The organism is Paeniglutamicibacter terrestris (genome assembly GCF_012271785.1).
Lineage (GTDB): Bacteria > Actinomycetota > Actinomycetes > Actinomycetales > Micrococcaceae > Paeniglutamicibacter > Paeniglutamicibacter terrestris.
Window position 1 is genome coordinate 171,332 of sequence record NZ_JAAWVT010000003.1, and the last position, 54,638, is coordinate 225,969.

At 61.1% G+C, this 54,638-nt stretch carries 59 protein-coding genes and 1 tRNA gene (2 of these 60 running past the window's edge); 41 read left to right on the forward strand and 19 right to left on the reverse strand.

Annotated elements, in window-relative coordinates; translation table 11 throughout:
- From obgE to nrdF, 17 genes are all read left to right on the forward strand, one after another.
- On the forward strand, window positions 1-216 hold the final stretch of the coding sequence (obgE, locus tag HED64_RS08515) for a GTPase ObgE (protein ID WP_168151612.1). 1,356 nt of this gene lie to the left of the window's left edge; only the last 216 of its 1,572 coding nucleotides appear in the window; its start codon lies off the left edge, out of view; the stop codon is at window positions 214-216.
- Between the two features lie 9 nt (window positions 217-225).
- On the forward strand, window positions 226-1,365 hold the full coding sequence (gene proB / locus HED64_RS08520) for a glutamate 5-kinase (RefSeq protein ID WP_168151613.1): 1,140 nt from the start codon (window positions 226-228) through the stop codon (window positions 1,363-1,365).
- A gap of 89 nt (window positions 1,366-1,454) precedes the next feature.
- Entirely contained in the window at window positions 1,455-2,774 is a 1,320-nt protein-coding gene (locus HED64_RS08525) for a glutamate-5-semialdehyde dehydrogenase (protein WP_168151614.1), read from the forward strand.
- 103 nt (window positions 2,775-2,877) lie between these two features.
- Window positions 2,878-3,096, forward strand: a complete 219-nt coding sequence (locus HED64_RS08530; protein WP_168151615.1) for a hypothetical protein — start codon at window positions 2,878-2,880, stop codon at window positions 3,094-3,096.
- Window positions 3,097-3,100: 4 nt separating this feature from the next.
- Entirely contained in the window at window positions 3,101-3,730 is a 630-nt protein-coding gene (gene nadD, locus HED64_RS08535; protein ID WP_210149498.1) for a nicotinate-nucleotide adenylyltransferase, read from the forward strand.
- Between the two features lie 20 nt (window positions 3,731-3,750).
- Window positions 3,751-5,385 (forward strand): hypothetical protein, encoded by a 1,635-nt coding sequence (locus HED64_RS08540; protein WP_168151617.1) that lies wholly within the window; start codon window positions 3,751-3,753, stop codon window positions 5,383-5,385.
- A gap of 41 nt (window positions 5,386-5,426) precedes the next feature.
- Window positions 5,427-5,840 carry a ribosome silencing factor gene (gene rsfS / locus HED64_RS08545; protein WP_168151618.1) on the forward strand — a complete coding sequence of 138 codons (414 nt, stop codon included), beginning with the start codon at window positions 5,427-5,429 and terminating at the stop codon, window positions 5,838-5,840.
- Between the two features lie 73 nt (window positions 5,841-5,913).
- Window positions 5,914-5,989 (forward strand) — tRNA-Ala (locus HED64_RS08550).
- A 310-nt stretch (window positions 5,990-6,299) separates the two neighbouring features.
- On the forward strand, window positions 6,300-6,905 hold the full coding sequence (locus HED64_RS08555; protein ID WP_168151619.1) for a hypothetical protein: 606 nt from the start codon (window positions 6,300-6,302) through the stop codon (window positions 6,903-6,905).
- On the forward strand, window positions 6,902-7,453 hold the full coding sequence (locus HED64_RS08560) for a hypothetical protein (RefSeq protein WP_168151620.1): 552 nt from the start codon (window positions 6,902-6,904) through the stop codon (window positions 7,451-7,453). Before HED64_RS08555 ends, HED64_RS08560 begins: the two co-directional genes overlap by 4 nt.
- Before the next feature lie 229 nt (window positions 7,454-7,682).
- Complete coding sequence (locus tag HED64_RS08565; RefSeq protein WP_168151621.1) at window positions 7,683-8,033, forward strand: zinc ribbon domain-containing protein YjdM; 351 nt, start codon at window positions 7,683-7,685, stop codon at window positions 8,031-8,033.
- 264 nt (window positions 8,034-8,297) lie between these two features.
- Window positions 8,298-9,422, forward strand: a complete 1,125-nt coding sequence (locus tag HED64_RS08570) for a flavin-containing monooxygenase (protein WP_168151622.1) — start codon at window positions 8,298-8,300, stop codon at window positions 9,420-9,422.
- A 102-nt stretch (window positions 9,423-9,524) separates the two neighbouring features.
- Window positions 9,525-10,289: a YggS family pyridoxal phosphate-dependent enzyme gene (locus tag HED64_RS08575; RefSeq protein WP_168151623.1), complete on the forward strand. Its 765-nt coding sequence runs from the start codon at window positions 9,525-9,527 to the stop codon at window positions 10,287-10,289.
- A gap of 695 nt (window positions 10,290-10,984) precedes the next feature.
- Window positions 10,985-11,230 (forward strand): glutaredoxin-like protein NrdH, encoded by a 246-nt coding sequence (gene nrdH, locus HED64_RS08580; protein WP_168151624.1) that lies wholly within the window; start codon window positions 10,985-10,987, stop codon window positions 11,228-11,230.
- A 48-nt stretch (window positions 11,231-11,278) separates the two neighbouring features.
- Window positions 11,279-11,761: a class Ib ribonucleoside-diphosphate reductase assembly flavoprotein NrdI gene (gene nrdI, locus HED64_RS08585; protein WP_132363538.1), complete on the forward strand. Its 483-nt coding sequence runs from the start codon at window positions 11,279-11,281 to the stop codon at window positions 11,759-11,761.
- 17 nt (window positions 11,762-11,778) lie between these two features.
- The gene (gene nrdE / locus HED64_RS08590; protein WP_132363978.1) at window positions 11,779-13,899 is read left to right on the forward strand and encodes a class 1b ribonucleoside-diphosphate reductase subunit alpha; all 2,121 of its coding nucleotides are present in this window, start codon (window positions 11,779-11,781) and stop codon (window positions 13,897-13,899) included.
- A gap of 133 nt (window positions 13,900-14,032) precedes the next feature.
- Window positions 14,033-15,007: a class 1b ribonucleoside-diphosphate reductase subunit beta gene (gene nrdF / locus HED64_RS08595; protein WP_132363540.1), complete on the forward strand. Its 975-nt coding sequence runs from the start codon at window positions 14,033-14,035 to the stop codon at window positions 15,005-15,007.
- A 116-nt stretch (window positions 15,008-15,123) separates the two neighbouring features.
- Here the strand turns inward: nrdF and HED64_RS08600 are convergent, their stop codons facing one another.
- Together HED64_RS08600 and HED64_RS08605 are read right to left on the reverse strand one after the other, a co-directional pair.
- A complete protein-coding gene (locus HED64_RS08600; protein WP_168151625.1) occupies window positions 15,124-15,528 on the reverse strand; it encodes a nuclear transport factor 2 family protein in 405 nt (134 codons plus the stop codon).
- A gap of 50 nt (window positions 15,529-15,578) precedes the next feature.
- On the reverse strand, window positions 15,579-16,178 hold the full coding sequence (locus HED64_RS08605) for a helix-turn-helix domain-containing protein (protein ID WP_168151626.1): 600 nt from the start codon (window positions 16,176-16,178) through the stop codon (window positions 15,579-15,581).
- Between the two features lie 111 nt (window positions 16,179-16,289).
- Between HED64_RS08605 and HED64_RS08610 the strand changes: the two genes are divergently transcribed.
- A complete protein-coding gene (locus tag HED64_RS08610; RefSeq protein WP_168151627.1) occupies window positions 16,290-17,252 on the forward strand; it encodes an NAD(P)/FAD-dependent oxidoreductase in 963 nt (320 codons plus the stop codon).
- 43 nt (window positions 17,253-17,295) lie between these two features.
- On the opposite strand, the gene poxB is transcribed toward HED64_RS08610, so the two are convergent.
- The gene (gene poxB, locus HED64_RS08615; RefSeq protein WP_168151628.1) at window positions 17,296-19,020 is read right to left on the reverse strand and encodes a ubiquinone-dependent pyruvate dehydrogenase; all 1,725 of its coding nucleotides are present in this window, start codon (window positions 19,018-19,020) and stop codon (window positions 17,296-17,298) included.
- Window positions 19,021-19,218: 198 nt separating this feature from the next.
- Between poxB and HED64_RS08620 the strand changes: the two genes are divergently transcribed.
- Window positions 19,219-20,049 (forward strand): thioesterase family protein, encoded by an 831-nt coding sequence (locus HED64_RS08620; RefSeq protein ID WP_168151629.1) that lies wholly within the window; start codon window positions 19,219-19,221, stop codon window positions 20,047-20,049.
- Window positions 20,050-20,069: 20 nt separating this feature from the next.
- On the opposite strand, the gene HED64_RS08625 is transcribed toward HED64_RS08620, so the two are convergent.
- Window positions 20,070-20,684 (reverse strand): uridine kinase family protein, encoded by a 615-nt coding sequence (locus tag HED64_RS08625; RefSeq protein ID WP_168151630.1) that lies wholly within the window; start codon window positions 20,682-20,684, stop codon window positions 20,070-20,072.
- A gap of 37 nt (window positions 20,685-20,721) precedes the next feature.
- Between HED64_RS08625 and HED64_RS08630 the strand changes: the two genes are divergently transcribed.
- Window positions 20,722-21,459 carry a lipoate--protein ligase family protein gene (locus tag HED64_RS08630; RefSeq protein ID WP_168151631.1) on the forward strand — a complete coding sequence of 246 codons (738 nt, stop codon included), beginning with the start codon at window positions 20,722-20,724 and terminating at the stop codon, window positions 21,457-21,459.
- Window positions 21,460-21,479: 20 nt separating this feature from the next.
- Here HED64_RS08630 and HED64_RS08635 read toward each other — a convergent pair whose 3' ends face one another.
- Window positions 21,480-21,779, reverse strand: a complete 300-nt coding sequence (locus HED64_RS08635) for a hypothetical protein (protein WP_168151632.1) — start codon at window positions 21,777-21,779, stop codon at window positions 21,480-21,482.
- Between the two features lie 266 nt (window positions 21,780-22,045).
- Between HED64_RS08635 and HED64_RS08640 the strand changes: the two genes are divergently transcribed.
- Window positions 22,046-23,167: a zinc-binding dehydrogenase gene (locus HED64_RS08640; protein WP_168151795.1), complete on the forward strand. Its 1,122-nt coding sequence runs from the start codon at window positions 22,046-22,048 to the stop codon at window positions 23,165-23,167.
- Between the two features lie 68 nt (window positions 23,168-23,235).
- On the opposite strand, the gene HED64_RS08645 is transcribed toward HED64_RS08640, so the two are convergent.
- The 3 genes from HED64_RS08645 to HED64_RS08655 all read right to left on the reverse strand — a co-directional run bounded on the left by HED64_RS08645 (window position 23,236) and on the right by HED64_RS08655 (window position 25,337).
- A complete protein-coding gene (locus tag HED64_RS08645; RefSeq protein WP_168151633.1) occupies window positions 23,236-23,865 on the reverse strand; it encodes an MBL fold metallo-hydrolase in 630 nt (209 codons plus the stop codon).
- Window positions 23,865-24,950: an S-(hydroxymethyl)mycothiol dehydrogenase gene (locus HED64_RS08650; RefSeq protein ID WP_168151634.1), complete on the reverse strand. Its 1,086-nt coding sequence runs from the start codon at window positions 24,948-24,950 to the stop codon at window positions 23,865-23,867. The genes HED64_RS08645 and HED64_RS08650 overlap by 1 nt, the downstream gene beginning before the upstream one ends.
- 114 nt (window positions 24,951-25,064) lie before the next feature.
- The gene (locus HED64_RS08655; RefSeq protein ID WP_168151635.1) at window positions 25,065-25,337 is read right to left on the reverse strand and encodes a glutaredoxin domain-containing protein; all 273 of its coding nucleotides are present in this window, start codon (window positions 25,335-25,337) and stop codon (window positions 25,065-25,067) included.
- 35 nt (window positions 25,338-25,372) lie between these two features.
- On the opposite strand from HED64_RS08655, the gene HED64_RS08660 reads away from it, so the two are divergent.
- Window positions 25,373-26,128, forward strand: a complete 756-nt coding sequence (locus tag HED64_RS08660) for an SOS response-associated peptidase (RefSeq protein WP_168151636.1) — start codon at window positions 25,373-25,375, stop codon at window positions 26,126-26,128.
- A gap of 215 nt (window positions 26,129-26,343) precedes the next feature.
- On the opposite strand, the gene HED64_RS08665 is transcribed toward HED64_RS08660, so the two are convergent.
- A complete protein-coding gene (locus HED64_RS08665; protein ID WP_245325831.1) occupies window positions 26,344-27,384 on the reverse strand; it encodes a helix-turn-helix transcriptional regulator in 1,041 nt (346 codons plus the stop codon).
- 170 nt (window positions 27,385-27,554) lie between these two features.
- Here HED64_RS08665 and HED64_RS08670 point away from each other — a divergent pair, with 170 nt between their 5' ends.
- Together HED64_RS08670 and HED64_RS08675 are read left to right on the forward strand one after the other, a co-directional pair.
- Window positions 27,555-27,851 (forward strand): hypothetical protein, encoded by a 297-nt coding sequence (locus HED64_RS08670; RefSeq protein ID WP_168151638.1) that lies wholly within the window; start codon window positions 27,555-27,557, stop codon window positions 27,849-27,851.
- A 300-nt stretch (window positions 27,852-28,151) separates the two neighbouring features.
- On the forward strand, window positions 28,152-28,721 hold the full coding sequence (locus HED64_RS08675; RefSeq protein WP_168151639.1) for a DapH/DapD/GlmU-related protein: 570 nt from the start codon (window positions 28,152-28,154) through the stop codon (window positions 28,719-28,721).
- A gap of 54 nt (window positions 28,722-28,775) precedes the next feature.
- On the opposite strand, the gene HED64_RS08680 is transcribed toward HED64_RS08675, so the two are convergent.
- Complete coding sequence (locus HED64_RS08680) at window positions 28,776-30,038, reverse strand: MFS transporter (protein WP_168151640.1); 1,263 nt, start codon at window positions 30,036-30,038, stop codon at window positions 28,776-28,778.
- The gene (locus tag HED64_RS08685) at window positions 30,035-30,604 is read right to left on the reverse strand and encodes a winged helix-turn-helix domain-containing protein (protein WP_168151641.1); all 570 of its coding nucleotides are present in this window, start codon (window positions 30,602-30,604) and stop codon (window positions 30,035-30,037) included. The genes HED64_RS08680 and HED64_RS08685 overlap by 4 nt, the downstream gene beginning before the upstream one ends.
- A gap of 160 nt (window positions 30,605-30,764) precedes the next feature.
- Here HED64_RS08685 and HED64_RS08690 point away from each other — a divergent pair, with 160 nt between their 5' ends.
- Window positions 30,765-31,178, forward strand: a complete 414-nt coding sequence (locus HED64_RS08690; protein WP_168151796.1) for a helix-turn-helix transcriptional regulator — start codon at window positions 30,765-30,767, stop codon at window positions 31,176-31,178.
- Here the strand turns inward: HED64_RS08690 and HED64_RS08695 are convergent.
- Together HED64_RS08695 and HED64_RS08700 are read right to left on the reverse strand one after the other, a co-directional pair.
- Window positions 31,175-31,717, reverse strand: coding sequence for a TetR/AcrR family transcriptional regulator (locus tag HED64_RS08695; protein WP_168151797.1), 543 nt, complete (start codon window positions 31,715-31,717; stop codon window positions 31,175-31,177). The genes HED64_RS08690 and HED64_RS08695 overlap by 4 nt on opposite strands.
- A gap of 11 nt (window positions 31,718-31,728) precedes the next feature.
- Window positions 31,729-32,307 carry a sugar O-acetyltransferase gene (locus HED64_RS08700; RefSeq protein ID WP_168151798.1) on the reverse strand — a complete coding sequence of 193 codons (579 nt, stop codon included), beginning with the start codon at window positions 32,305-32,307 and terminating at the stop codon, window positions 31,729-31,731.
- Window positions 32,308-32,401: 94 nt separating this feature from the next.
- On the opposite strand from HED64_RS08700, the gene HED64_RS08705 reads away from it, so the two are divergent.
- Entirely contained in the window at window positions 32,402-32,803 is a 402-nt protein-coding gene (locus HED64_RS08705) for a VOC family protein (RefSeq protein ID WP_168151642.1), read from the forward strand.
- Window positions 32,804-33,340: 537 nt separating this feature from the next.
- Here the strand turns inward: HED64_RS08705 and HED64_RS08710 are convergent.
- Window positions 33,341-34,267, reverse strand: coding sequence for a DMT family transporter (locus HED64_RS08710; RefSeq protein ID WP_168151643.1), 927 nt, complete (start codon window positions 34,265-34,267; stop codon window positions 33,341-33,343).
- Here HED64_RS08710 and HED64_RS08715 point away from each other — a divergent pair.
- The 3 genes from HED64_RS08715 (at window position 34,266) to arfB (ending at window position 36,814) form a co-directional block, all read left to right on the forward strand.
- Window positions 34,266-35,681 (forward strand): aminotransferase-like domain-containing protein, encoded by a 1,416-nt coding sequence (locus HED64_RS08715; protein ID WP_168151644.1) that lies wholly within the window; start codon window positions 34,266-34,268, stop codon window positions 35,679-35,681. The genes HED64_RS08710 and HED64_RS08715 overlap by 2 nt on opposite strands.
- 257 nt (window positions 35,682-35,938) lie before the next feature.
- On the forward strand, window positions 35,939-36,325 hold the full coding sequence (locus HED64_RS08720; protein WP_168151645.1) for a VOC family protein: 387 nt from the start codon (window positions 35,939-35,941) through the stop codon (window positions 36,323-36,325).
- A gap of 66 nt (window positions 36,326-36,391) precedes the next feature.
- Window positions 36,392-36,814: an alternative ribosome rescue aminoacyl-tRNA hydrolase ArfB gene (arfB, locus tag HED64_RS08725; protein WP_168151646.1), complete on the forward strand. Its 423-nt coding sequence runs from the start codon at window positions 36,392-36,394 to the stop codon at window positions 36,812-36,814.
- Window positions 36,815-36,839: 25 nt separating this feature from the next.
- On the opposite strand, the gene HED64_RS08730 is transcribed toward arfB, so the two are convergent.
- Window positions 36,840-37,235, reverse strand: a complete 396-nt coding sequence (locus tag HED64_RS08730; protein ID WP_168151647.1) for a VOC family protein — start codon at window positions 37,233-37,235, stop codon at window positions 36,840-36,842.
- Between the two features lie 149 nt (window positions 37,236-37,384).
- Between HED64_RS08730 and HED64_RS08735 the strand changes: the two genes are divergently transcribed.
- Window positions 37,385-38,266 carry a DUF1206 domain-containing protein gene (locus HED64_RS08735; protein WP_168151648.1) on the forward strand — a complete coding sequence of 294 codons (882 nt, stop codon included), beginning with the start codon at window positions 37,385-37,387 and terminating at the stop codon, window positions 38,264-38,266.
- An 85-nt stretch (window positions 38,267-38,351) separates the two neighbouring features.
- The gene (locus HED64_RS08740; RefSeq protein ID WP_168151649.1) at window positions 38,352-38,537 is read left to right on the forward strand and encodes a hypothetical protein; all 186 of its coding nucleotides are present in this window, start codon (window positions 38,352-38,354) and stop codon (window positions 38,535-38,537) included.
- An 86-nt stretch (window positions 38,538-38,623) separates the two neighbouring features.
- On the opposite strand, the gene HED64_RS08745 is transcribed toward HED64_RS08740, so the two are convergent.
- Both HED64_RS08745 and HED64_RS08750 read right to left on the reverse strand, forming a co-directional pair.
- A complete protein-coding gene (locus tag HED64_RS08745; protein ID WP_168151650.1) occupies window positions 38,624-39,346 on the reverse strand; it encodes an AAA family ATPase in 723 nt (240 codons plus the stop codon).
- A 15-nt stretch (window positions 39,347-39,361) separates the two neighbouring features.
- Entirely contained in the window at window positions 39,362-39,802 is a 441-nt protein-coding gene (locus tag HED64_RS08750; protein WP_168151651.1) for a VOC family protein, read from the reverse strand.
- Between the two features lie 204 nt (window positions 39,803-40,006).
- Here HED64_RS08750 and HED64_RS08755 point away from each other — a divergent pair, with 204 nt between their 5' ends.
- Window positions 40,007-40,318 (forward strand): hypothetical protein, encoded by a 312-nt coding sequence (locus tag HED64_RS08755; RefSeq protein WP_168151652.1) that lies wholly within the window; start codon window positions 40,007-40,009, stop codon window positions 40,316-40,318.
- 129 nt (window positions 40,319-40,447) lie between these two features.
- Window positions 40,448-41,812 (forward strand): dihydrolipoyl dehydrogenase family protein, encoded by a 1,365-nt coding sequence (locus HED64_RS08760; RefSeq protein WP_168151653.1) that lies wholly within the window; start codon window positions 40,448-40,450, stop codon window positions 41,810-41,812.
- A gap of 123 nt (window positions 41,813-41,935) precedes the next feature.
- Here the strand turns inward: HED64_RS08760 and HED64_RS08765 are convergent, their stop codons facing one another.
- Window positions 41,936-43,468: a sialidase family protein gene (locus HED64_RS08765; protein WP_168151654.1), complete on the reverse strand. Its 1,533-nt coding sequence runs from the start codon at window positions 43,466-43,468 to the stop codon at window positions 41,936-41,938.
- Window positions 43,469-43,868: 400 nt separating this feature from the next.
- Here HED64_RS08765 and HED64_RS08770 point away from each other — a divergent pair, with 400 nt between their 5' ends.
- Window positions 43,869-47,441, forward strand: coding sequence for a DNA polymerase III subunit alpha (locus tag HED64_RS08770; RefSeq protein WP_168151655.1), 3,573 nt, complete (start codon window positions 43,869-43,871; stop codon window positions 47,439-47,441).
- 20 nt (window positions 47,442-47,461) lie between these two features.
- On the opposite strand, the gene HED64_RS08775 is transcribed toward HED64_RS08770, so the two are convergent.
- Window positions 47,462-48,571 (reverse strand): ATP-binding protein, encoded by a 1,110-nt coding sequence (locus HED64_RS08775; RefSeq protein WP_245325832.1) that lies wholly within the window; start codon window positions 48,569-48,571, stop codon window positions 47,462-47,464.
- Between the two features lie 673 nt (window positions 48,572-49,244).
- Here HED64_RS08775 and HED64_RS08780 point away from each other — a divergent pair.
- The 7 genes from HED64_RS08780 to HED64_RS08810 all read left to right on the forward strand — a co-directional run.
- Window positions 49,245-49,670: a hypothetical protein gene (locus tag HED64_RS08780; RefSeq protein WP_168151656.1), complete on the forward strand. Its 426-nt coding sequence runs from the start codon at window positions 49,245-49,247 to the stop codon at window positions 49,668-49,670.
- Between the two features lie 339 nt (window positions 49,671-50,009).
- Window positions 50,010-50,684, forward strand: coding sequence for a TetR/AcrR family transcriptional regulator (locus tag HED64_RS08785; RefSeq protein WP_168151657.1), 675 nt, complete (start codon window positions 50,010-50,012; stop codon window positions 50,682-50,684).
- An 11-nt stretch (window positions 50,685-50,695) separates the two neighbouring features.
- Window positions 50,696-51,652, forward strand: coding sequence for an ABC transporter ATP-binding protein (locus HED64_RS08790; RefSeq protein ID WP_168151658.1), 957 nt, complete (start codon window positions 50,696-50,698; stop codon window positions 51,650-51,652).
- The gene (locus tag HED64_RS08795; protein WP_168151659.1) at window positions 51,649-53,286 is read left to right on the forward strand and encodes an ABC transporter permease; all 1,638 of its coding nucleotides are present in this window, start codon (window positions 51,649-51,651) and stop codon (window positions 53,284-53,286) included. The genes HED64_RS08790 and HED64_RS08795 overlap by 4 nt, the downstream gene beginning before the upstream one ends.
- Before the next feature lie 66 nt (window positions 53,287-53,352).
- On the forward strand, window positions 53,353-53,730 hold the full coding sequence (locus tag HED64_RS08800; RefSeq protein WP_132363618.1) for a glyoxalase superfamily protein: 378 nt from the start codon (window positions 53,353-53,355) through the stop codon (window positions 53,728-53,730).
- 160 nt (window positions 53,731-53,890) lie between these two features.
- Window positions 53,891-54,091, forward strand: a complete 201-nt coding sequence (locus tag HED64_RS08805) for a helix-turn-helix transcriptional regulator (protein ID WP_168151660.1) — start codon at window positions 53,891-53,893, stop codon at window positions 54,089-54,091.
- Window positions 54,088-54,638 carry the 5' portion of a type II toxin-antitoxin system HipA family toxin gene (locus HED64_RS08810; RefSeq protein WP_168151661.1) on the forward strand. 646 nt of this gene lie beyond the right edge of the window, so 551 of the gene's 1,197 nt are visible here — the first part of the coding sequence; it begins with the start codon at window positions 54,088-54,090; its stop codon lies beyond the right edge, outside the window. The genes HED64_RS08805 and HED64_RS08810 overlap by 4 nt, the downstream gene beginning before the upstream one ends.

Below are 54,638 nucleotides of genomic sequence, written 5' to 3' on the forward strand. Positions count from 1 at the left end.
GCTGCCGGCGCCGAACTGCTCGGTTCACGCCGTGGCCAGGACGAGCGCCTGGCCGAATTTGGTGCCCGTCCCTCCCGTGAGGAGAAGAAGGCCCAGCACGAAGCGCGTAAGGACGCGAAGACTGCTGCACGCGACGACTTGGAAGCCGAACGCAAGGCCGGAATCTGGACGGAGTCCGTGAACTACAAGCACCAGCTACCTAAGGCAGGGGAGTAACCCAGCATCGTGAAAGCCACTAACCAGCCCTCGGGCATTACCCAGAGAACAGACCTACCGCGTGCTTCACGCATCGTGGTAAAGGTCGGTTCCTCATCGCTCACCACCCTGTCCGGAGGTATCTCCGAGGAGGCGCTGAGCTCTCTGGTTGATCGCCTGGCTGCGGTGCACACGTCGGGAATCGAGCTGATCCTCGTATCCTCCGGTGCCATTGCCGCAGGACTGGCTCCGCTGGATTTGGGACGGCGCCCACGGGATCTTGCCACTCAGCAGGCCGCCGCGTCGGTGGGCCAAGGCCTGCTGATGGCCAGGTACACCCAAGCGTTTTCCGCCCATGGTGTGACGGTCGGACAGGTTCTGCTCTCCGCCGATGACCTGATCCGTCGTCGGCAGTACGCCAATGCGTTCCGCGCGTTGAACCGGCTGCTGGCTCTGGGCGTGGTGCCCATCGTGAACGAAAACGACACGGTGGCCACCCACGAGATCCGTTTTGGTGACAATGATCGGCTCGCGGCCCTGGTGGCGCACCTGGTCAAGGCCGATGCCTTGGTGCTGCTCTCGGATGTTGACGCGGTTTACGATGCCCCGCCAAACGCCGGGGGGGTGCGGGTACCTCGCGTAGATCGTGACGAAGACCTTGCCTCCGTGCGTGTTGGAAGCACCGGCGGAGCCGGACTTGGCACCGGCGGCATGGCCACCAAGATCGAGGCAGCTACCATGAGCGCGGAATCTGGTATTCCGGCGCTGGTGACCTCTACCGCTAACGCCGCCGCGGCGCTGGCCGGTGAGGACGTGGGAACATGGTTCTCCGCCCGTGGTGTCCGCCGTTCCACCCGCATGCTGTGGCTGGCCCACCTAGCCTCCACGCGCGGGCGGTTGAAGCTTGATGCCGGAGCCGTTCGGGCGATCAGTGCCGGGACAGCATCGCTGTTGCCGGCGGGGATCATCGGCGTCAGTGGGTCCTTCGAGGCCGGGGATGCGGTGGAAATTACCGACGCAGCCGGTGCCATCATTGCCCGCGGTCTGGTGAATTTCTCCTCCGCGGAACTTCCGCAGATGCTCGGTCGCACCACCCAGGACCTCGGCGAGGACCTCGGGTCACAATTCGAACGTTCAGTTGTTCACGTTGATGATTTGGTGCTTGTCTAACATTTTTTTCATATCGCTACGGCCCGCCTACCCGATGTTGCTTAACATAGGAGGCGGGCCGTGGTGTATCCACCGTAGAATGGCTAACCATGAGTCAGAACACCAGCACAGCACAGAATTTCACCGACGTTACCGCGCAAACCGGTGGTATTGAGGGTGCCACGGTGGCCGTGGGCAGACTGGCAGACCGGGCCCGCGCGGCTTCGCGCGTGCTGGCCCGAGCCGATAGGAATTGGAAGGATCGGGCACTGCTGGCCATCGCCGCGTCCCTGAACACTCATCGTGCCGCGATCATCACGGCGAACGCCAAGGATTTAGAGGTCGGCCGGGCCAACGGAACCTCCGATGCGCTCCTTGACCGGTTGAAGCTAAATGACTCCCGGGTTGATGCGCTGATCTCGGCCCTCGAGGAACTGGCATCCTTGCCCGATCCGGTGGGTACGGTGCTGCGTGGCCAGACCTTGCCCAACGGGTTGCGCCTACGTCAGGTTCACGTGCCCATGGGCGTGATCGGTGCCATTTATGAGGCTCGTCCCAACGTCACGGTGGACATCGCCGGGCTGGCCCTCAAGAGTGGAAACGCTGTGCTCTTGCGCGGTGGCAGTGCCGCGGCCCATTCCAATGTGGCCTTGCTGGCGCTGATCCGTGATGCGCTGGAATCGGTGGGCCTGCCTGCCGACGCCGTGGCTTCGGTTGATGCGTGGGGTCGCGATGGAGCCGACGCGATGATGGCCGCCCGCGGCAAGATCGACGTACTGATTCCGCGCGGTGGCCGCGAACTGATCCAGCGCGTGGTCAGTACCGCGAAGGTTCCGGTCATCGAGACCGGCGAGGGTAATGTGCACATTTACCTGGATGAGTCGGCCGATGCTTCCATGGCAGCGCCGATCCTACTGAACGCCAAGACTCAGCGCCCCTCGGTGTGCAATACCGTCGAGACTCTGCTGCTGCACGCCAACGCGAAGGCGGCCAGCGAGGTCTTGGCAGCCCTGCACAAGGCGGGAGTTCGCCTGCACGTTGATGCCCGGGCCAAGGTGTTCGCCGGTGCGACCCCGACCATCGATGCCCAAGAGTCCGATTGGGACACCGAATACATGGATCTTGATCTGGCGGTGGCGGTGGTAGATGACCTTGATGGTGCCATCGCTCACATCCGTCAGCACAGTACCGGGCACACCGAAGCGATTCTGACCAATGATCTGGCCCACGCCGAACGCTTTATTGCCGAGGTTGATTCGGCTGCGGTCATCGTTAATGCCTCCACCCGCTTCACCGACGGCGGGCAACTGGGCCTCGGTGCGGAGGTCGGCATCTCGACGCAGAAGATGCACGCTCGGGGCCCGATGGGCCTGCGCGAGCTCACCACCACCAAGTGGATTGTGCAGGGCGATGGGCATGTTCGTTCGTAGCCACGTGCCAAGGTGGGTACGATAGAAGATAACAAGGCAAACAGCTAGATGACCGTGTCGGATGCCCCTGGGCATGCCGAACACATTAACACCCTGGAGAGACATGTTTACTCAGTCCCTAAACGCAGCCATTCTGGCATCCGAGAGCGCCGGTATGTCGACCCAAACCCACGCGATCATCGTCGGTGGCTGCATCTTCTTGGGCTTCATGTTGCTGCTGTTGATCACCATGTCTTACACCAACGTCGGCAACCGCCACGAGATCAAGGCAGAGGCCGAAGACACGCACCGCACGCACACCAACAACCACGGCCATCACTAGTCGTCTGACGGCCGAAAGAACGGACCGCCCATTTCGCCTTGGTGTGATGGGCGGGACATTCGATCCAATTCACCACGGCCACTTGGTGGCGGCGAGCGAAGTTGCCTCGGTATTCGACCTCGATGAGGTTGTCTTTGTTCCCACCGGTGAACCGTGGCAGAAATCGGACCGTGACGTTGCCGAGGCCGAACATCGTTACCTGATGACGGTGATTGCCACAGCGGCTAACCCACGTTTCACCGTAAGCCGAGTAGATATCGATCGTCCGGGTCCCACCTATACGATCGATACACTGCGGGATTTGCGGGCGCAGCGTCCGGACGCCGAATTGTTCTTCATCACCGGAGCCGACGCGATGGCTCAGATTCTGGGTTGGAAGGACGCCGAGGAACTGTGGTCGCTGGCCCATTTCGTGGGAGTCACCAGGCCCGGTCACGAGTTGCCGGTGCTTGATCGCAGCGGTGTGTCGTTGATGGAAGTTCCCGCGATGTCGATCTCCTCGACGGATTGCCGGGAACGAGTACGCACCGGGCATCCGGTCTGGTATTTGGTGCCGGACGGCGTGGTGCAGTACATCGGCAAGTACAAGCTGTATAACAACAAGAACAACGCAGTAAACAACGGCCAGGGTTAACCGGGCCGGGAATGGACAAGATGAGCGACGAGACCGGGCCCGCGCTCAGCAGGCGTGCCCTGCGGGAGGCGCGACGTGCCGAGGCCGAAGCCCAGCTTGCCAAGGATGCAACGGCACTGGGCGATCAGCAAGACGCTGCCGTAAAACCCAAGGCCGCCACCGATTCCGTTTCCGCGCCCAAGAGCCAGCCGCCGGTACCTACCAAGCCCGCTGCTCCGGGAAAGCCGACAACGTCTGCAGCGGCTGCGCCCAAGGCTAAGGTCCCGGCGGCTACGCCGGTGCAAAAGCCAGCTGCGGCACCCAAAGCTGCGGCAAAACCCGTCGCAGCCAAACCTGCAGCCAAGGTAGAGCCGAAGCCTGTCGTAGCTAAGCCGGTTGCTGGCAAACCAGTTGTTCAGCCAGTTCCGAAGTCAGAGGCTGCCAAGCCGACGGCCGCGGTCGAACCCAAGCCTGCCGCCACGGCTGATCCAGATGCCCCTTCACGCAGCCGACGTGCTGCTGCCGGAGAGGTTGACGCACTCTCGACGCGCACCGAACGTTCCTCGTTGCAGCGTGCTCGTGATCGCGATGCGTTGCGTACGCGCCGTCGGCTTCAGGCCGAGGTATCGGAACTTTCGGTGAAAAACCCGGCTCCCGCTGAGGATCCGGCCCCGCTGACGCGTAAGCAGATGCGCCTGCAGACCTTGGGAGCCGCCAAAGACGCAGCCAAGCCGGCAAATTCCGAGCCCGAACCGCGTGCTGCCCAGATTCCGGCTCAACAAGCCAAGAATGCTGCACCGTCACCCGAGGCAAAGCCTGCCGTTGACCCGGCGGCATCGGCCACCGACGCCGCCGCCGCACGGCTCAGCGTTGAAGAGGCACTGGCCCTGCGTCGACGTTCAGGCGGCGCGGTTGGTATTGAGCCGTTGCTCTTGGCCCCCGAAGAAGATCTCGCGGAGGTCGATCTTGAGGTCCTGGCCCAGCAGCGTGAACTAGCTGCTCGAGCCGCGATCATTTCTCGTCGTGCCGCCGAACGCCTGCGCCTTGAGGAAGAAAACACTCAGCGTGCCGGCTCTCGTCGTTCGGATCCCTTCACCGGGGCCATGAACCACCTGCGTGATGAAGAGATCGAGAAGAAACTGGTTAATACCGGTGTTTCTGGTCCCCTCACGCGAGGTTACAACCTGGCGATGACCGACCAGGGAACCATCGTTGATTCCCTGAAGAACCCCGCGGCCCCTGCCGCAAAGACTCCGGCATCGGCGCCCGCAACGCCGAAGCCGATGACCCCGGCTGCGAAAGCCCCGGCGGTCACACCTGCGCACAAGCCGAAGGCTGCTACTCCGGCCCCGGCACCGGCTCGTGACTCCACGTCACCAGCCGCTTCACCAGCTGCCGCAGCAGCACCGGCGCGGAAGGGTGCGGAGAAGTCCGCTACCGCCGCTCCGAAGGCGGTGGCAGTTCCCGATCCTGGGGATGCCATGGCCGAGAATGTTGTCACTGCACCTGCCGGACCGCCTGTGCGTGCCGTGCGTGCTCAGGGGCTCGAACCCCTGGACGTGCAGACCGCGGGTATGCGCCGTGCCAACAACATGTATTTGATGGTCATCGCGGCTTTGTCCGTTGGAGGTGCGGCGCTTGTCGCCGGCCTCATTATGTTCCTGAACTCCATCTAGCGTCCACGTGCGACGCCCCCAATTACTCAAGGAGAACCCCTATGAGCGCCCATGAACATTCCCTCAACATGATCAAGACTGCCGCCCTCGCCGCGGCAGAAAAGCAGGCAGAAAACCTGGTTGCACTTGACGTTTCCGAACGCCTTGGTGTCACCGACGCTTTCCTGATCGCCTCGGCTGCTTCCGAGCGCCAGGTCAACTCCATCGTCGATGAGATCGAAGATGAAATTGATGCCAAGTTCGACGTGCGCCCGGTACGTCGCGAAGGCCGCGGCCAGGGCCGCTGGGTTCTGCTGGACTACTCGGATGTTGTCATCCACGTTCAGCACAACGAAGACCGTGTCTTCTACGCTCTTGAGCGCCTCTGGGGCGACTGCCCGGTCATCGAATTGCCGACCACCGGCGAGCCCGCCACCGATATGTCTCACATCGAAACGCTTCCAGACGTCCTGTAAGACCCTTCGATTTGCACCACACGATTTGTGTGGCCTATGATGGTTGAGTTGCCCGAAAGGGCGGCTCTCATTTGGGGGTATGGCGCAGTTGGTAGCGCGTCTGCATGGCATGCAGAAGGTCAGGGGTTCGAATCCCCTTACCTCCACCAAAATCAAAAAATAGCAAAGGTCTCCGACTCAGGTCGGGGGCCTTTGCTGTTTCCTCAGGGGGGCGCAATTGGGGCCGATAAGGGCTCTTGCTTAGTCCCATGAATCGCCGATAGGCCCTCTAAGAACGTGAAGCGGGCGTAGCTGGATACCAACGCGCCGAGATAGTCGGTTTGCGGATATGTAGTTGCTTTCGAAATCTCGCGACTGGCATCGCTCTTGCCGATACATTTCCACAATGTTCGAACCTTGTATGGAATGATACAAGCTTCAAACCTTGTGCAAGCTAGTACAAGTCTGTAGCCTTGTATCATGATTGTCATCACCATTGATCAACGCAAGTCTCGCTCGGGGCCGGACAAGGTTGAATCCTTACTGAGCCGGCTGGCTAGCGACTACGAAGCGACGAGAGGCTTTGAAAGAACCGCGGGTGATGAGATTCAAGGGGTATTCGAGGACGGAACCGTCGCCGTCATATTGGCCCTTGACGTTGCGCATACCGGGGAATGGAGTGTGGGAATCGGAGTCGGTTCCGTGCAAACTCCGATGCCTCGGGAAACCCGTGCAGGGAGGGGCCCAGCCTTCGAATATGCCCGCGATGCGGTCGAACGGGCAAAAAATACCAGTGCCTCCTTGGCGCTGTCTGGCCCCGGAGACGAAGCCGAACGGCTCGAGGCCGAATTGCAAATTCTCGCGTTGGTCAATGCGCGGCGGACCGATTCGTCGGCCGAAGCTGGCATATTGGTATCCAAGGGGCTGACTCAGCGGCAAGTCGCCGCCAGCCTTGAGATCTCACAACAGGCCGTCTCGGCACGCCTAACCTCGGGCCTTTGGTACGAGGCCGCCAGGCTCGCGGACGTCGCGGGACGGGCATTGGACAGCTATTCGATGACGATGGACGAAGGGGAGCCTGCATGAACTGGATTGCCTGGGCACTGCTGATTCTTGTCATTCCACTAGGCGCCCCACGTTACTTTGCCGATTCCGGCCTACGCTGGCCACTCAAACAGTCGATTACCAGCTACCTGCTTGTGTCCGTGCTTGCGCTGGCCGGGATCGCCGCGGCTATCGGTAGCCACCTTCCCGCTGCGGCTTCGATCCCGCACGAACTGGTGATCGTGGCTAGTGTTGCCGCGGCAACACTAGGTGGAGGTCCCGTCACCGAGACGGTCTTCAGGCTTGCGGCATTCAAAGGCAACCTAGGGGCGCCCAATGCTTCCGAGGAAGAGGGGCCGAGTCCGCTGCGTGGAGGAATGTGGATCGGGTTGCTGGAACGTGCTGCTATAGCTTCGACGCTCTGGGCCTCATGGCCCGAGGGGCTAGCGGTGGTTCTTGCGGTCAAGGGGCTCGGCCGATTCTCCGAGCTGAAGCAACATGCAGCCGCCGAGCAATTCATCCTGGGGACGTTCGTCAGTGTCTTGTGGGCTTGCGCAGCTGTCGGCGTCGGCAGAGTCATCGGTTTCTAGCCCACCGGTTGGCAATCCGTGGCCGCAGCGCTTGGAATCTATATGAATCATGACTGGCATCTAGCGTTGTACTCTCGTTCCCACTTTTTACTGGCCAGGCTGCGCTCCTCAACTGGGTTGCCGATGCGGTACCTGCGCGGTCTTGTTCTAGACCCATCGGAATCCCGAACATGGGCCCCTATGGCGTTCCGGCGTCAGCGGTTAGATTCAACCCACTAGAATGAGGCTTATGAGTGACGTTCTGCCATCGTGCCCCCAGTGTTCAAGCCCCTATACATACGAAATGGGTGCCTTGCTGGTGTGCCCCGAGTGCGCCCATGAGTGGTCCGCTGAAGCGGATGTCGTGGAAGAGCCACAGGAAAAAGTCATCAAGGATTCGGTTGGTAAGGTCCTGAGCGACGGCGACACCGTCACTATCGTGAAAGACCTGAAGGTCAAGGGACAAGCCCAGTCCATCAAGGTCGGCACCAAGGTACGCAATATCCGCCTGGTCAACGGCACCGACGGTCACGATATCGACTGCAAGGTCGATGGGTTTGGTCCCATGCAGCTGAAGTCGTCGGTCGTCAAAAAGGTCTAACAAACCACCCTCCTCATTAGCTATGCGCCGCCCTTCCCTAACACGGAGAGGTGGCGCTTTCTTTCTGCCTTGAGACCTTCGACGGAGTTGACCGCCACCCCAGCTCTCTAAAGAGTGTGGCGGTGGTCGAAGAGATCAAGCGCCGTGTTTCTACGATGGGGACGGGGAACTCAGGACGATTCCCTCTAAATTGAAGCTCCTGCCCATCAGTGCACGCGTAGTCTGATGAGAGGGGGGCTCCGAAGCTGGACACAAGGAGCCGTCATGGAAAATCAAACGATCGACTTTCCAACGATCATCGTGGGAGCTGGCCAATGCGGATTGGCGATGGCTCACGAATTGGTGCAGCGAGGCGAAGATTTTCTCGTGCTTGAGGCGGGCCCGACTCCTGGGAACTCGTGGCGCTCGCGTTGGGATTCTTTGGAACTGTTCACTCCCGCGGCTCATGATGCGTTACCGGGCAGCAAGTTCCCGGATAAACGTGTTTCCTACCCGACCGCAGGGGCGGTGGCGGATTATCTGGAAACCTACGCGAAGGCTAAGGGCGTCCCCGTTCGGACCTCAACAACCGTCACCGATGTGCGGGCTAGCGCCGACGGAGGTTTCTTGGTTCGGACAGCAGATACAACGTTCACAGCCCGTCGGGTAGTTATTGCGACGGGCGTTCACCAGCGTCCCAAAATTCCAGCGATAGCAGCGCAAATCTCCGCCGAGACGAGGCAGCTGCATTCGAGCGAGTATCGAAATCCTGCCATGGTTGCCGATGGTCCGGTTGCCGTGGTCGGTTTCGGAACATCTGGGGCCCAAATTGCCTGTGAATTGGTTGTCAGTCACCCGGTGGCCCTCTATGGAAATCCCACGCCTCATGTACCAGAAGCTCTCATCCGCTTTGCGCCAGCGCTCTATTGGCTGCTGGTCCATAGGTTGTTGACTCGCTCGACGCCCATGGGTCGGAAAGTCGCTAAGGGATTCTTCACCCGAGGTGCGCCGCTCATCCGAGTTTCGGTCAAAGACGTTCAAGCGGCCGGAGTACAGACGGCTGGGCGAGTGGAATCAATACACGGTGGGAAGCTGATGACGAAGGATGGCACCCCCATGGAGGCATCCACCATCATTTGGGCTACTGGGTATCGCCCAGACTATTCATGGATTGATGGACTGCAGCTTGATGAGCTCGGCTATCCACTGCATCGCCGGGGGATCAGCACGCAGATTCCTGGGCTCGGATTCCTCGGGATTCCTTTTCTCTACGGGTTAACGTCCGGAATTATCGGGGGAGTAGGTCGAGATTCCCGCTACCTGGCACGTCATTTGCATCCGTACAAGGAAGCTGGGCACGCTGCGGACCCACCGTTTGGTCTCAACACGAGTGCAAGGGATCACGAGTAGGCAGCGGCCCCGACATGCTAAGTTGGCCGTGGCGCGCGGTCTTTCGAAGGCGATTGGCTCGCGCCTTCGAAGTTCCTATTCGTGAAAGATTCTTACCCCGCCATGACACTTCCGTTGAACGCTTCCAGCCCGGCCGCCACGCACGCCAACTCCACAGAGGATTTTGCGCGAAACCTTGCTTCCATCAAGACACGCATCGATGTTGCCGCCCGAAAGGCCGGGCGTGACCCCGCTTCGATTCGGCTGTTGCCGGTCAGCAAGACAGTGCCGGAAGATCGCCTCCGCTTGGCGATCGCAGCGGGGATGGATTTCCTCGGAGAAAATAAAGTCCAAGAGGTTGCCCGTAAGGCAGAACTTCTTGCCGACATTCCTGGTCTGAAGTTCTCGGTTATCGGAAGCCTGCAAACCAACAAGGCAAAGTACGTGGCGAAATTTGCCGACGAATTTCAGGCTCTTGAAAACGTTCGCCAAGCAGCGGCGCTACAGAACCGTCTTGAGATCGAAGATCGCCAGCTAGATGTCTTCGTTCAGGTCAATACGTCCGATGAGGATAGCAAGTCGGGGCTCGCGCCGGCCGACGTGCAGGCATTTGTCGAAGAGCTCCCGCAATTCGACCGACTCCACATTAAGGGCCTGATGACCTTGGCACTGTTCAGCGATGACAAGGATGCGGTGCGCGCATGCTTCGTGCGCCTTCGGGAGCTGCGCGACATGCTGCGCGACAGTGCTCCGGCGGGAATGCATATCGAGGAGCTCTCCATGGGGATGAGCGGTGACTTCGAGCTTGCCATCGAGGAAGGCTCGACGGTGGTTCGCGTGGGCCAAGGCATTTTCGGTGCCCGCGAACTTCCGACCGTCAATAATTGACCCGGAGGCACCTCGGATAACACCGAGGGGCAATGGTCTTGCGGCCAAACGCACTATCAGTGACTCGCGGCTTCACATCGAGGGGACAAACGACGTGGACACCGGGCTTCGCCTACCGGTCTGGCCGAAGCTGTATCCGTGCCGGGAACAACTCTCGTCCCAAGGTAGATCTGTCAAATGACCGCATTGCGCCATTTGCCATGACCTTGTGCGGGAAAGTGCGGATCCGGAACTGTCCTACCCCACCAGTAGTGTTTCCCTAGGGGTTGCCGAACCACATCTAGTGGTTCGCGCCAATTCCATCGACACGCCGTGCTGAACGACACGCCAGATCTTTAAACGCCGCCCGAACACTCCACAGGTTGTGGATAGATTTTCGAATTTACCGGATTCGCGGGGTTTAAAGAGGGACTGTTATCCACAAGGGGTGTGGACGAGTGGGAAGTTAAACCACAAGGGTGTAATACATCATGTTGGGGTCTACCTCCCCATTGCCTACTAGATGTAGTATTGAATCAGCTGGTGAGACCTAGTGCTCCAACTCCCTCAATGGGGAAATAAGTACGATCTCCACCTCTTTTAGGCATCATGGCTAACGAGAAAAATCAGTTCATGTGCTTTCCCCAGATTCGGGGGCGGGCATAGGGAGCCAGCACCAACACATACAAAGTTTTTGCACGAGGGGATCAACGGAAATGACCGTCACGGTTTACACGAAGCCAGCATGCGTTCAGTGCAACGCGACCTACCGAGCTCTTGATAAAAAGGGCATCGTCTACCAAAGCGTAGACATCTCACAGGATCCGGCTGCTTTGGAGCGTGTGCGCGCCCTGGGATACATGCAGGCACCTGTTGTTATCACCGACGCCGATCACTGGTCGGGGTTCCGCCCAGACAAGATTGAAGAACTGGCCCTGACTCAGAGCGCATCCGTCGCCTAACCAGCCACCAGCAGCCTTCACGATTCTAGTAATTTCGAGGCGATCACAATGCCCACTTCAGCGTTGGCACGATCACGGGTGCATGACAACGCCATTGCGGCCGAAGTGCACACCAAGAATAATTTGATCTACTTCTCTTCGGCTTCCGGGTATACCCACCGCTTTGCAGAGAAGCTGGATCTGGAATGCGCGCGCATTCCGTTGAAGAGCCATGAACCTCATCTCGTGGCCGACGAACCATTTGTGCTATTGCTTCCGACCTATGGAGGCGAAAAAGGCGAACGTTCCATCCCGCCACAGGTCGTCAAGTTTCTCAATGACGCGCGCAACCGGCATCTGATAGCAGGCGTTATCGGCGCCGGAAACACAAACTTTGGAACGGCATACTGCTTAGCAGCACGCAAGATCGCAGCTAAATGCAACGTTCCGCTTCTGTATAAATTTGAATTGATGGGCACACCAGAAGATGTGACCCGCGTTCACCAAGGATTGGAAGTCTTTTGGACACGAAAGTCGCAGAACCTGAAATGAAGCAAAACGCCAAAGAAATGCCGGCAGCTTTTCAGGGACTGGGTTACCACGAACTGAACGCCATGCTGAACCTGTACGGGGCAGATGGTCGTATCCAGTTCGAGGCCGACCGCGCCGCAGCCAACCAGTACTTCCTGGAGCACGTGAACAACAACACCGTGTTCTTCCATGACTTGGATGAGAAGCTCGAGTACCTGGTCAAGCATGAGTACTACGAGCGCGAGACGCTCGATCAGTACACCATGAACTTCATTCGCGATCTCTACCGCGGTGCCTACGCAAAGAAGTTCCGCTTTGAGACTTTCTTGGGCGCCTTCAAGTTCTACACCTCGTACACCTTGAAGACCTTTGACGGCAAGCGTTACCTCGAACGCTACGAAGACCGTGTCTGCATGGTGGCTTTGCACTTGGCTCGTGGCAACGAAGAGATGGCCGTCTCCCTGGTCGACGAGATCATTGAGGGCCGCTTCCAGCCGGCCACCCCCACATTCCTCAACGCTGGCAAGGCCCAGCGTGGCGAGCTCGTTTCCTGCTTCTTGCTTCGTATCGAAGACAACATGGAATCGATCTCCCGCGGCATCAACTCCTCGCTGCAGCTCTCCAAGCGCGGCGGCGGCGTCGCTCTTTCGCTGACCAACGTCCGCGAACACGGTGCTCCGATCAAGCAGATCGAGAACCAGTCCTCCGGCGTCATCCCCGTGATGAAGCTTCTCGAAGACAGCTTCTCCTACGCCAACCAGCTCGGCGCACGCCAGGGTGCCGGTGCCGTGTACCTGAACGCCCACCACCCGGACATCCTGCGCTTCTTGGACACCAAGCGTGAAAACGCTGACGAGAAGATCCGCATCAAGACCCTTTCCCTGGGTGTTGTCGTTCCGGATATCACCTTCGACTTGGCGCGCAAGAACGAGGACATGTACCTGTTCTCGCCGTACGACGTCCAGAAGGTCTACGGAGTTCCTTTCAGCGACATCTTCGTCTCGGAAAAGTACTACGAAATGGTCGACGATGCTCGCATCAAGAAGACCAAGATCAACGCGCGTGAATTCTTCCAGACCCTAGCAGAGATCCAGTTCGAATCCGGTTACCCGTACATCATGTTCGAGGACACCGTAAACCGAGCCAACCCCATCAAGGGCAAGATCTCGATGAGCAACTTGTGCTCGGAGATCCTCCAGGTGTCGACCGCTTCGGAATACAACGAGGACCTGAGCTACCAGACCGTGGGCAAGGACATCTCTTGCAACCTCGGCTCGATGAACATCGCCAAGGCGATGGACGGCAAGAACCTTGGTGCCTCGATCGAAACCGCCATCCGTGCGCTCTCGGCCGTCTCGGACATGTCGTACATCAACTCCGTTCCTTCGATTGCCCAGGGCAACGCGAAGACTCACGCCATCGGCTTGGGACAGATGAACCTCCACGGTTTCCTGGCTCGCGAGCGTATCCACTACGGTTCGGAAGAAGGGTTGGACTTCACCAACATCTACTTCTACACCGTCGTGTTCCACGCGCTGAGCGCCTCGAACAAGTTGGCCATCGAAACCGGAACGTCCTTCGACGGATTTGCGGATTCGAAGTACGCCTCGGGCGAGTACTTCGAGAAGTACACCGATCAGGAATGGGTTCCGGCCACCGAGCGTGTGCGTGAACTCTTCGCCGGCATCGACATCCCGACTCAGGACGACTGGCGTGCGCTGAAGGCTTCGGTCATGGAGCACGGCATCTACAACCAGAACCTGCAGGCAGTCCCGCCAACCGGCTCGATTTCCTACATCAACAACTCGACCTCCTCCATCCACCCGGTGGCTGCGAAGATCGAGATCCGCAAGGAAGGCAAGATCGGACGGGTTTACTACCCGGCCCCGTACCTGACCAATGACAACCTGGAGTTCTACCAGGATGCATATGAAATTGGTTACGAAAAGGTCATTGACACCTACGCGGTTGCCACCCAGCACGTGGACCAGGGCCTGTCCCTGACGCTGTTCTTCAAGGACACCGCCACCACGCGTGACATCAACAAGGCGCAGATCTACGCATGGCGCAAGGGCATCAAGACGCTCTACTACATCCGCCTGCGCCAGATGGCACTTGAGGGAACCGAAGTTGAAGGTTGCGTTTCCTGCGCACTCTAAGCGCTGCCGATTCACCACAGGTTGCAAGGTAGCGATACCCTAGCAACCGAGTACGTACGACGACGGGTGTGAACCCGTCGTCGTACGTACACCCGCTTTAACCAAAACTTGAGTAAGAAATAGAGGGACGGAAATGACTGAGAAGCTAAAACTTGCCGGCCATGTCGAAGCCATCAACTGGAACCGTATCCAGGACGACAAGGACGTCGAGGTTTGGAACCGCTTGGTCAATAACTTCTGGCTGCCGGAGAAGATTCCGCTGTCCAACGACGTCCAGTCGTGGAACACGCTCACCGAGGCCGAGAAGCTACTCACCATGCGCGTCTTCACCGGATTGACCCTGCTGGATACCCTGCAGGGCACCGTCGGCGCGGTCTCGCTGATTCCCGATGCGATCACCCCGCACGAAGAGGCCGTGTACACCAACATCGCCTTCATGGAGTCGGTGCACGCCAAGAGCTACTCATCGATCTTCTCGACCTTGGCCTCGACCAAGGACATCGACGAGGCCTTCCGCTGGTCCACGGAGAACGAGAATCTGCAGAAGAAGGCGCAGATCATCGAGAGCTACTACTACGGCGAAGATCCGCTGAAGCGCAAGATCGCCTCGACTCTGCTCGAGTCGTTCTTGTTCTACTCAGGCTTCTACCTGCCGATGTACTGGTCTTCCCGCGCCAAGCTGACAAACACCGCAGACCTGATCCGTTTGATCATCCGCGACGAAGCAGTTCACGGTTACTACATCGGCTACAAGTTCCAGAAGGGCCTTGAAAAGGTTTCCGAAGAGCGCCGTCAGGAGCTGAAGGATTACACCTTCGAGCTCATGTTTGAGCTCTACGAAAACGAAGTTCAGTACACGCATGACCTCTACGATGGAGTCGGCCTGGCCGAGGACGTCAAGAAGTTCTTGCACTACAACGCCAACAAGGCGCTGATGAACTTGGGCTACGAAGCCATGTTCCCGGCATCGGTCACCGATGTTAATCCGGCGATCCTTTCGGCCTTGAGCCCGAATGCCGATGAGAACCACGACTTCTTCTCTGGCTCCGGTTCCTCATACGTCATCGGCAAGGCAGTGAACACCGAAGATGAGGACTGGGACTTCTAGGTCCTGATCTAACCGCTTCAGCTCAAGGGCGCCAGCATCCCACCACGGGAAGCTGGCGCCCTTTGCTGTTGCCAGCTAGCTAGCTGGCTGAACCATGGCCATGACGATGGCAATATCTACGCGTCCACGTCCGCAGCGCTGGCGGCAGCATAATTTGGGGTGAGCGCGGAAAACGCGCACAGCCAGCCGGCTGAGCGATGAATGAAGGTTTCTGTCACCCATTCATCGGCGGTGAAAGGGACGCCGCGCCAGCTGCCCCTATTGGTGCCGTGGGCCAGGACCACCGCCACGTCACCATAGACACGTGCCTCAAGGACCTCAAAGGCCATTTCGGAGTGGCTCAGCTGTCCAGATTCGACCGCCGCCAAGAAATCGGCCCTTTTCCCAGGGCCTCCTTCCGGCGTGACCATAACCCAGTCCGGCTCTGCGAATGACCCGATCAGTGGGGCATCGTTGGCCACGATCGCTTCGGCCCACCGATCGAGAAGATCTTGGAATGATGCGAGGCTATCAGTTTCCATGTGATCAGTATGGGCTGGGCCCGGGGCCCGGGCAATGCCGTGTGCAGCGATTAGTCGGTGCTTGACTTCTTAGTGGGCCTGGCGCGCACATGCATTCGTTCTCCCTGCGGGCCAAAGAGGGTCAGGAATTCCACGGCTTGCTCATCGGCTCGTCCGAACCAATGCGGGGTGCGGGTATTAAACTCGGCCGCCTCGCCAGCGGGCAAAACGATGTCATGTTCGCCGAGGCACAGCCGTAACTTTCCCTTCAGCACATAGAGCCACTCGTAGCCTTCGTGGACTTGCAAGTCGGGAACCGAGCGACTGCTGCCGGCCGGAAGGACGTTCTTGAAGGCCTGTAGTCCTCCGCCTGAATCCTTGCTCAGCGGCAAGATCGTCATGCCGTGGCGTTCGATGGGCTTGATGTGGATGCGAGGGTCTCCCGTCTGTGGTGCTCCCACCAGATCATCGAGCGGAACCCCGTGGGCGCGGGCCAAGGGAAGTAGTTGCTCGAGGGTGGGGCGGCGTTGGCCCGATTCAAGACGCGAGAGCGTGCTCAGCGAGATCCCACTGAGTGCCGAGAGTTCCTGAAGCGTCAGGTTGTTTCCGGTACGCAGCGCCTTCAAGCGAGGGCCAACGCGGGAGAGAGTGTCATCGATGTCCTGATCCATATTCCCATTTTGCCACATTAGCAAAAATGTTTGCCATCTTTTGTGGGTTGGGCGCACGCTTAAAGAGCGCAAGCACGGGGCTTGGCAAGCGAAGCAATCGGAGAAAATCCCATGAACACGAACGAGAATTTTTATGATGTGGCCATCATTGGTGGGGGAGCGGCGGGACTGGCTGCGGCCCAAGCGCTGGGCCGTTCACGTCGCAGCGTCGTGGTGATTGATGCGGGCCAGCCACGCAACGCTGTGGCGAAGGGAGTCCACAACTTCTTGACGCGCGATGGGGTTCCCCCGCTCGAGTTACTCCGCCTGGGGCGCGAGGAACTAGCGCCCTACGGGACCGAGTTCCGCTTTACCCGAGCCACGAGTTACTCCCGGGGCGTAGAGAACTTCGAGGTTACCCTCGAAGAGGGTGCAGTGGTTACGGCGGGGCGCATTATTTTGGCCGCTGGCATCCGCGACACCCTGCCAGAGATTGACGGTCTGGAGGCCTTTTGGGGCAAAAATGTGCTCCATTGCCCCTACTGTCACGGCTGGGAAGTCCAGGACCAAAACATCGCCGTCCTTGATAGTGAGTTCGCGATCCACCAGGCCCTGATGTTTAGGCAGCTCAGCGACAGCATCACCCTCTATGTGGCTCCGGGTCGGGAGATCGAGGCGAGCGAGCTTGAAAAGCTGAAGGCCCGTGGCATCAAGATCGTAGAACGCGAGATCATTGCGGTCCGCGGTAGCGATAATCACCTGACCCACCTTGGTTTTGCCGATGGCACCGAGGACCAGGTGGACGCCCTGGTGATCATGCCGCGCTTCAGCGCAGAAATCCCCGGCCTCACCGAGCTGGGACTTCAAACGACGGATCACCCATCGGGGATTGGCACCTATGTGTCAACCGATGAGTTTGGCAAGACCGAGGTGCCGGGTCTCTGGGTAGCCGGCAGTTTGCGTGAGCCCATGGCACAAGTGGTCTTGGCCGCGGGGGATGGCCTGCGGGTCGGGGCGATGGTGAACGCGGATATCATCGAATCCGATATTCAGCGGGACCTCACCGCCCATCGGGCCGCTTTGCCGGTCAGCTAAGGTGTGGTGCTGACGCCAAGCCCGTGGCGACAGCACCACACTCTTAGAAGAGCTGGCGCCAGTTGGTGGCTGCCAGATCCAGCAGCTCGTCACCCTTCCCGGACATCACCGTACGGACGGCATAGAGCGCAAAGCCCTTGGCCTGTTCGGCGCTGATGGCTGGAGGCATCGAGAGCTCCTGCCGATCGGTCACCACATCGATGAGGGCAGGCCCATCGTGGGCCAGCGCCTGAGCCAAGGTGGACTTCAGATTTCTTGAGTCCTCCACCCGGAAGCCACGGATCCCCATGGCCGTGGCGACATCGGCGAAGTTCGGGTTGGCCAGATCGGTGGCGAAGGTGACGAACCCCGCTGCCTTCATCTCCAACTCCACGAAGTTCAGTGAGGAGTTGTTAAAGACCACGATCTTCACCGGCAGCTTGGATTGCACCAGTGTGAGTAAATCACCCATGAGCATGGCCAGGCCTCCATCACCGGAAAGCGTGATCACCTGGCGCTGCGGGTCCGAGGCCTGGACGCCGATGGCTTGCGGGATGGAATTGGCCATGGTGCCGTGATTGAAGGATCCGAGTAGCCGACGCTTGCCGTTCATTCTCAGGTAGCGGGCGGCCCAGACCACCGGGGAGCCCACGTCGGCCAGAAATACCGCGTCCTCCTGAGCCAGCTCGTCCAGCGTGCGCGCCAGATATTGTGGGTGAATTTTTGCCCCCTTGCGTGCGGGGGTGGCCAGTTCATCAAGCTTCTCGCGGGTCTTGCGGTAGTGCTTCTGCGCATCCTCGAGATGCGAGGTTCTTCCCTTGGGCTCCAGTAGCGGGGTCAATACCTCCAGGGTGTCAGCGACGGTGCCTACCAACCCGATGTCGATGGGTGTCCGCCGGCCCAGCTGCTCACCGCGGACATCAACCTGGATGATTTTGGCATCCTTGGGGTAAAACTGTTGGTACGGGAAATCCGTCCCCAGCAGCACGATGGTGTCCGCTGCGTCCATGGCCCGGTAGCCGGAGGCAAAACCGAGCAACCCGGTCATCCCGACGTCGTAGGGATTGTTGTATTCGATGTGTTCCTTGCCGCGCAGGGCGTGCACAATCGGTGCGCCGAGGCGCTGCGCGAAGTTCACCACCTGGGTGTGTGCTCCCGCTACTCCGGCTCCGGCCAGGATGGTGACCCGCTGGGCGGAATTGAGCAGCGTGGCAGCCCGTGCCAGGTCCTCGGGGTGCGGCAGCACCGCCGAGCGGCTGGGCGTGATCACCGATACCGCGGTGCTCTTGGCCTCGGCCAGGGCTACGTCACCGGGCATGATCAGTACCGCAACTCCGCGGCGCTCAATGGCAGTGCGCATGGCAATTTCTAAGAGCCGCGGCATCTGCTCCGGGGATGAGACGGTCTCGCAGAACACGCTGGCCTCGCGGAAAAGTTCCGCCGGGTGCGTTTCTTGGAAGTAGTTGCTGCCAATTTCCGAGGTGGGGATGTGTGCGGCGATGGCCAGGACCGGTACACGGTTGCGGTTCGCATCGTAGAGTCCGTTGATCAGGTGCAGGTTTCCGGGCCCACAGCTGCCCGCGCAGACAGTGAGGTTCCCGGTCATTTCCGCCTCGGCGCCGGCGGCAAAGGCAGCCGTCTCCTCATGCCTGACGCCCAGCCAGGAGATGGACCCGTCCTTACGCATGGCGTCGGTGAGTCCGTTCAGGGAATCACCGGCCACACCGTAGATCCGCTTGACCCCGTTGGCCTTGAGCGTGGCAATCATGGTTTCGGCAATCGTGGTCATCGGTATCTCTTCCTAACGGTCCGGACGATTCTTCTTCACCCTACGTGCCCCGGCGCTGGCGCGGCTAGTGAGAAAGACCAGAGCGCTGGGTGTGTCGTGCAGCACTGCTGATGGTGGTGTGTCTTGCGTCGGCCACTAGGCTGGTTTCAGACATACCAGTGCGGCAATACCGCGCAAGAGCAACAAGGAACGGAAATCATGACGCACACCTCGACCGGGCAGAATCTAGACGAACTCGCGGTGGGCGATTTCTACTACGAAGCAACGGGAGAGCAGACCTACCGTTCTACCGTGCATGCGCAGGGTGCGTGGAACGCCCATGAACAACATATGGCCCCGGCCACCGGCATTCTGGTGCACGCCCTGGAGAATTTCTCCCCGCGGCAGGATATGCGCATGGCGCGGGTGAGCCTGGATATTCTGGGGATCATCGCGGGCGGAGAATTTGAGGTGCAAACCCGGATGATCCGCCCGGGACGAACCATCGAACTCATCGAGGCGCAGATGATCTCCGGCGGGCGGACCTGCATCATCGCGAGGGCCTGGCGCCTGGCCACACTGGACAGCTCGGCAGTGGCTGCCATCGAGGATGCAGCGGTGATCCATCCCGAAGAGCTGGAAACCTTCGCCGGGATGTCGCCGTGGCCCGGGGGCTACATTCGGGGACTAGAGTTCCGCTCTGCCCTGGGGCATCGCCCGGGTAAGGGTGTGGTGTGGATGCGCAATGACTTCGAGATGGTCGCGGGCCTACCGACCTCGGACCTCACACGGTTGCTGGGGATGGTGGACACCGCCAATGGGGTCGCTCCGCGCGTGGCACCGGGTCCCGACTCATGGATGTTCCCCAATGTAGATCTGCAGATTCACCTGCACCGTGCTCCGGTAGGGAAATGGTTGGGTGTTGATGTGCGGCAGAGTTACGGCACCGACGGCATCGGGTTAACCAGCGCGGTGCTGCACGATGTGCATGGCCCATTTGGGCGCAGCGAACAAATCCTCACGGTGCGCCCCCTGCCGGCACTGAAGTAGCATTTGTGGCCACCGCCCGGTTAGGCCGAGGTGGTGGCCACCAGTAGCTCCTTGAGTTGTCGCTTCTTCATCGGGGTGAAGCCGGCTTCCAGATGCCGGGCGCGGATCTGACGGTCCGCCCGGTAGAGCGCATATCCGCGTTGGAGCAGGAAAATAATGGGCTTGCGGCGTTCGCGTACATCACGCACAAAGCGGCGAATGGCCGTGGAGAGGGCCGAAACTTCGATGTAGTAGGCCTGCACCGGAACATCAAGGCGCTTGAGCGGAGCCAAGATTTCGGAGACGAAGATTCCCTCGGCCAGCAGTGGGCCGCCATTAAGTTCCACCGGATGGGTGCCATCGTAGCTGGAGGTACTGATCGAGTAATTGGGCACCTGGGTTGTCCCGGATTCCAATAATTCGATCAGTGCGTCAACCGCGGTATCGCAATTCCAGGTTCCGGCGTGATCCCAGTCGACTTCCCCGTAGTCGGTACGCGGTAGTGGCGTGGTGACGGAGTCCTCGGAGAGCTCGCGGTAGAAATTATCGAGCTCCATATGGGGACGGCCGAAGCGGTCGGCAAGGTACGACTTTCCGGATCCGGAGGCCCCGCCCAGCAAAATGAGGGGTGTATGTTGTTTCGGCACGACATCCATTATTCACCGCGGGGCATCCGGACCTAGAATCGAGCGCATGAGTCTCTGGAATTCCGATGCCGATCACGCCTTGAATATTCGCATCGCCGAACCTTCCGGAGATCCGGAAGCCGATTTGTTGGCAGGCATCACCTTGCTCGAATCCGTACGTGATGCCCACGCGCCAGCGACGCTGCGGATTTATCGGCCGGATCCGACCTTAGCCTTTGGACAACGCGATGTCCGTCTGGATGGTTACGACCAAGCGGTTCAACGTGCGCGCCACCATGGGTTTGTCCCGGTGGTCCGTAAAGCAGGGGGCCGCGCCGCGGCATATCACCGCGGAACGGTGATTGTTGATCATGTGGAGCCCGCCGCCGAGGCCATGCTGGGGCACCAGCTGCGCTTTAAGGCATTAGGCACGCTATACGCCGATGCCCTGCGCCGCGGGGGAATCGATGCCCGGGTGGGTGAGATTCCGGGGGAGTACTGTGCCGGGGAATACAGCGTGCACGGCGTGCCTGGCTTGGCCTCCCCGACGCAGCATCGCATCAAGCTGGTGGGCACCGCCCAACGAGTGGTCTCCGGGGCCTGGTTGTTTTCCAGCGTGTTTGTGATTGAGGATTCCACACCCATCCGCCTGGTGCTGGACGATGTTTATCAGCACCTGGGAATCGCGATGGATCAGGCCACCGCCGGCGCCGCCGAGGACCTCGTGCCTGACTATAAAACGGAAACGTTCATCACCGATCTTTTGGCCGAGTATGCGCTGCACACGGAGCTGAGCTACAGCTAGACATGGCTCGCGGATGAGTTTTAGCGCTGGCGCTTGCCCAGCCGTAATCCTGCCCAAAACGCTGCCGCGCAACACGCGATGGCCAGTAGCAGGTAGCCGGCGATCTCCGCGGGAGCAAGAAAATACAGGCCAGATAGGAAGGTCGTGTCACTCAGTGGTGCGTAGCCAGCGAAGCCAAAGTCTACTTCCTTGTCCCGCGTTGTCCATAGGGACACCAGACCTGCTACCAGAGCCACCACCGCGATGATTCCGGCGAGCGCGGGGAGGCGGCGTCTAGGGAAGCGCTGATGCGGTGGCGGTGGGCTCTGAAAATCGTCCATGGGGATGAGTATGTCACGCAGGCGTGCACAAAAGTGCTGGTGGGCCCTCGTTTCGCGGTTTCTTGCGGTTGCTGACTGTCCGTGCACACCCCGTCTGCAGGACTGTGCATTGCGTTGTGCCCCGGGGCGGGTAATACTCGGCCTCATGCATTGTGCATGAGCCGAGTAATGGAGGCAGAACACATGGCCGAGAATTTGACACCCACCCGCTATCCGCCGCGGACCACTCCGGTGCGTCATGAGCTGCCCGGCCGGTGCAACGCCTGATGCGCGCCGCCATCCTGCGCGAGCTGCCGGGGCCCGGAACCGGCAGCTTTGCCCGCAGCCGACCATTGGTCATCGAGGAGTTGCCCACCCCGGCCCCGCGCGCCGGGGAGGTGGGTGTGGACATCAGCTATTCCTCGCTGTGCCACTCGGACCTCTCGGTGATCAACGGGTCCAGGCCCCGCCCGCTGCCCATGGCCCTTGGTCACGAGGCGGTCGGACGGATCACCGCGTTGGGTGAGGGCGTGGAGCACCTGAAGATCGGCAACAAGGTAGTGCTGGTCTTTGTGCCGGGATGTGGGAACTGTCGTGCCTGCACGGCCGGGCGCCCCGCCCTGTGTCACCGGGCAGCGGTGAGCAACACCGCCGGGGATTTGCTCCATGGTCCGGCGCTGCTGCGTGGGGCAGGCGGGGAGCGGATCAACCACCACCTAGGAGTTTCGGCCTTTGCCGACCACGCGGTGGTGGCCGCCGAATCGGTGGTGCCGATCGATGAGGACGTGCCCGACGAAGTGGCCGCCATGTTTGGCTGTGCGGTGCTCACCGGCATCGGGGCCATTCGGCACACTGCCGGGCTTGCCGCGGGCCAATCCGTGATCGTCTACGGGCTCGGCGCCGTGGGGTTGGCAGCGATCATGGGAGCGGTGCTGGTGGGTGCGGGAAGCATCATCGCCATTGACCCCAATACGGCCAAGCACGAACTCGCTCTGGCTGCCGGGGCCACCGCGGTCGGAACACCCGAGCAGGCGCGGGAGCTGGTGGCTGCGGCCACCGGCGACGGGGTTGACGTGGCGATCGAGGCCTCGGGATCAGCCCGGGTGATCGCTGAGGCACTGGAGATGCTCACGCGTGGCGGGGCGGTCATCTGTGTGGGGCTGCCGCATCCGGAGGCCGAACTCACGGTGCCGGCGTTAACGTTCGCGGGAGCGGGCAAACGCCTGCTGGGCTCCTATATGGGAGACGCCCAACCCGCTGCGGACATCGCCTTCTTTATTGACGCCTGGCGTGCCGGAAAGCTGCCGGTGCACCTGCTGCACAGCGACACCCGCCCGTTGGAGGACATCAATCAAGCCCTAGACGCGCTCGCCGAGGGCCAAGTTATTCGGAGGCTGCTCAAGCCCTGAAACGCCGGTGGGCGGTGAGGGAACGGTTTCCCGTTCCCTCACCGCCCACCGGTCATTGCCGCGTGTCACTAGTGTCCGCGCGTGATCCAATCATCCAGGTTCGGTGCCTCGGCGCCGATGGTGGTGGCATCCCCGTGGCCGGTGTTCACCACGGTGTCACTCGGTAGGGTGAGCAGGCGTTCGCGGATCGAGTCGATGATGGTCTCGAAGCTCGAGTAGCTGCGCCCGGTAGCGCCCGGTCCGCCGTTGAACAGCGTATCGCCGGAGAACAGGGTGTTCAGGTCCTCGGCGTAGAAGCAGGTCGATCCGGGGGAGTGCCCTGGAGTGTGCAGCGCCACCAGGGTGGTGCCAGCAATCTCGAAGCTATCTCCATCCGCGATCTCATGATCGGCGGTGGTGCCCGGGAAAACTGCTTCCCAGAGCATCGTATCGGCCGGGTTCAGGTGCACGGGTGCCTCGACGAGGTCCGCGAATTCGCGGGCGTAGCGGATGTGGTCATCGTGCCCGTGGGTCAGCAGCACGGCCTTGACCGCGCGGTTGCCGACCGCTTCCTTGATCTTTGCCGGCTCGTGAGCGGGGTCGATCACGTAGACCTCGTTTTCGTCCCCCACGATCCACACGTTGTTATCCACGTCCCAGGTGCCCCCGTCCAGGGAGAAGGTACCGGAGGTGACGAGGTTTTGGATCTGTGCCGGCATTAGAGTTCCACCACCGAGCGGAGGACCTTGCCCTCGCCCATCTTGGTGAAGGCAGCCTCAATGTCGCCCAACCCGATGCGCTCGGAGACAAACGCATCCAGATCCAAACGACCCAGCTTGTACTGCTCCACCAGCATCGGGAAGTCGCGGCTCGGCAGGCAGTCCCCGTACCAGGAGGACTTCAGCGATCCGCCGTGGCCAAAGATATCTAGCAGCGGCAGCTCCAGCTTCATCTCCGGAGTCGGGACACCCACCAACACCACGCGGCCGGCCAGGTCGCGAGCGTAGAACGCCTGCTTGTAGGTTTCCGGACGACCCACGGCCTCGATGACCACATCGGCGCCGAAGCCACCGGTGACGGCCTTGATGCCTTCAACGGCATCTGAGGTCTTGGAGTTCACGGTGTGCGTGGCCCCCATCTTGGTGGCCATGGCCAGCTTGTCATCATCGATGTCTACCGCGACGATGGTGGTCGCGCCGGCCAGCTTGGCCCCGGCGATCGCGGCGATGCCTACCCCGCCACAACCGATCACTGCCACGGACTCGCCACGCTTGACCTCACCGGTGTTTATGGCAGCACCGATGCCGGCCATCACGCCGCAGCCCAGCAGGCCGACGGCGGCCGCGTCGACGTCTTCATCAACCTTGGTGCACTGTCCCGCAGCAACAAGGGTCTTCTCGGCGAACGCGCCAATACCCAGGGCCGGCGAGAGCTCGGTGCCGTCCTCCAGGGTCATCTTCTGCGACGCGTTGGCGGTGTTGAAGCAGTACTGCGGGGTGCCCTTGGCGCAGGCGCGGCACTGGCCGCAGACCGCGCGCCAGTTCAGGATGACGCGGTCGCCGACGGCGACGTTGCTCACTCCTTCGCCAATCTTGGAGACCACGCCGGTGGCTTCGTGGCCCAAGAGGTATGGGTAGTCGTTGCCGATACCACCGAGCTTGTAATGCAGATCGGTGTGGCAGACACCGCAGGTCAGGATGTCAACCACTGCCTCGCCGGCTGCCGGTTCGGGAATGATGATGGTCACCGTCTCAACGGGGGCATCCTTGGCTCGGACGATTACTGCCTGGACCTTTTGTGACATGTCACTCCAATTCTTACGGGGCGGTCGCGCAAGCGCGCGACAAAAAACTTAACGTGAAAGGGGTGCCGCCTACCTTTCGGCAGATGGCACCCCTCCATCCAAGCACAGCGTCGACTAGACGCGCTCGAGGACTTCCTCAATCCGCGGATTTGTTGCGGAAGTTCCGTCCGGGAAAATCAGCGTGGGAACGGTCTGGTTCCCACCGTTGAAGGCCTCGACCAGTTCGGCGGTCCCCTCAACTTCTTCGATGTTCACTTCGGTGTAGCCGATTCCCTTGGCGTCCATCAGGCGCTTGAGGTTGCGGCAATAGCCGCACCACGAGGTGGTGAACATCGTGACGCTGCCGGCCTCGGGAATGTACGGGGCAAGTTTTTCTGTTTCGCTCATATCTCATGTAACCACGGACATGAGAGTCTTATTTCATGTGTGGACGATATGTGATGGCCAAGGCGATCGGGGATCTGGTGGCAGAGGCGGAAGCCGAAGCCGATGCGAACCTTGAACTGCGCCAATCCTGGAATGTTGCCCCAACTACCGACGTGCCGATCGTGCTCGAGCGGCTTGTTGAAGGTGAAGTCCACCGGCAGGTGCATGTTGCCAAGTGGGGGCTGGTACCGGGATGGGCCAAAGACCCGGCCGTGGGGGTGCGTGCCTTTAACGCTCGCAGCGAGACGGTCATCGAAAAGCCGACCTTCCGTGCCGCGGTAAAGGCCCGGCGTTGCGCCGTTCCGGCCGAGGGATATTACGAATGGTTGGCCGGTGATACCCCCAAGGCCAAGAAGCGCCCGTTCTACGTTCACCCGGCCGATGAATCGTTGATCTTCTTCGCCGGACTCTACGAATGGTGGAAGGATCCGTCCAAGGACGACGGAGATCCGGGGCAGTGGCTTCTCTCCACCTCTATCCTCACCGGTCCGTCACCAGATGCGAATTCCGAATCGCCGGTCCTGCAGGAACTGCACGGGCTGCATGACCGGTTGCCGATCCCGCTGGACAAGGACTCCATGGCTGAATGGCTGGACCCGGAAAATAAGAATGCCGCCGAACTGGTGGAAATGGTCCGCTCAGGTGCCCTCGACGTTGCGTCCACGTGGGCACTGCGCGAGGTCGATGCGGCGGTGGGCAATGTGCGTAATGACGGACCGGAGCTCACCGAGGAACACTCGGGGCTGTTCTAGGCTTCGGTGGCTTCGGCACCGGGTGGAAGGTGCCGCTGAAGTTTTTGTAGGCGGTGGACGATCACATTTCGTCCACACATGAAAACAGCTCGAGCCTTCTTGGTGGAGGACCCTTTGCCACCGCGCGGATATCCTACGTCGTTTATGAGCATGACGTACCGCAGGATACCGAGGCGGTTTGCCCGTATCGGTCGATCCGACCGCCCGGCGGCACCTCATCTACCGCACGCCATGGCCACTAGCGCGCTACGGCTTTGCACCGCGCACTTGCCGAAGAGTGACTTGAACTGATCCTGCACGGTATACCGGCCAATACCCAAGGCGTGCGCTAGAGCAGCGGTGTCCAGCCCGGTCGCTGCAAGTTCAAGCAACCGGCACTCACGTGGGCTTAGTGCAAAGCACCGCTCAAAGACCTCGATGCGTTCGGAGGGCAACGCATCCTGGATGGTCACCGCGATGGGTGCCATGCCGTGGTCAAAAAGCGTGGTCATGCGCGTGGCCGACAAACGTGCCCACACTCCGTCACCCACATGGACCAGTGAGCTGGCCGGATGCGCATCAATGCCTTGCTCTACGGCCAGCAATTGGGCGGCCACATTAAGTACTTCCGCGTCGATGCCGTGGTGCGGGCGAGGACCGGGCTGCAATAGATCCAGCCAGCGGGTGGCCGACCCCGTCTGGCTGATGATGCCCAAATCGTTGGCCAGCACCAATACCGCCTGGTCATGATTTGGTACCCCTGCTGTGCTCCCCATCTGGAACTGGCGCGCTGAACAATGTCGCAAGCCGGTGGTGATCACCGGCGCCAAAGCCGAGAGCTCTTCGGCTTCCTTCTGAGTGAAGGTGCCAGCACCGTCGCCGCGCCACAAGTCGAGCCAGCCCCAGATGCCCCACCTGTCGGCAAAAACTAGCGATAGGACATCGGTGATTGCGTACCGGCGCAGCACCCGTGCCCACGATTCACTGCGGGACAACTCTCCGGCGCTCACCGCGGCCAGCGAGAGTGCGCGGGCCGGATTGACCGGCAGCGAGGTCCACCGGTTTAAGGCCGTGGAGTACTTGAGGGTGATGAACAGTGGCAGTTCCTGAGGGCAGGGAGTGTTGGCCATCGGGGAGATTCCGACGGTAGTGATCGGATCGGCCAGTGGCCATACCCAAGCATCGTGCCCGAGGACCCCTGCGATTTCCCGAAGAACTGCGCTCCGGTATTCGTGGCTCTCAAGTCGCGCGTCATCGAGGGCGGCAATCCGCTCCATACAGCGGCCTCGTGCCCAGCTGCTTGCCATATGGCCATTATGCGCTCACACCTCTCGCGTGCGGGCGTAGCCCTGGGGTATCCCAGAAGACTGGGATGGTGGCAGGTCATTCATCGTGCCTAGGCTCAAGGCATCGGCCACAGAGGTGGCCCTGAGGAAAGGAGAGCGTGATGTACACGCTCCAAATAGAACACGGCATTAAAGACTTTGGGATGTGGATGGGTGCCTACGGCGCCGACCCGCTGGGGCGGGCCGAATCCGGCGTTCTCGCCGAGCGCATTTACCGTCCGGTCGACGATGAGCACTATGTTGTGTTGGATCTGGATTTTGCCTCCCATGTGGAAGCCGCCGCCTTCTTAGATCGGCTTCGGTCCAACGTTTGGTCCGCGCCCTCGGCTTCCCCCGCGCTGGCCTCGGGGCCAAAAACTCGCATTGTGGAGCAGATGAACGGTGCCTACCGAGAATAAGCCAAGGGGAGGTGGTCATGGATCCGATGGTTCTTGTGTCGGATCCAGTGGCTTCTTACCTTGTGCTGCCCGACGGTGACAGGTGAACCGGGAAGGTATCCCGTATCTGTGTGCCCGCCCGTACGCTGAGGGAAAGGGATCACCGCTCGGGAGCTCGCGATTGCCTGATATTGCGCCGGTAAAAGTGGCCTCGGAGCGTGCCGGTTTGCGCAGCGGCATCCATCCTCGATGCGCTGACCGGCTGGCCACGATGTGAAATGGTGAGTGCAACTCTTGCCGACACTCGAACGAAGGAAAATCATGGAACTGGCAGAACTGCTTGAAGAACTGGATGCAGGGCGCACCATCACGGGGGACTCGCCCCTGCATGGCCTCATGCATCGGATCAGCCAAGAAGCCCTGCGCATCACCGGCGAACTTAACGGGGGATATCAGGAGCCCGCGCGGGTGCGCGAGCTGCTGGCCCAGTTGATCGGCAAGCCAGTTGATGAAACCGTGACGCTCTTCCCGCCGTTTAACGCCGACTTCGGAAAGAACATCACCCTGGGCCAGCGGATCTTCATCAATGCCGGGTGCAAGTTCCAGGATCAGGGTGGGGTGGTCATCGGGGACGACACCCTCATTGGACACAATGTGGTGATCGCAACGCTGAACCACGACCTGGCGCCGAGCCGGCGCGCGGATATGCATCCGGCTCCGGTTCTCATTGGCCGCAACGTGTGGATCGGCTCAAACGCCACGATCCTGCCGGGGGTGACAATCGGGGATGATGCAGTGGTGGCTGCCGCCTGCGTCGTGACCAAGGATGTACCGGCGGGCGCCGTTGTGGTGGGTTCCCCCGCTCGGGTGGTGCGCTCGGTGACCGAGTAACCACCTCAAGGTTCAACTTCCCTGGGCTCAGCTTTTGATCGTGCAACAGTGCCGTTATCGGCTCTGCTCCGTCCCTTCGGCGGTGGCTGGCACCTCTTGCTCGGCCTCGGCCTCAAGCGTGGTCCGGAGCATGGAGTAGGCACAGCCGGCGATCACCAGCCCGGCAATCAGCATGAGCCAGCGATAGTCCAGAATGGCCACCAAGAGCGCGCCCACGGCAATCGATGCCAATTGTGGGATATTGAGCACCAGATTGGTGGCAGCTGCGGCCCTGCCCTGCAACCGGGCCGGGGTTAGGCGCTGCCGGGTTGTCACGAGCGCAACAAAGATCCAGGGGATCCCCACCCCGGCCAGGAAGAGCGCCGGGAGAACTACCGCCAGCAACAGTCCGTGCTCGGCGACAAACGGTAGCAGGTCGGTGGCGGCGGCTAGGGCTGCCAGCCCGATCAGGCCCAGCCCGAAGCCCACGGCTCGCACGGGGCCAGCCCTACGCATCAACATCGCCGCGGTGAGACCGCCGAGGATGCTTCCGGCTCCCTGCAGGCTCATGAGTATCCCGAAGAATTCGGGGTCCTTGCCCAGACCCTTGTCGATCAGCTCAAAGAGTGTTGAGTTGAACATGCCGATGACGCCCAGGGCTATGGCCGTCACGACCACCATGCGCCACAGGACGGGAATGCTGTTTAAGTGCCGGAAACCAGCGGAGTTTTCGTGCCAGAAGCCACCGCGTTCGGAGGCAGGTTCCGGCGCTGATTCTTGGACGGGCACCGTGATTAGAAGTCCGGCGGTGAGCAGTAAGGCACCGGCGACTCCCACGGCAAGTGCGCCCCCGCCCCACAGCGTGTACAGCGCGGCGCCCAGCAGCGGAGTGAAGATCCGCAGTCCCTGGTCAATGGTGGAGAGTAAACCGTTAGCACTGTCCAGATTCTCATCCTGAAGCATGTCACGCACCAACCCGGATTGAGCGGCTCCGTTGAGGATCCCCAGTAGCCCGTAGATGAAGGCCACCACGTAGATCAGCCAGAGGCCGTCCGGGCCTGCGACCAAGAGAAGTAGTAGCGCGCTGCCGGCCGAGACCGCGTTTCCCAAGATCAACAGCCTGCGGCGGGGAAATCTGTCGGCGAACGCGCCCATGAACGGGGAGAAGACGATGGGAAGTCCCAGCGCCAGGAAAACCATGCCGGCAGCGCTGGACGAGCCCGAGATGTCCTTGACCCAGATGGACAGCGTCAAGAACAGGGCACTGTCGGCAAGATTTCCGATGGTCCAGGCTCCGGTGAACCTGCGGAACATCGGGATGGCGAACAGGGCCTTCATGACTCCGCGTCCTTGGGTATCAGGTCGTGGGCCAGTGTGGTGGCCATGAAGACGCGTACGGGGGCAGCTGCCTCGGGGCGCTGCATCGGATCGGTGATGCGCCCCAGATAGGGGGCAATGAGCTGGCGGTAGTTTTCGGACAAGGCATCGGCTTCCTCGGGGGTGAGGAACAGGGTTGAACCGACCTCGAACAGGTGGCCCTTCCAGGTGTCGGGGACCGGCAGGTGCCTGCCCGCTCGCATTCGTTCGAATTCCCATGATTGGATCTGCTCGCCGAGTGCCGCGGCTGCCATTTGGGCATCGGGACCGGCCTGATTCCTGTCGATGTGTTGGGTGATATCGATGATTTGCCAGGGTTTGTCACGCCCGGTGGCACCGGGTGCGCGTTCGATGTAGCCGTGCTGGGCCAGTGTGCGTAGGTGGAAGGAACAGTTAGCCGGGCTTTCTCCGACATATTCGCTGGCTCGGGCGGCGGTGATGGGGCCCTGTGTGCCGACAACTTCCAGGAGGCGGATACGCAGGGGGTGGGCCAGTGCCCGCATGGCCTTGGCGTCTGTGATGTCCATGGGCCACACGCTACTATCGAAAGAACTCTTTCGTAATAGTTCTTTCGATACGGTTCGCAGGTGCGGTTATGACTGCTTTCGGCTGCAATACCCGCCCGAAATTAAGGGGCGGCAGGTAGCGGTCATGTCGTACTACAGCGGCGCTGATAACCTCGATCCCATGAAGCCGTACGAGCTCGAGATGCTCACCGCACTGCGCCGAGCCAAGGACATGATTGATCGCGACTACGCGCTACCCCTTGACGTTCCCACGATGGCCGCTAGGGCGCTCATGTCTCCCGCGCACTTTTCACGGCAGTTCAAGACCGCTTATGGACAGAGCCCATACGCCTACCTGATGACCCGACGCATTGAGCGATCTATGGCATTGCTGCGCTCCGGAGTCAGTGTCACCGATGCCTGCATGGCAGTTGGCTGTACCTCCCTGGGCTCCTTCAGTACAAGCTTTACCCAGATCACCGGGGAGAGCCCGAGCGGGTATCGGATGCGTGATCATGCAGCGGTAGAAGCCATGCCGGCGTGCATCGCCAAGTCCGTCACCCAGCCCAAAAGCACAAAAATGCCGCGCTACTAGATCCGAAGGAGTCGGCGCACCGCGCGTGCGGTGTGCTCCCGCGCTAGGGGGCGGATGCCCAGGGCGAGGTGGATCGAGATCCCCTCGATGAGGGCATCAAGCGCCCGTGCGGTGTCGTGATCCATATGGCGTTCTAGGGCGCGACCGCTGAGCTCCAGCCATGACTGAGTGATGGTGGCGAAGCGCGCATCACGCGCCGCCAGCGTGTACAGCTCCATGGTCAGCACCGTAGAGCGCTTTGAGTCCAGCACATCGTCATGGATCAACTCCACCAGAGCCGCAACCAATCGCTCACCGTGCAGCTCCCCGGCCAGCCGGATGGCGAAGCGCTCGCCGACCTCGGCGACAAAACGCCCGAAGGCGGCCTCCAGCAGCTCGTTCATGCCGGAGAAGTGGTAGGTCATCGAGCCCAGCGGGACATCGGCGAGCGCCGCGACCTTCCGGTGTGAGGTGCCGGCGACGCCCTGGTCGGCGATCACGTCTAGGGCACAGGAAATGATGCGGTCACGGCGGAGCGGGTCAACCCGTCGGGTGGAGATGGCGCGCCGTCCTAAAGCTTCTTCATAACGCGGGCTGGGTTGCCCACTGCCACGACGTTGGCCGGCACGTCCCGGGTGACCACGGAGCCGGCGCCAATGACGCTGTTCTCCCCGATGCTGACCCCCGGTAGGATCGTGGCGCCGCCGCCGATCCACACGTTTTCACCGATCGTGATGGGTTTCGCCGCTTCGAGCTTGGCCCGCCGAAGCTCCGGCTCCATCGGGTGGGTGGGGGTCAGTAGCTGCACGTTGGGACCGATCAGGCAGTCCGCGCCGATGCTGATTTTTGCGACATCCAGGGCGGTGAGGTTGTAGTTGATGAAGGTGCGGTCGCCGATGGATAGCTGCGTGCCGTAGTCAACGAACAGCGGGGGCTTGATCTCCACGTCCTGCCCGAGGTGTCCGAGCAGGTCGACCAGGACGTGGCGGGCGGCTGTGGGGTCCATCGGGTAGATCTTGGTGTACTCGTCGGCCAGGCGCAGCGCGCGACTGGCCTCGGCTGCTAGTTCCGGATCATCGGCCAGGTAAAGGTCTCCGGCGAGCATGCGCTCGCGGTTGGTGCGGTGGTCATCGGCAAGATCGTCATCCATATGTACGATCGTACATTGTGGCTCACGGTGCCGCACCCGGACATTGAGCAGGATTCGAGAAGCGGCATGGGGATCGGGTGAATATTGTTGAGTCATGGACATTTCATTGCAGTATTCACACATCACCGTCAACGACGTCGACGAAGCCATCGCGTTCTACCGCGACGGTTTGGGCCTAACGGTGGAGAACGATGTGGCTTCGGGCGAACACCGCTGGGTTACCCTGGGCACGGCCACCCAGCCGGGACTGGGCATCGTGCTCTCCAATCCACATGCGGGGCGCTCGGAGGCAGATGGCGACATTATGCAAGAGCTACTCGCCAAGGGCGTGCTGCCCATGACGGTCTTTAGCACCAATGACCTGGATGGGCTCTTCGAGCAGGTTCGCGCCACCGGAGTTGAGGTGCTCCAAGAGCCCATCGAGCAGCCGTGGGGCCCGAAAGACTGCGCCTTCCGAGATCCTTCGGGGAACATGATCCGACTAAACCAACGCTAGGGATAAGAGTCCTCACCTCAAACCGTCAGTGGCCGGTCATCCTCTTTTGTGAGGATGACCGGCCACTTGCTTCGGGAGCAGTGCCTACCTAATAGGCGGGATGGGCGCGATGGGATCGGGCTCATCGGGCGAGTAGGGGTGCTGCGGATTCGGTGGATAGGGCACGGGTCCGGGATCTGGCGGGGGATCGTAGGGCGGAGCGGGAGGAATCGCGTCGGGATGGGTCGGCCGGTGCGGCGGTACTGGAGGCTGTGGAATTGCCATGGCTACTCACTTTCTTTCGATAGTGGATGCAGGCCCAGTGTATGGCGTGCCGTGTGGTGAAGGAACCCCCTTGTGCCCCGTAGCTGCGCCGGCACGTTACTACTAATCCTCGCCGGCAGGTCTGGAGCCGGTGACAGGCTTGACGTTGATCTGTCGTGATGTTTCGTTTCGCTCATTGAGAATCACCGGGAAGATGCCTCTCGCCCAGGGATGCCCGCTGATCGGGCAGTTCCTCGGCGGGTCACGTCATCGAGCAGCTGGGAAAGCGAGGTATCAGCGTGCCCCTTTTTTGAAGAGGCGCGCCCGCACCGCAAGACCCGCGCAGAGGATAACAGCAACGCCTCCGGCGAGCGTTTGCCAAGTCAGAACTTCGTGAAGGATGAGTCCTGCCCACAGGATGCTCATGACTGGCTGCGCGAGCTGAACCTGACTGACCTGGGTCATCGGGCCGATGGCCAGCCCCCGGTACCAGGCGAAGAATCCAAGGAACAGGCTCACCACACCTAGATAGATGAACGCCATCCACTGGAGGGGGGTTCCTGTCTGTGGCTGGTCGATGACCGCAACAATGGCCAGCGCCATCATGAGCGGGGCAGCAAGGACCAGTGCCCACGAAACCGTTTGCCAGGCACCCAGCTCGCGGGCCAGCAGGCCGCCCTCCGCGTAGCCGACAGCGGCCGCGAGCACTGCCCCAAACAGAAGTAGATCGGACCATGTCAGGTTTCCAAAACCGCTGCCTTGCAGCCCGGCGAAAAACACGGCGGCAACCGCACCTAGAATCGCGAAGATCCAAAATGACGGTGCGGGGCGTTCCTTGGTTCGCAACACGACCATGATGGCTGTCGCGGCCGGGAGTAGGGCGATCACTATCGCGCCGTGGCTGGCTGGTGCGGTAGTCAGTGCATAGGAGGTGAGTAGCGGGAACCCGAGAACAGTGCCACCGGCAACGATCGCGAGCCTGCGCCACTGAACCATGTTGGGAAGGTGCTGGCGGGTGGCGACTAAGGCGATGGAGGCTAGCAGGGCGGCGATGACCGCCCGGGCCGACCCGACGAACAGGGGTGAGAGGCCCTCGACGGCCAGGCGAGTGAAGGGGACGGTAAATGAAAACGCCACAACTCCGACGAAGCCCCACCAGAGGCCCGTGCGTACCGATAGTACTGGTCGCGTTTCGACGATAGTGCTACTATTGCTATTCATGAATAACAGTAGCACGCAGAGGATTGTTGATGAGCTGCGTTCCTGGATCTCCACCGCGCCTCCGGGGGCAAAAGTCCTTTCGAGCCGGGAGTTGATGGCCAGGTACGGTGCCAGCCCCGTCACGGTACAAAAAGCAATGCACACACTCACGGCGCTCGGCCTGGTGGAGAGTCGGCCCGGAGTCGGCACCTTTGTGCGAGCGCTGCGGCCACGAAAGAGCGCTGACTATAGCTGGCAGACATCGGCGATGGGCTCTCCGCATGTCAGGTTGCCCGTCGTGCACGCAACCCAGCGCTCGGCGGCGCCCGATGCGATTAGCCTCCACTCGGGATACCCGGATCGGGAGTTGCTGCCCGAACGGCTGGTGCACGCCGCGCTCAACCGTGCGGCACGCACGGATACGGCGCTGACTCGTTCCCCGGTCCGTGGATTACCGGAACTGCAGGCATGGTTTGCCGCGGAACTTGGAGCTGCCGCACCGGTGGATATCTCCCCGCCGACCGCCCGCGACGTGCTGGTCCTCTCGGGCAGCCAGAGTGGAATGAGTTCGATCTTCCGTGCCGTCGTAGGCCCCGGCGAACCACTACTGATCGAATCACCTAGCTACTGGGGAGCGATTCTTGCGGCGGCCCAGGCGGGGGTAACGCTCGTGCCGATTCCCTGCGGCCCCGACGGGCCGGACCCCGAGGACGTGGACCGAGCCTTCCGTCAGAGCGGCGCCCGGGCATTTTATGCCCAGCCCACCTATGCCAACCCGACGGGCATCCAATGGTCGCCACAGCGGGGGAAGGAAATCCTTGGCATCGTCCGTAATCACGGGGCCTTCCTGATAGAAGACGACTGGGCACACGACCTAGCCATCGACACAGATCCCCGCCCCTTGGCCGCCCACGATGACAGTGGACACGTCATCTACGTGCGATCACTGACCAAGAGCGTCTCGCCTGCACTGCGTGTCGCCGCCGTCATCGCTCGAGGCCCGGTCCTTGATCGCATCGTGGCCGACCGCGGAGCTGAAGCACTGTATGTCAGTGGGCTGCTGCAGGCCGCGGCCCTGGATGTGGTGACCCAGTCGGGCTGGAAGACCTACCAACGCGGACTGCGCCACCAGCTGCGCGATAGACGCGATCTGCTGGTCGAAAGCCTGCGGGCCCATACACCCGATGCTAGCCTCGAACGGATTCCCGCCGGAGGGCTCAATCTCTGGCTGCGCCTGCCCGATGGCACGGACCTTGATCGGCTGGTGCGGGACTGCGAAGCCAGTGGACTCATCATCGCCGCGGGCGACGATTGGTTTCCTGCGGAACCCGCCGGCCCATTTATCCGCCTTAACTACTCGGGTAGCGCTCCGGAGCGGTTCCCCGAGGCAACGCGCATACTTCAGTCTGCTCTTGATCAACAACGCGGGAACTAATGCCGAGCCGGCTCAGGCGTCACGGCGCTGAATCACCGGAAAGCATCGTGAAACCCGCACACGGCTTCACCGTGTGGCAACCCCAGCTCATGGGTCATGAAGCAAGATAAAAACCAAGCCACCCACCCAGAGGGTCCACAAATATTAGCTGAGGTAGGACATTCATTTCCCACCTTCAGAATCGAGGAGCTGAACCTCTTTTTCGTGGCCGCGGACGTAAACTGGGAGGGCACGTTTCCTACCATGGATGGAATCCGATGTCCCTCTCAAACAGCCCCCTGACTACCATCATTCCCGTTACCGATACGCAGCGCTCACAGAAGTTCTATGAGGATTTGTTGGGACTTTCCTATCGGGGTCAGGCCGCGGATGGCAACCTACTTTTCGCCCTCGACGGCACTGGTACATTGGCTCTGCTCTCGGACCCCGAAGCCAAGGCCTCCGTCCACACCGCAGCCAGTTTCGAAGTCAACGACATCTCGGGGGTCATCACCGAGCTCTCCGGACGGGGCGTGGTCTTCGAAGACTATGACCTGCCCGATTTAAAGACCACCGAGCATGTCTGTGTCCTTGGATCGGAAAAGGCCGCCTGGTTTAGAGACCCCGACGGAAACATCCTCTGCCTCCACGAGAATCTTGGGTAGAACACCTGCTGCGTAGCCGTACCGCCGCTGGTGGAGAGCATCCGAGCCTCGTGGGATGCTTGGAGCATGGATCTGGAGATTTCGCCCGCGCTGACGATTCCGTCCTCCGAGCTCGACTGGCGGTTCTCTCGTTCCTCCGGCCCGGGCGGACAACACGTCAATACTTCCGATAGCCGCGTCGAGCTATCCTGGAATATTGCCGCCTCACGCATACTCTCAGATGCTCAGCGACAGCGGCTATTGAGTCGTCTTCGATCCCGGCTTATCGCCGGGGTACTGACCGTTTCCGCATCCGAACAGCGCTCCCAATTGCGTAATCGGGAAACTGCGCTGTTCAAGCTCGCCGAGCTGGTAGACACCGCGCTGGCGCCAGATGGTCCAACGAGACGTGCGACAAAACCAACTAAGGGATCGCAGCGTCGTCGACTGGCGGCCAAGGGGCGCCGTTCGCTCACCAAACAGCACCGCCAACGGCCGAGCGCAGAATAACCTTCAACTCTCGGTGTCCTAGAGCTCAGGAACCACACTGGAAGCGCAGCTCGTGCCCATCCGGATCCTTGACGTGCGGTAGTACCCAGCCGATAGAGCCGGGGTGGACACCGGGATGAATTTCACCCAATGCGGTTAATCTGGAGGCTAAGGCTTCAAGCGCTTCTCGGTTCGGGGCACCGAAGGCAAAGTAGTCGAAGCCCGCGGCAGCAATTGCCCGTTCCGGGTCAAGCCACAGACCAAGTTCCGGGCCTCCGTGGGGATGGTGCATCACCAATCCTGCGATGTTCTCCCCGTCACGGACTTCCAAAGCCAGTTTGTAGCCGAGTCGTGATTCGTACCAAGAACGACTGGAATCCAAGTTTGTCACCGGGAGCTTCAGGTGGTGGACTCCTGCCAGTTCCGGTATTTCGGGATTCATGAGCATCGCCTTTCGTTGGTGGGCAGTTCCACGATAGGTCCGTGCCTGTCAAAAGCACAGGGGCCGCTGGGTGGCTTTTGTTCCCCCAGGCCGCCTCGCCACCGAGAAGCGGAGCTTGCCGCTGCGTGTGACGGTGAAAAGACGAAAGAATGGGAGGATGTTATCAATGGTTAGAGGCCCCTGTTAGGTGGTCCACTGAAGGGGGAAAACACATCAAGAAGGAACTGGAAGATGTAGCCGGAGCGGCCGAAACTGCCTCGAATTCACGGGCCTTTGTGATCGTGGCGCGGGCGGGCTTTGCTGTCAGCGGGATCTTGCATGTGTTGATCGGCGTCATCGCGATCCGATTGGCCCTCGGGGAGTCCGGAGACGCGGAACAGAGCGGTGCGATTGCTCAGCTGGCTGCCCAGCCGGCGGGCTTGGCCATGATCTGGATTGGTGCTGCCGCGTGCCTCGGGCTGGGACTATGGCAGGTGAGCGAGATGCTCTTCGGGTACAGCAATGCACCGACGAAAACGCGCTGGGGCAAGAAGCTCTCCGCTGCCGGACAGAGCATCGTGTTCCTGGCGATGGCGCTGAGCTTCGGATCCTTTGGGCTAGGTAACCGCCGGGACAGTGGTGAGTCCACCAGTGACACCTCAGCTCAGATCATGCAAGCTCCCGGGGGAGCTGCACTGTTACTCGCCATTGGTCTCGGCATTGCCGTGACTGGTTGCGTTTTTGGGGTCAGGGGCATCATGCGGTCCTTCACCAAGACCCTGAACCTACCGTCGTCAAGGCCGATGCGACGCGGCACCCTTGCGCTGGGGATCCTCGGCTATACGGCCAAGGGAATCACCCTCGTTCTTGTAGGGCTCTTGTTTATTGTGGCCACCTTGCAGGCGCATCCGGAGGAGTCTACGGGGCTAGATGGAGCGCTCAAGGCCTTGCGTGCCCAACCTTTTGGTAGCTACGTGCTCATTTTCATCGGTGTCGGGCTGGGATGCTACGGGATTTACCTGATGGCGAAGTCGCGATTGGCGCGGATGTGATTCGGGATTCTTGGGTGTCTTAGGTCCATCAGGGCCGAAGCGTTAATCCTGCCCAAACCCGGTAAAAGGGGCTAGCGTTGGGAATATGAGCAAAGACATCGAGGACTCAACCCTAGGGGAAGAAATCGTCCACCCCCATCATCATCTGACACACAACACCGATGAGCGTGAGGTGAGTGATAAGCAGCTCTCCAAGTGGAAGAGCGAAGGCGGGGCGCTCCCGGCAGACTATGACCCGGACGTTGACGAAGATGAACCTTCAGGCGAGTAGTTGAACCGTAAGATCTGAGGGACTGTCGGTTCCTTGGCCACCGCTTTGATGTGTCGAAGGTGTCCTTCGGGTGGGTATTGCCGTCTTTATAGGCGTCGCAGATAGCGTTCTGGCGCGTTCATGAAGGACCGCCAGTTGATCACCAGGTCAAGATCTTCCCAGTCGCTGGGCCGCAATCCCCATGGGCCAACCTCGTAGATGGTGGCACCGGGTAGGGAAGCGAGCAATGGTGAGTGCGTCGAGAGGATCACTTGTGAATTCCCCTCCGCCATCAGGTCCTTCAAAATGCCCAGCAACGCCAGACAGCCGGAGAAGGACAGCGCCGATTCGGGCTCGTCAAGCACCCATAAGCCGCCCTCGCGAAACCTATCGGTGATGAGCTCGAGGAATGACTCTCCGTGACTCATGGTGTGGAACGACAGATCCTGACGCCGCATCGAGGGATGATCTTCCAGGTAGGTGTAGAGGCCATGCATGGTCTCAGCGCGCAGGAAATATCCTCTGCGGCTCGCACCAACATTGCGCACCAGCTGCAGATGTTCCTCCAACCCCGATTCGGTGGCCCGAGTGCTGTGTTGGGCGCCGGTGGACCCGCCCTCGGGAGAGAGCCCGTAACCCAGCGCGATGGCTTCGATGAGGGTGGACTTCCCCGAACCGTTTTCGCCCACCAAGATGGTCGCGGCTCCGAAGTCCATGCCCTCCTCTAGCAGCTGGAGTACCGGCGGAAGCGTCTGGGGCCACTGGTTGCGGGGCGCGGGAGAAAGGTGATGCTCGGTGATGCGACGGATCGGCAGCTGAGAGAAGTTCATGGGTAAGCCACCGGGCTAGACACCGGTGACAGTGCCGTCATCGTCGATGGCGAAGGACGGGTTGTATACGAAGTCCCAGCGGAAGCCGTCGGGGTCGGCCACGCAGGCGCTGGTGCCGCCCCACGGTCGCTTGGTGGGTGCGGTGATCGAGGTGGCGCCGGCGGTGAGCGCTCGCGTGTAGAGTTCCTCAACTTCTTCGACGCTGGTGGTGTTGTGTCCCAGTGACAGCGGTGGGGCTAGCTCGCCGTGACCCACCTGTCCGTATTCGCTGGGCATAGATTCGACATTCCACAGTGCGAGCATGAGCCCGTAGCCGGACTGAACGAACACTATTTCGCCAGGAACATAGTTGATTTCGCGGAATCCTAGTCCGGTGACGTAGAAATCGCGTGAGCGCTGAACGCTACGTACGCCCAGAGTCAGGGCTGTGACTGCGGGGATCTGGGTGGATGTCATGGCCACAAGCATAGGCCCACGCCGAATCTAGGCGAGAGTAACCGCCAGCAAATTGTCGTAGATATGTTCTAGTCTCTCCTTGTATAGAACATATTTTCTAATAAAATGGTTGAGTGTATGGGTAGCTCCCGTGATCGCCGTGGCCCCTTAGTGGGTGTGTGTCGGCGGGAGGGCTGGGCTATGCGAAGGGAAAGTGGGGAGCGAATGGGAATCTTTACCCAGTCGATCGAGGTGGACTGCACGCCGGCAGGGGTGCCGATCCGCATGCGCTGGCAAGGTCGCGAGTACAGGTTGGCGGCCGAGCCGGTGCGCTGGTTTGAGCGACGCAAGTGGTGGAAAGAGGAATTGCGCGCCGAACGCGGACGTGGGCCAGGGCTGGTGGACTACGAGGTCTGGCAATTGCAGGTCAAGCTTGCCGGAGTGGGCCCCCTGCGTACCTTCGAGGTTTCCTGTCAGATCGACACGGGACGCTGGCGCATCATTCGTATGCCCGAGGCCTATAAGGAAAGCGCCTAAGTGAACGCCGGACGCCTAGCGTGCGTCAAACTCATATCCAAGCGCACTGGCCGTTGGTGAGGCGGGGTGCAAGGCTGGAGCCAAGCGCCCCGGTGACGAGGGCTGGATCGCAAACAAGGAAGTGTGCCAATGGACGAGGTATTTGATGTGGCAATCATCGGAATGGGTCCCGGGGGTGAGGTTGCTGCCGACCGGTTGCTCACTGGTGGTAAAAAGGTCATAGCGTTTGAGTCCGAACTCATTGGCGGAGAATGCGCCTATTGGGCTTGCATCCCCTCCAAGACGGTTCTGCGCGGTCCGGAGGTAAAGCTCGAAGCCGCTCGCACCGCTGGCGTCGGTGCGAGCGAGCTGAACTGGGAACAAGCCAGGGACTATCGCGACTATATGGCCCGGCACCTTGATGACAGCGCCCAGCTAGCAGGCTATATCCAGCGCGGGGCGCAGGTAGTTCGAGGAAGGGCGAGTATCACCGGCCCGGGACGCGTGCGGGCCAATGGGCAGGAGTATCTGGCCCACCACATCATTATTGCTACGGGAACCGAACCGGTGATACCGGATTTCCCGGGTGCAGGAGATATTACCGCGTGGAGTAATCGTGAGGTGTACACGCTCACGGAGCTGCCGACTTCGGTGACCATCGTGGGGGCAAGCGCGGTCGCTCTGGAGACCGCCAGTTTCCTCACCGGGTTCGGTGTTGAGGTGACCCTCATCAATAGAAGCGACAGGCTGCTGCGGCGTGAGGAGCCAGAAGTTTCGGCGCTCGCCGAAAAGTACGTGCGCGAGCTGGGGGTTACGGTACTGGCACACACCTCGGTGGTTAGCGGGAAGCGTGGGCACCTCGGGGAAAGTGAATTGGAGTTAAGTAATGGCACCAGCCTCAAGGTTGATGCTGTCATCTTCGCCACCGGACGCACGCCGCGCACCGACGGACTGGATGTGGCACGGGCGGGGGCGACCCTCGATGGCCAGGGGAACGTGCGCATTGATGAACACTGCTGGGCGGCCGAAGGACTCTGGGCGATTGGGGACGTTACCGGGGTTATGCCCTTCACCCATGTGGCCAAGTACCAGGGGCGCGTCGTTGCCGACTGCATCCTGGGCGCAGACCGGATCGCGAGTTACGACGGAATTCCACGCGTGGTGTTTGCCAACCCGGAAATCGCCGCCGTGGGGCTCACCCGTGAGCAGGCCGAAAGCCGCGGTATTAACGCCGTGAGTATCCATGTAAACCTGCCCGAGACGATCGCCCGGCCCTGGACCTACGAACAGGAACCCCGTGGGGACCTAGGCATCCTAGTGGACAGGCATCGTCGAGTACTTCTCGGGGCGTGGGCAGTTGCGCCACTAGCGGGGGAATGGATCCACCAGGCATCCCTGGCCATCAGGGGAGCGTTGTCCCTGGAGATCCTACGCGACAGTGTGCCGCAATTCCCTAGCTACAACGAGGCCTACCTCGTGGCCCTGGACCGGTTGGGCAGCGCCGAAGGGATCTAGCCGCACCGCCGGCTTCTTGCCGAAGGTCAGTCACGAGCTGCGGTTGATGCCGAGGTGATCGTGAGGTGACACTGGTTGGACCCGGCCCAACGGGGCCGGGTCCAATCGTGTTTCAGTCGGTCTCTAGTCGGTCTGCACGGTGAATACCGTGCTGCTTGAGAGACCGCGGTCGGTCAGCTTAGCCGTCAGGCGGTGAATGCCGCCCTGAGCATCGGCTGGCACACTGATGCGAGCGGTGGCTGTTTTGTTTTCGCCCGAGAGGATCCGGGGTACATTGCTTGACTCGAGAACCCATCCCGCGGGCAGGTCGAACTGCAGATCGGCCTTCGGAAGTGCCCGCCCGGTCTGGTTGGTGATTGAAACGCTGAGATCGACCGTGCTCCCGGCGGTGGCTGTGGTTGTCTCGACGTTCAGCGGTGCGGCGAGGCCTTCGAGCCAGGCAAGGTTGAAGGCGGCGTATCGGATGCCGCCGTAGCCTGCCTCGGGCTCGTAGAGCAGTCCGATGTTGCCGTTGGGCAGCGTGGCCAGCGTGGAATACGACATCCCCTCAGGTTGGAAGACCTTGGATGCCGGCCAAGTTTTCCCGTCGTCGAAGCTCATGCGGATGGTGCCGTTGACGCGTTGCCCGGGGAGGCTTGAGGCCGCGTTCGAGAACAGTAGGACCTTCGCCTTGGCGGAGCCTTCCCGCGCGTTGGGGTAGGCCCGAACGATGGAGGCATTGTTCGCGGGGTCCGGCAGTTCACGGTCGACGGTCACGGGGCCGTAGGTGATGCCGCCGTCCTCGGAGAAGGCTACTTTGCGGTACCCGCTGCGCTTTGAGTCGCGCGAGTTCAACATGACGCGGCCGTCGGAGAGCTCGACCGTCTTGTTCTCGTCCATGCCCACACCAACGGGCTCACCGGCCTGCCAATTCTTGCCGTGGTCGTCGGAGTAGACGGAGACCGCCTGGAAGTCGCCGGCACCGTTGATGATGGTGTATTGCTGGATCAGACGGCCGGCGTGCTCGCCGTACTTTAGCTGGATGCCTTGGCCGGAGGCGGCGAACCGGGAGCGCCAGCCCGGATCGGGGGTGATGTCGGAGGTGATGACATCATGTTCCCAGGTATGTCCGTTGTCCCGGGAGACACTGACCTCTGCTTGGATGACGTTGCGGTCGTTGGGGTCCGTCCCCGGCTGGGAGTTGCTGAACCCGCGGTCAAAGGACTTGACGTGGAAATTGAAGATATCGCCGGTCTCCCGGTCAACGATGTAGCTCGGATCGGAATACCCCACGATCGGGACTTCCACTTTGCCCTGTTGGATAGGTGTCTGTTCCTCCCACGTGATGCCCCCGTCGGTGGACCTGCGCTGCAGGATGGAGTTCGGGCCGGGAGAGTCTTTCGCCGTCGGTCGGCCGTCGTAGGAGGCGAGGATGTCGCCCTCATTGGTGACAGCCAGTGCCGTTATTCGGTAGTTCGCGAACCCGTTCTCACCGTTTGTCGCCAGTTGATGCTCGGTGTAGAACGGCTGGCCAGCCTGCGGCGGCTTGGCGTCGTAGTTGGGAAACCGATCGGAATTAGCCTGGGCGGGTACCGGCAGTGAAGCGATCAAGCCGATCGTAAGGGCCATGCTCGCGATGCCGGCTAGGCGGTTTCGCGCTTGTGACGGGGTAGTCATGCGTGTCCTTTCATAGGGGGAACATCTGTCCCCGGTCGATCACACGACGTGGGACGTCCTATGTGAAGGGCATCACAACTTTCGGGTTGGCGAGTGATCCTCAGGTGCTCACGTTCCTGTGCGCTAGGGGTCAGCCTGCGCCCCTTGCCCCAATTTGGCTGTAGGTGGGCATTCTCACCGCCGAGCTCTTGTTGCAGGTCAGTCCCGAAGTCCTCAGCCCTGCGTGCGAGGAAGTGGGGTTGATAGGTTCCAAGTACTTGATTCGAATACATATTCTAATATGATGGTCTTGAGCCCTCCACCGGGCCCGACGCCAACCTTAAGGGCGTCCTCCCGAAACCACCACGGCACCCGCCGCGCATACAAAACGGGTCGAAAAGGCGGAAGGCGAGGGGGAGAGATGAGCTTCACCCACCTGCATGTCTCCTCGGCATTTAGCGCCCACTACGGAGTCTCCTGGCCCAAGGACCTCGTTGCCGCAGCGATCGACGACGGGGCAGACGCCCTAGCGATCACCGACCGTGACGGACTCTACGGAAGCGTCAAACACCTCAAGGCCTGCATCGAAAACGGCATAGACCCCATCATCGGAGTTGACCTAGCCCTCTTAGAGCCAAGCACTGGTCCGGCCATCCACGGTAAAGCCAAGGAGCTGCGCACCGTTGGCCGCATCATCGCTCTGGCCAAGGGGCACAGCAACGGAGCCGGATATGCAGCCCTCTGCCACCTCATCACCGCGGCACATCAACTCACCACCAGTACGGGGGTGCACAAACCAAACATCGGCATTACCCGCGAGGAGCTTGCCACCTACGTGAAAGCGCCCAACGGGGAGGTGCTGCTCACCATCATGCTCGGAGCAGGATCCGACGTTGGTCTAGCCACCGGGCACCGCCAGTACAACCAGGCACGCACCTTATTACGCGACTGGCGCTCCTTGCTGGGAGTCGAGGCACTGCGGGTAGAGATCACCACACACCTGAGCAACCCAGGAGAGAAACTCAGCACTGCTCACGCCATCCGCATGCTGCGCTGTGCCATAACTGTAGGCATCGCCCCAGTACTAACCAACGCCGTGCGATATGCCGAACCCGATGGGGCAGCAACGGCAGATGTCCTGGACTCCGCACGGGCACTGAGCTCACTCTCAACCCTCAACGACATTCAACCCAACGGGCAAGGCTGGCTCAAACCCGCAGAACACATGCACCACCTCGCCACCGAGATCGCACGATCCGCCGCAGACACCTCCCTGGCACCCACCCTGCTGCGTAACACCGCCGCGCTCGCCGACTGGGCACGCCTTGACCCGGTGCCAGACACGGGATGGGGAAACCCCGTGGTCCCCGAGCCTCACATCATCGGCATCACCACGGATCCCAACACCGAGCTCGCCGCCCGCTCGGAGGCAGGCATTACCCGCCTGCTCCCGCACGAGACCAACAACCCCCTATTACGTGAGCGCCTCGAAGCCGAACTCTCCACCATCGCCGACCTCGGATTTGCCCCCTACTTCCTCACCGTCGCAGAAGTCAGCTCCATGATCACCGATATGGGGATACGCTCAGCAGCCCGCGGATCCGGCGCCTCCTCACTGGTGAACTACCTCATCGGCATCAGCCAGGTAAACCCCCTGACCCACGACCTACTCTTCGAACGCTTCCTCTCCCGCGACCGCGCCACCCTGCCCGACATCGACATCGACGTCGAATCCGCCAGACGCCACGAGATCTACCGCAAAATCTTCGACCGCTTCGGAGCCCAACGAGTCTCCCTCATGAGCATGCAAAATGGTTACCGCGCCAGGGGAGCCGTACGCGACGCCGGAACAGCCCTCGGCATGGAAGAAACCGACATCGATGTGATCGCCAAACAACTCTGGCGCTTCTCCGCCTCATCCTTCCGCGACGCCCTAGCCGAAAAACCAGAACTTGCCCCTTTCGCCGACCGCCTCGGCACCGAAAAACAACTCGACCTCCTCGTGGACCTCACCGAACGCCTCGACAGGCTACCGCGCCACATCTCCATGCACCCCTGCGGAGTCATCCTCTCCGATAACACCCTGCGCGACCGCACCCCCATGGAACCCAGTGGAATCACCCTGCCCATGAGCCAATTCGACAAACACGACATGGACCCCATGGGAATGCTCAAGCTCGATGTACTGGGGGTACGCATGCAATCGGCCATCACCTACTCCCTAGCCGAAATCGCCCGCATCCACCCCAGCGCACAAGCCGTCGCCACGGCAGGGGGACACCTCAGCGGTAAGCCCGCCTCCATCCCCGGCTACATCCAACCCAACGGAGCCATCGACCTGGCCCTGGTCCCACTGGATGATGAGCCCACCTTCGAACTCATCCGCTCCACCCACACCCTGGGCTGCTTCCAAATCGAATCACCCGGACAACGCGAACTCATCGGCAAACTCGCCCCCACCGAATTCAACGACCTCATCATCGATATCTCTCTCTTCCGCCCCGGACCCATGAAATCCAACATGGTCAAGCCCTACCTAGAAAACCGCCACGGCTTCGCACCCGAAAAATACCCCCACCCATCTCTAGCACCCGCGCTCGCCGAAACCCACGGGGTCACCGTCTTCCACGAGCAGGTGCTACGGATCTTTGACGTGATGACAGACTGCGGGCTGGCCAAGGCCGATGTTTACCGCCGACTGCTGGGTAACCCGAAGGCCGAGCCGGCGGTGGAGTCCCTTTTCCGCTCGAAGGCGCTGCGGCGCGGCTATTCGCTGGCGGTCATCGATGAGGTGTGGGGAACACTGTCCGCCTTCGGGTCCTTCGGTTTTTGTAAGGCCCATGGTGCTGCCTTTGCCGTGCCCACCTATCATTCGGCCTGGCTTAAGGCGCACCACCCCGAGGCCTTCTTGGCCGGGATCTGGGAACACGATCCGGGTATGTATCCCAAGCGGCTGCTGGTGGCCGAGGCCAGGCGGATGGGCATCAAGATTCTGCCATTGGACATCAACCGTTCCGCCCTGGGCTACAAGGTGGAAAAGCTTGACGGGCTGCTGCCTCCCGCGCAGCTTCCGGTGGTGCCACGCGCGGTGGGCGCCATGCCCCCGGGACGGTACGGGATCAGGCTCTCGCTGCGGGGTATCCGTTCGGTCTCCGAACGCGAGGTCACCCGGGTGGCGGCCGGGCAACCCTATGATTCGATCGCCGATGTACGAGCGCGCTCCGGGCTCACGCGCACCTCACTGAACCACTTTGCCGCACTCGGTGCCTTCGATTCCCTGCAGGCCGGCATTGGGCGGGGCAATCGTGCGGATTTGGTGGAGCACCTGCGCGCCGGCTCCAGCAAGCCCGTTGCCCAGCGTCATCGACCGATTCCCGGACAGCTGTCATTGCCGCTGGGGGATATTGACCTTTCCACCATGCTCATCGGGGCGGAGCAAACCTCGCTCGATGAGGTGGTGCGCACCGAACTTGATTTGATGTCTCTGGATGTCAGCGCGCACCTGATGGAATCCCATGCGACGCTCTTGGATGCTCTGGGTGTCTCTCGCGCCCAGGACCTGCTGGCGATGCGTAACGGCACCGAGGTCTTGGTGGCCGGGGTGCGGGTGGCTACCCAGACCCCGCCGATGCGCGGTGGGCGGCGGGTCGTGTTCATCTCGGTAGACGATGGAACCGGCTGTGTTGATGCAACGTTCTTCCACGAGGCGCAGCAGCGTTGTGGCCCGCTGCTCTTCTCCACCCGGTTGCTGCTCATCCACGGGCTCACCCGCCGCACCGGGCCCCGGGGCATCAGCCTGCAGGCCCTAGATGCTTGGGATCTCTCGGCCAAGTCCATGCTGCCGGCCCCGGGCTATCTGGCCGATCCCGCCCGGGCGCGCAATCAGAGCTTCGGTTCTTCCGCCTTGGACCCAGCGGCGAAGCGCTCGGCAGTGAGCCTGGCTCAACGGATGGCCGCCGAGGATCTGGACACCCGTGGCTACCTGGGCGCCTGAACGTGGCCGGGTCTCGTTGGTTAGGCTAGGCGTTCTCCATTGCGCAGGTGCTCGCGTAATCCAGGGAGTGCGAAACTCACTTCTCCGCGTCCGGCCGGCTCAATCAATCCGGCCTCGATAAGGCGGGCGCGATAGTTTGCTGCCAGCTGCAGGGAGGCCTTCATGCGCGTGGCCACCGCGGCGGTGCTGGAGGGTCCGCTGTCGAAGGACATGGCACGCAGGTAGTCCATGTCCCGGTCCGAGGCCTTGGAGATGGCCGGTCCGACAACCATGCGGATGTTTCGCTTTAAGGCCGCAGCAACGGCCTTCTGCGCCGATTCTCGGTCAACCGTGCCGTGCCCCCTTTCGGCTTCCTTCCACAGGAAGTAGCCGATCAGCTGGATGAGGAACGGGTAGCCGAAGGTCGCCTCGGCAGCTTCGTCTAGGAACCCGTCCGGAAGGTGGATCCCGGCCGCCGAGAATTGCCGCGCATAGGAGGCCCTGACATCCCGAACATCCACGGAGTGCAGGTCGATCTTGTCGGCTCGTCGAAGGAAGGTCGCCACGCCTTCGTTGAGGATGTCGGAAATCGCCGCCGGTAGGCCAGCGCAGACGAAGCTAATGGGCAGCCCGTCTCGTACCCAGTGTTGGATGACCGCGGCTAGCTGCAGTAATTCACTGCGGTCGGCGTCCTGGATTTCATCCAGCGTGATCAGTAGCCCGGTGCCGTTGTCGTCCAGGCGTTGCAGGAGCTTCGCCCCGAGATTACGGAATTCCACCTGACGCTCCCGCGGAAGCTGTGTGGTGACACCAAAGCCTGCGGCCGAGAACGCAAGAATTTTCCGCGGCGGTGGGCCCTCACCCAGCTCCTCATCAAGCAGGCGTGCTGAGTCGGCAATCCTTGCCAAGAAACCAGCAGTGGATGTCTCGGAGATGACTGCCCAGCCCTGTTCCTGGGCCAGACCCTGGGCCTCGTTGAGCATGACGGTCTTCCCGACTCCTCGGGCACCGGTGATGATGGTCAGCAAACCAAGGACGCCGGAGCGGATGCGCAGACCGTATTCGAACTCCTCCAGGGTGCCGTTGCGGTCGATCAGCTCCGGGGGAGTCCTGCCGAAGGTTGGCCGGAAGGGATTCTGCATCTCGGGCATCGGATCTCCTGTCGATGAAATGCTGTGAATAGTATTTATTCACACTTTACACATCTATTCACAGCACGACTGATCTGATCGGGTTTGAGGATGATCGGTACGGAAGATCGGGCAAGGCGATCGATTGCAAGAGAGCGCTCCTGTGAACGGGCGCAAGGGCATTCGTGTGGTAAGTAGGGTATGCGGGATGTCTCGGCCCTCGTGCTGAAGCCCGTGGCCGCAAATGCAGGAATGATCGCAACCCCTGCCAGCCAAACTCTAACTGCCCAAACTATTTCGACTTTGACAAGATCATTGACAGCAAGCGATTGGAAAGAAGTAGCGAAAAGAGCCTCCGCTGCCTCTTGCGTTTCTGCAGGACAAGCCGCAAGCGCCACGCCAGCGCTCAAGGCGGGCTCTTCAAATGTAGCCAAGCCTGCAAGCATCGTGACAACGCTTGCTAAAAAGCAGCCATCGCGGCGTTTCGATACAGTTCAAACAAGATACCCACGAAGATGCGACCATGCGCAAACAAGATCGCTAATTTCCTCGAAGAGCCAGGAAACTGGCAAGCAAGGGCCAATCACTAACGGCCTGGTTGCCCTAGGCGTCCCTTATGACGTCGCTCCGGGAGTCCCCACATGGGTTGTTGTCTTCGTCGGTGTCTAAGAGGTCCCAGCAAAGTTAGGATCTGATGAATAAACTGAACACCCCAGAAAAATTAGGTTTTGGGCTCTACCTAGCCACGGTGACTCTCGCAACCGGCCTGCCGTTACTTTTGGGATTTTTTACCCCACTATGGTTTTCCCAGCTCGGAAACCCCAGGCCCGGAATTCTGTTCTGGTCTCCGCTACTGACCGTTGTTTTCGTTCTGATAATTCTAATTTTGGGAGAAATTAGTGATCGGATCGTTCTAAAGGTCTTCAACAGCGCAAGCAAGATCGCCGTTCAGAGTCTGCAGACCCTTTTGACCTTTATCGTCATTCTTGGTTGCTATCGTCTTGTAATGACTTCTTACCGAGCAGCTCTGATAGCAGCGGTAACCGCAACCCTGGGATATTTGGTTCTATCTCCTGTCATTAACCGGTTGGAGAAGAAAGCGCCACGGAGCGAAGGCTAGAACAGTCGTTGGCTAGAACCCGATCCGGTTCTCTGAATGATTTAGTTAGATACATTTAGTAGGAATAGGGGACCCCGCAAGGAGGCACCCTATTAGTACTAAATTTTTAGTCCCGGCTGTTTGGCTTTCCTGCCGCTCGCGTGCTTGCTGGCGCTGGCTGAAAAGTGCTTTTAACCTTTCCTGACACCTTCGCTCAGGATGCGAACCTTGAAGCGGGGAACGTCACCGGCCAGTCCGAGACCCTCCCCGAATGGGGCTGATCCGTCCATCGTGGGGCGGCTCAACGGTGGGACTTTGGACCTATTGTCGATCGCTATACATGCGAGTAGCGTCCTATACATGAGTACAGCCCGTGAGGATCTGACCGGACGGGCCCGGCTGCGCGACGCCGCTATCGAGTGTTTCGCGGCGCACGGGTTTGACGAATCCCTGCGGGCCATTGCCGCCCGGGCAGGGGTCAGTGCCGGGTTGGTCCGCCACCACTTTGGGGCCAAGGAAGCGTTGCGCGCCGAATGCGACGCCACGGTGCTTGCTCGCTACCGTGCGCTGAAGAACGAAAGCCTCAATACCTCACCCCAGCAACTCTTCGCCCAATTCCCGTCCTCGCGCGACGGAGGGATCCTGTTGGTTTACATCCTGCGCTCGGTTCGTGAGGGCGGGGACGCCGGAAAGGACTTCATCGACCACATGGTTGCCGAGGCTCTGGAATTCTCCCGTGACGCAGTGGAGCGCGGAATCCTCGTTCCCAGCCGCAACGAGGAGGCGCGGGTGCGTTTCCTTATCCAGCAATCGATCGGCGCCATGGTGGTCAGTTTCGCGATGCACCCCGAGCTGCCGTTGGACGACTTTGGTGCGGTGATGGATCGCTACTACGCCGAGGCGATGTTGCCGACCCTCGAGCTGTACACCGAGGGGCTGTTCACCAGCCGGGAGTACCTCGATGAATATCTGAGCTTTATGGCCGGAACCAAGAACCCGCCCGCGGGCCGCGCGGGAGAAAACATGACGCGGTAGGGATGAAGATTATGTCCACCAACACCCAGGCCATCTCGGTGAACGACCTGCACAAGCATTTCGGACGCTCGATGGCCCTAGCTGGGCTGAATCTGCAGGTCGAGGCGGGTCAGGTCGCCGGTTTCCTCGGGCCCAACGGTTCGGGCAAGTCGACCACCATCCGTATCCTGCTCGGGCTGCTGCGCGCCGATTCGGGCAACGTGAAGATGCTCGGCGGGGACCCGTGGAACGATGCCGTTGCACTGCACCGACGCATCGCCTACGTCCCGGGCGAGGTCGCCCTGTGGCCTAACCTCACCGGTGGCCAAGCCATCGGCATCCTCTCATCCCTGCGCGGGGGTGTGGATACGGCCAAACGTGACAGCCTGCTAGAACGCTTTAATCTGGATCCCACCAAGAAGGCCCGCAGCTACTCCAAGGGCAACCGGCAGAAGGTCGCCCTGGTTGCTGCCCTGGCCTCGGATGCCGAGTTGCTGCTACTGGATGAACCGACATCCGGCCTTGATCCGCTGATGGAACAGGTCTTCACCGCCTGCATCCGCGAGGCCAAGGAGCAGGGCCGCTCGGTGCTGCTCTCCAGCCACATCTTCGCCGAGGTAGAAAAGCTCTGCGACACCGTCACCATCATTCGCGAGGGCGTCACCGTGGAGGCCGGGCGCCTGGATGACCTACGTCATCTGCACCGCACCACGATCACGGTGCTGCTGGCGTCAAACGCCTCCGCTCTTGGCACAGTTCCAGGCATCAACGACCTAGTCCTCGACGGGCCCAAAGCCACCTTTACCGTCGGTGCGGAAGACCTTGGCGAGGTGCTCGAGGCGCTGTCCAGGTACTCGCCGCGCTCTCTGGTTTCTGCTCCGCCATCGCTCGAGGACCTGTTCCTGCGTCACTACGGAGGGCTGCCGTTGGAGTCGGCAGCTACCACGTCTGGGCGGCACGCCCATGCACACGCGGGCGGTGCGCGATGAGCAGCGAAACAGCCCTGGGCACCGTGCGGGGGAGCTCCGCTTCCACCGACTCGCTGACCGGGGTCGGAATGGTCATGAGATTCATCCTGCGCCGCAACTGGCTGCGGCTGCTGATATGGGCGGCGGTGCTGGCGGTGATGATCCCGATCGTTTATGGCTCCCAGCAGGAGGCCTTCCCGACTCAGGCTGCGCGTGACGCCTACGCGCAGGTGGCCAACACCCCTGCCGTGGCGGCCATGACGGGCCTGCCCTATGCCGCAGGCTCGCTCGGTGGCATTCTGGTCATCAAGATCTGGATGACGTTGGCCGTTGCCTTGGGCTTCGCCTCGATCTTTCTGGTCACCCGCAACGGACGTGCCGACGAGGAAACCGGGCGGACCGAGTTGCTGCGTTCGGCCGCGCTAGGACGTTACGCCTACTCGGTGGCCAACTATCTGGTGGCAGGATCGTTGTCCGTGATCACCGGTTTGCTGGTGTCGCTGCTTTGTCTGACCTTGAAGCTGCCAACTGGCGGGTCCTGGATCATGGGCGCCTCCATCGCCGGCACCGGTCTGGCCTTTGTGGCGATTTCGGCGATCTGTGGCCAGCTGGCCACCACCAGCCGCGGAGCGAACTCGCTGGCTGTGGCGCTGCTGGCGCTTTTCTACTTCATTCGCGCGGGTGCAGACCTACAGGCCATCGGCACCGATCCGAGCGCGTTGAGCTGGTTCTCGCCCATTGGTTGGGCGCAGAACATGCGCTCCTTTGGCCAAGATAACTGGTGGCCGCTGCTGGCCCTGTTGGGGCTCGCGGTGTTTGGTTGCGCACTTGCGTTGCGCTTGGAAACCCGCAGGGACCTGGGCGCGGGCATCCTGCCCGAGCGCGGAGGTCCGGCAACCGCCTCGGCGTTGTTGGCCAACCCGCTGGGTTTGGTGCTGCGCCTGCAGCGTGGCTCGCTTCTGGGCTGGTTACTCGGGTCGCTGGTGGCGGGGCTGTTCTTCGGTTCCGTCGCCAGAGCCATGACAGCGGTGCTGGATCCGGAGAACCCGTTTGCGAAGTCCTTCGTGGGAACCGGACACAACCTGCTCGACGGGGTGATGGGCATCTTCGTGCTCTTTAACGGTCTGCTGGCCGGGGCGTTCGCCGTCCAAGCGCTGGCCGCGGCACGCAGCGAGGAGGAAAGCGGACGGTTGGAGAGCCAGCTGGCCGGATCCCTCTCGCGCGTTAGCTGGCTGTTTTCGCACGTCTTGGTGGCGGGGCTCGGTTCCGCAGTGATGCTGCTGCTCAGTGGCTACCTCACCGGGGTATCGTCCCAGGGGGCGGCAACCGGCGGGGCCATGGCCGCCGACTCTCTTGCATACTGGCCTGCGGTGCTGTTGATGCTCGGAGTGATGCTCTTTGGCCAGGGGTACTTCCCGCGGCACAGCACCGGCATCGCGTGGGCCGTCTACGGGTTCTCGGTCATGACCGCCATGTTCGGAGGATTACTGTCCCTGTCCACCGATGTCATCAAGGCCACCCCGTTCGGTGCGATCCCGCGGCTTCCGGCCGAGGACTTTGCGCCGCTGCCCCTGATAGTCCTGAGTCTCATCGCTCTAGTGTTGGCCGCACTCGGGTTCCGGCGCTTTCGGGCCAGAGACTTGATGCCCGAATAGCGCGGAGGTATGCGGCTGTAGCACCACCCTTTACAGTGGAATTGTTGTGGCAGTAGCGTGGGCGCCATGGACTGGAAACTTGAACTAGTGTTTGTCCCCGTGTCCGATGTGGACCGCGCCAAGGATTTCTACGTGAACAAGGTCGGTTTCAACGCCGACTACGATGAGCGGCCCAGCGAGTCGATCCGCTTCGTCCAGCTGACCCCACCGGGATCGGCCTGCTCCATCACCATCGGCGAAGGCCTGAATGACGCGGCCCCCGGGACGGCCCCGAGCCTGCAGATGGTGGTCAGCGACATCCACAAGGCCCACGACCAGCTCAAGGCCAACGGTGTGGAGGTCAGCGACGTTGATATTCAGCCGTGGGGGCACTTCGTGTACTTCGCGGATCCCGACGGCAACAAGTGGGCGGTGCAATACCTGCCGCAGCGCCCGAACGGCTAACCATCAAACCGGCAGTAAATTGCCGATCGACCGTCCTGGGTTGGATATAACCCGTCCAAAAGGCCATTTTCGGCAAAATATTGCCGAAAATGGCCTTTCAGTGGATCATGGGAGAAAAGAGCATCAAGATCGGCAGCATGTTGCCGGTGCGAGGAGTGGCATGGATACCGTATCGGCACTGGCGATGAGTATCCGCCGGGCGCGCAAGGATGCCGGGTTGACCCAAGGGGAGCTGGCCGACCTGGCAGAAGTCTCGGAGCGGACAGTTCGCGCGCTGGAGACAGCCACCGGCAATCCGTCCCTGCGCGCGCTGGCCTCCGTCCTGAATGTCTTGGGGCTCAAGCTGGGCGTCGGTCGATGACCCCGGATCTTCAGCGGCTCAGATTCATCGAGCGTGCCGACGTCTACAAAAACGGCGTCCACGCGGGGGAACTATCCCGGACGACTACCGGGGGCATCCGCTTCGACTATCTCGCCAGCTACCTTGCCGAAGGCCAGACGCCGGTGGCCTTCTCGCTGCCGCTGGATAATGCAGCTGTCCAGAGGCCCAACGGTGCCCTTCCCGCGTTTTTTGCGGGATTGCTTCCCGAGGGGCACCGCCTGACGGTGCTTAAGAATGCGACGAAGACCAGCTTCGACGACGAACTGACCTTGCTGATGGCCGTGGGGGCAGATGTCCCGGGCGATGTGCAGATCGTCCCCGCGGGTCAGATTCCTGCAGAACCCAAGGCACTGGCCGATACCTCGACACCGGAGGACCTGGACTTCGCCGTGCTGGCGAACTCGGTGGATCTACACGCACTTCCCGGGGTACAGGACAAGGCGAGCGCCTCGATGCTCACCACGCCGTTGGCGACGCGAGGCCAACACTATCTGCTCAAGCTGGACCCCGCACAGAACCCCCATCT

Excerpts from the sequence above, each read along its gene's own strand:
- HED64_RS08525 (WP_168151614.1), top strand. The coding sequence starts at position 1,455 with ATGAGTCAGAACACCAGCACAGCACAGAATTTCACCGACGTTACCGCG.
- HED64_RS08530 (WP_168151615.1), top strand. The coding sequence starts at position 2,878 with ATGTTTACTCAGTCCCTAAACGCAGCCATTCTGGCATCCGAGAGCGCC.
- HED64_RS08540 (WP_168151617.1), top strand. The coding sequence starts at position 3,751 with ATGAGCGACGAGACCGGGCCCGCGCTCAGCAGGCGTGCCCTGCGGGAG.
- rsfS (WP_168151618.1), top strand. The coding sequence starts at position 5,427 with ATGAGCGCCCATGAACATTCCCTCAACATGATCAAGACTGCCGCCCTC.
- HED64_RS08555 (WP_168151619.1), top strand. The coding sequence starts at position 6,300 with ATGATTGTCATCACCATTGATCAACGCAAGTCTCGCTCGGGGCCGGAC.
- HED64_RS08560 (WP_168151620.1), top strand. The coding sequence starts at position 6,902 with ATGAACTGGATTGCCTGGGCACTGCTGATTCTTGTCATTCCACTAGGC.
- HED64_RS08565 (WP_168151621.1), top strand. The coding sequence starts at position 7,683 with ATGAGTGACGTTCTGCCATCGTGCCCCCAGTGTTCAAGCCCCTATACA.
- HED64_RS08570 (WP_168151622.1), top strand. The coding sequence starts at position 8,298 with ATGGAAAATCAAACGATCGACTTTCCAACGATCATCGTGGGAGCTGGC.
- HED64_RS08575 (WP_168151623.1), top strand. The coding sequence starts at position 9,525 with ATGACACTTCCGTTGAACGCTTCCAGCCCGGCCGCCACGCACGCCAAC.
- nrdH (WP_168151624.1), top strand. The coding sequence starts at position 10,985 with ATGACCGTCACGGTTTACACGAAGCCAGCATGCGTTCAGTGCAACGCG.
- nrdI (WP_132363538.1), top strand. The coding sequence starts at position 11,279 with ATGCCCACTTCAGCGTTGGCACGATCACGGGTGCATGACAACGCCATT.
- nrdE (WP_132363978.1), top strand. The coding sequence starts at position 11,779 with ATGCCGGCAGCTTTTCAGGGACTGGGTTACCACGAACTGAACGCCATG.
- nrdF (WP_132363540.1), top strand. The coding sequence starts at position 14,033 with ATGACTGAGAAGCTAAAACTTGCCGGCCATGTCGAAGCCATCAACTGG.
- HED64_RS08600 (WP_168151625.1), bottom strand. The coding sequence starts at position 15,528 with ATGGAAACTGATAGCCTCGCATCATTCCAAGATCTTCTCGATCGGTGG.
- HED64_RS08605 (WP_168151626.1), bottom strand. The coding sequence starts at position 16,178 with ATGGATCAGGACATCGATGACACTCTCTCCCGCGTTGGCCCTCGCTTG.
- HED64_RS08610 (WP_168151627.1), top strand. The coding sequence starts at position 16,290 with ATGAACACGAACGAGAATTTTTATGATGTGGCCATCATTGGTGGGGGA.
- poxB (WP_168151628.1), bottom strand. The coding sequence starts at position 19,020 with ATGACCACGATTGCCGAAACCATGATTGCCACGCTCAAGGCCAACGGG.
- HED64_RS08620 (WP_168151629.1), top strand. The coding sequence starts at position 19,219 with ATGACGCACACCTCGACCGGGCAGAATCTAGACGAACTCGCGGTGGGC.
- HED64_RS08625 (WP_168151630.1), bottom strand. The coding sequence starts at position 20,684 with ATGGATGTCGTGCCGAAACAACATACACCCCTCATTTTGCTGGGCGGG.
- HED64_RS08630 (WP_168151631.1), top strand. The coding sequence starts at position 20,722 with ATGAGTCTCTGGAATTCCGATGCCGATCACGCCTTGAATATTCGCATC.
- HED64_RS08635 (WP_168151632.1), bottom strand. The coding sequence starts at position 21,779 with ATGGACGATTTTCAGAGCCCACCGCCACCGCATCAGCGCTTCCCTAGA.
- HED64_RS08640 (WP_168151795.1), top strand. The coding sequence starts at position 22,046 with ATGCGCGCCGCCATCCTGCGCGAGCTGCCGGGGCCCGGAACCGGCAGC.
- HED64_RS08645 (WP_168151633.1), bottom strand. The coding sequence starts at position 23,865 with ATGCCGGCACAGATCCAAAACCTCGTCACCTCCGGTACCTTCTCCCTG.
- HED64_RS08650 (WP_168151634.1), bottom strand. The coding sequence starts at position 24,950 with ATGTCACAAAAGGTCCAGGCAGTAATCGTCCGAGCCAAGGATGCCCCC.
- HED64_RS08655 (WP_168151635.1), bottom strand. The coding sequence starts at position 25,337 with ATGAGCGAAACAGAAAAACTTGCCCCGTACATTCCCGAGGCCGGCAGC.
- HED64_RS08660 (WP_168151636.1), top strand. The coding sequence starts at position 25,373 with ATGTGTGGACGATATGTGATGGCCAAGGCGATCGGGGATCTGGTGGCA.
- HED64_RS08665 (WP_245325831.1), bottom strand. The coding sequence starts at position 27,384 with ATGGAGCGGATTGCCGCCCTCGATGACGCGCGACTTGAGAGCCACGAA.
- HED64_RS08670 (WP_168151638.1), top strand. The coding sequence starts at position 27,555 with ATGTACACGCTCCAAATAGAACACGGCATTAAAGACTTTGGGATGTGG.
- HED64_RS08675 (WP_168151639.1), top strand. The coding sequence starts at position 28,152 with ATGGAACTGGCAGAACTGCTTGAAGAACTGGATGCAGGGCGCACCATC.
- HED64_RS08680 (WP_168151640.1), bottom strand. The coding sequence starts at position 30,038 with ATGAAGGCCCTGTTCGCCATCCCGATGTTCCGCAGGTTCACCGGAGCC.
- HED64_RS08685 (WP_168151641.1), bottom strand. The coding sequence starts at position 30,604 with ATGGACATCACAGACGCCAAGGCCATGCGGGCACTGGCCCACCCCCTG.
- HED64_RS08690 (WP_168151796.1), top strand. The coding sequence starts at position 30,765 with ATGAAGCCGTACGAGCTCGAGATGCTCACCGCACTGCGCCGAGCCAAG.
- HED64_RS08700 (WP_168151798.1), bottom strand. The coding sequence starts at position 32,307 with ATGGATGACGATCTTGCCGATGACCACCGCACCAACCGCGAGCGCATG.
- HED64_RS08705 (WP_168151642.1), top strand. The coding sequence starts at position 32,402 with ATGGACATTTCATTGCAGTATTCACACATCACCGTCAACGACGTCGAC.
- HED64_RS08715 (WP_168151644.1), top strand. The coding sequence starts at position 34,266 with ATGAATAACAGTAGCACGCAGAGGATTGTTGATGAGCTGCGTTCCTGG.
- HED64_RS08710 (WP_168151643.1), bottom strand. The coding sequence starts at position 34,267 with ATGAATAGCAATAGTAGCACTATCGTCGAAACGCGACCAGTACTATCG.
- HED64_RS08720 (WP_168151645.1), top strand. The coding sequence starts at position 35,939 with ATGTCCCTCTCAAACAGCCCCCTGACTACCATCATTCCCGTTACCGAT.
- arfB (WP_168151646.1), top strand. The coding sequence starts at position 36,392 with ATGGATCTGGAGATTTCGCCCGCGCTGACGATTCCGTCCTCCGAGCTC.
- HED64_RS08730 (WP_168151647.1), bottom strand. The coding sequence starts at position 37,235 with ATGAATCCCGAAATACCGGAACTGGCAGGAGTCCACCACCTGAAGCTC.
- HED64_RS08735 (WP_168151648.1), top strand. The coding sequence starts at position 37,385 with ATGGGAGGATGTTATCAATGGTTAGAGGCCCCTGTTAGGTGGTCCACT.
- HED64_RS08740 (WP_168151649.1), top strand. The coding sequence starts at position 38,352 with ATGAGCAAAGACATCGAGGACTCAACCCTAGGGGAAGAAATCGTCCAC.
- HED64_RS08745 (WP_168151650.1), bottom strand. The coding sequence starts at position 39,346 with ATGAACTTCTCTCAGCTGCCGATCCGTCGCATCACCGAGCATCACCTT.
- HED64_RS08750 (WP_168151651.1), bottom strand. The coding sequence starts at position 39,802 with ATGACATCCACCCAGATCCCCGCAGTCACAGCCCTGACTCTGGGCGTA.
- HED64_RS08755 (WP_168151652.1), top strand. The coding sequence starts at position 40,007 with ATGGGAATCTTTACCCAGTCGATCGAGGTGGACTGCACGCCGGCAGGG.
- HED64_RS08760 (WP_168151653.1), top strand. The coding sequence starts at position 40,448 with ATGGACGAGGTATTTGATGTGGCAATCATCGGAATGGGTCCCGGGGGT.
- HED64_RS08765 (WP_168151654.1), bottom strand. The coding sequence starts at position 43,468 with ATGACTACCCCGTCACAAGCGCGAAACCGCCTAGCCGGCATCGCGAGC.
- HED64_RS08770 (WP_168151655.1), top strand. The coding sequence starts at position 43,869 with ATGAGCTTCACCCACCTGCATGTCTCCTCGGCATTTAGCGCCCACTAC.
- HED64_RS08775 (WP_245325832.1), bottom strand. The coding sequence starts at position 48,571 with ATGCCCGAGATGCAGAATCCCTTCCGGCCAACCTTCGGCAGGACTCCC.
- HED64_RS08780 (WP_168151656.1), top strand. The coding sequence starts at position 49,245 with ATGAATAAACTGAACACCCCAGAAAAATTAGGTTTTGGGCTCTACCTA.
- HED64_RS08785 (WP_168151657.1), top strand. The coding sequence starts at position 50,010 with ATGAGTACAGCCCGTGAGGATCTGACCGGACGGGCCCGGCTGCGCGAC.
- HED64_RS08790 (WP_168151658.1), top strand. The coding sequence starts at position 50,696 with ATGTCCACCAACACCCAGGCCATCTCGGTGAACGACCTGCACAAGCAT.
- HED64_RS08795 (WP_168151659.1), top strand. The coding sequence starts at position 51,649 with ATGAGCAGCGAAACAGCCCTGGGCACCGTGCGGGGGAGCTCCGCTTCC.
- HED64_RS08800 (WP_132363618.1), top strand. The coding sequence starts at position 53,353 with ATGGACTGGAAACTTGAACTAGTGTTTGTCCCCGTGTCCGATGTGGAC.
- HED64_RS08805 (WP_168151660.1), top strand. The coding sequence starts at position 53,891 with ATGGATACCGTATCGGCACTGGCGATGAGTATCCGCCGGGCGCGCAAG.